The sequence below is a fragment of the Micromonospora thermarum genome, from assembly GCF_012034245.1.
Taxonomy (GTDB): Bacteria; Actinomycetota; Actinomycetes; order Mycobacteriales; family Micromonosporaceae; genus Micromonospora; species Micromonospora thermarum.
On sequence record NZ_JAATEO010000036.1, the window covers coordinates 1 to 52,771 of the forward strand.

A 52,771-nucleotide genomic window follows, 5' to 3' on the forward strand; every position below is an offset into this window, starting at 1 on the left:
CTCCGGGGCCCTGGCCCATGAACCGCTCATCGATGACGAGACCTTCACTCGCGTCCAGACGCTGATCGCCAGTGCGGGCAGGCGCCCCGACGGGGTCATGAAGCCCCGGGCCAGCAAGCGCAACTACGCGCTGTCCGGCCTCCTGCACTGCGGCATCTGCCAACGACGCATGATCGGCAGCTACAACAACGACCGCAACAACTACCGCTGCACCTACGCCGCCGAGTACGCCGATGCCAACCGCATCGCACACCCCCGCAGCGTCTATGTCCGCGAGGACCACATCCTCGAACAACTCGACCCATGGCTCGCCCGAGCCTTCTCGCCCAGCCGACTCACCGCAACTGTCCAGGCCATAGCCGACGCGCAGCACGACGACGTCGACCAACAGGCGATCAAGGCGGCACGGGAAACCCTCGCCACCTGCGCCACCCGGCTGGACCGCTACCGCGCCGCCTTGGACAGCGGCGCCGATCCCACCGTCGTCAGCCGATGGATCGCCGACGTCCAAGCCGAACAGGTCATCGCCGAGGCCAACCTGCGTTGCCTCACCGGACGTCGGACCATGGGCCCTGACGAGATCCACCGCGTCGTAGAGGCTCTGGGAACCATCGCCGCCGTACTCCGCGACGCTGACCCCGCCGATAAGGCATTGATCTACCGCGAACTGGGGTTCACCCTGACCTACCGGCCGACGACCCGAACGGTGTCCGCTCAGGCGGCCCCAAGTGGATCATGTACTAGATTGTGTCCGAGGGGGGACTTGAACCCCCACGCCCTATACGGGCACTAGCACCTCAAGCTAGCGCGTCTGCCATTCCGCCACCCGGACCTGCACGTCCAGCCTACCGCGCCGGCCGAGGTGATCTTCTCACCGGTCGGCCGCCCGGCGGGCCACACGGGGAGTTACTGTACACCGCCCCCGTGGATCATGCACATCGGCTCCCGGCCAGTGGGCGGAACCGGACGAGCGGGGCCTTCCGGGTAGCGTCGGAGCGTACTGTGCCGGCAGCATGACGACGTGTCGCATCCCTCCCCCCTGGCCGCCGTCCAGCACCGGGCCCTCGCTCTGCGCCACGCGGGTGACCTGACCGCCGCACGCCGGTTGCTGGGCGACGCCGTCGAGTCCGCCGGTCCGCCGTACGGTCCGGACCACCCCGACGTGCTGAGCACCGCTCACCTGCTGGCCCGGCTCCACCGGGAGGCCGACGACCCGGCCGCCGCGCGCCGGGTCCTGGAGGAGGCGTTCGCGGCGGGCGAGCGCCGCTGGCCGCACGCCGACCCGCTGATGCTGGCGCTCTCCTTCGAGCTGGCCACCGTCGCCGACGAGCTCGGCAACCGCCACGAGGCCCGCCGCAACTACCGCCGCGTCGCCACCGCCGGGCCCGCCGTGCTCGGCGCCGACCATCCGGCGGTACGCGCGGCGCGCGAGTACCTCGGCGACGCCGCTCCCACCCCGGCCGACACCGCACCGGGTACGCTCAGCGCCACCAGCCAGACCCCGGGCCTCCCCACGTCGACCGGGCTGACGCCTCCACCGGCCCCGCACCCGGTCGGCTCGCCGCCCTCGCCGGTTTCCGGCGGCGCGGGCTCATCCGGGCGTACCGCTGATCTGGCGGCGCTGACCGGCCCGACGGTTTCCCTGGCGGTCCTCACCACCTCCTGGCGACCGCACGACGGCGCCACGACGGTCGCCCGGTCGACGACCACCGGCACCGGCCAGTCGTCTCCGCCGGCGCCGACCGGCCCGGCGCCCACGCCGCCGGCGGCCCCCTCCCCGGCCCAGGTTCCGCCCACGGCGTTGCCGGCCCCCTCCCCGATCCAGGTTCCGCCCGCGCCACGCCAGACGATCGCCCCGACCTCCGGTCCACCGGCTTTCCCGCCGGCTGTCGCCCCGGCTCCCGGCCCATCCACCCGGCCACCCGCCGAGGCGTCCCGGTCGGCCACCGCATCCGGGCCCGTCGCGGGGCCGGCCACCGCGGCGGCACGCCCGGCGACGCCCCCGACGGACCCGTCGGCGTACGTGGCACCGCCCGTCACGAACGCCCCGGCGCAGGGATCGCCCCGATCGACGTTCCCACCGGCTCGGCCGCATCCCGGGCCCACCCCACCACCGCAGGCGCCTGACTCCGTCCAGACCGGACCGACGGCCCACGGGCCCGGGCTCGGCACGGCCACGCGACAGCCGGCCACACCACCCGCGCCCCGGCGGCCGGTCAGCGACACGGTTCCGGCCGACGCGGCGGACGGTATGGGCAGCGGGCCGGCCCCCGTGTCCGGGCCGCCGGCGTCGACCGCCCCGTCCGCCGCGCGGTCCGGCGAGGCGACGATGCCCGGAGCGCGCTGGGATACCCCGACGGTCCAGGTGCGGCAGATCGAGCCGCTGCTCGCCGAGGAGGCCACACGCGGAGGCGCCCAGCCGGGTACGCAGGCACCACCGGCGGCTCCACGGCTCGGCGTCGAAGGCGCGGCCGCTGGCAACCCGGACACCGGACCCGCCCCGAACCACCCGGCGAGCGGCCCGCCACCGGGCACGCCTCCGGCCACGGTGTGGCCGGCCAGCGGACCACCCTGGCCCGCCGCACCGGTCAGCACGCCCCCGGGGCCCCTGCCACCGGTCAGCGCACCACCCGGTCCACCAGCGGCCGGCGAACCACCCTGGTCGGCCACACCGGTCAGCGCACCCCCGGGATCCGTGCCACCGGTCAGCGCACCGCCTGGCCTACCAGCGGCCGGTGGACCCTTCGGCCCGCCGGCAAGCGCGGCGCCGGTCCCGCCGTGGGTGATGGCCGCCTCGCAGTGGGACTCCGCCGCCGCGTCAGCGTCCACCGGCCGGCACGACGCTCCGACCGGCGCCGGCGAGCCGGCGTACCCGACCAGCGGTGGACCGGCCACCGGCACCGTCGGCGGCACGAACCCCACGAGCGGCGTCCCGGGCGGCGGGCCAGGCGCGTACCCGACAAGCGGGCCGCCGGCCGCGTACCCGACGAGCGGGGGTGGGCTGTCCGCGTACCCCGCCAGGGGTCCGGAGGGGCGTGCCCGGAACCGGACCGCGGTGATCGGGCTGGGCGCCGCCGTGGGCGTGGTCATGGTCGTGGCCGTCGGGGTGGGCGTGGTGGCCCTCGGCCGCGACGAGGCGGCGCCGGCGCCCGCTCCCCCGGCGCCCACGGCGCCGAGCCCCAGCCCGAGCGTCGCGACCGGTGCGCCGCCGACGGACCTGGCGCTGCGGGACGACTCCGCCACGATCACCCTCACCTGGACCGACCCGTCCGGCGGTGCGGTGCCGTTCATGGTGGCCGCCGGTCGCGCGGGACAGGGCCTGGGCGTGCTGGCCAGGGTGGATCCGGGCGAGACAAGCTACACGGTCAACGGGCTGAACTCCCGGGTGGACTACTGCTTCACGGTGCTCGCGGTGTACTCGACGGACACGTTCGCCACGTCCGGGCAGGTCTGCACCGACCGCGCGGGGTGACGGCAGGATCGCACACGCTGTGTGTCCACAGGGGGACGGTACGGGTTCCCCTGGCCACGCCCGGCCCATATGATGGCACCCGGCTTCAGGGGAGGGGCGCCGGTTCCGGCCCCGTCACCTGCTCAAACGACACGGGGAGGCAGCCGGTTGTGGCCACCGTCGACGACGCCGTGAACGCCCCGCCCCGCCGGTTCCGGGGTGGGCTGGTGACCGTCGCCACGGTCGCGGCCCTGCTGGCCGCGCTGGGGCTGACGGTGCTCGGCGTCGGCGCCGCCGACAACGCGGTCGCCAGCTACGACGCGAGTTCCTGGCTGTGGAGCACCGCGCGCAGCGAGCTGGCCCGGGTCAACGGGGTGACCGCACGGGTGGACACCCGGATGGAGGTTCCCGGCGCGCGGCGGCACCCGATGCAGGTCACCCAGACCGACCGGCTGCTGGTCCTGCGGGACCTGACCACCGGCCAGGTCAGCTCGCTGGACCTGGCCACCCTCCAGATCACGGCCACCTCGCGCACGACCCCCGGGCTCGGCGTGAACGTCGCGCTGCACGAGGACGCGGCGTTCGTGGTGGACGCGGTGCAGGGTGTCGTCCGGCAGCTCGACCCGCGTTCGCTGGCACCGGTCGGCGAACCGGTCCGCTACCCACCGGGCATCACCGGCGGGTCGTTCGACGGCGAGGGTCGGTTGTGGATCGCCGTGCCGAGCGAGGGCACAGTCTCGGCGGTCACCGCCGCACCCCTGCCGTCGGCGCCGGTGTCCGCCGCGCCTGCCGGGGCGGGCCTCAGCCCGAAGCGGGTCGAGACGTACGAGGTGGCCGAGCCCAGTCACGAGCTGGTGGTGTCCGCCCTGGACGACGGGGTGGCGGTGCTCGACCGGACGGCCGGTGTGCTGGTCCTGGTGCGCCGGGGCGACGTGACGCGGACGCCGCTGGCGACGTCCGCGCCGGCCGCGCTGCCCGCCCGCACCAGCGGGCCGGCGGTGCCGGTCACGGTGCCGGCCGAGCGGCGGGTGCACGTCGTCACCGACGGCGTGGTGCGCAGCTTCACCGTGCCGGGCAACGGGGCCGGCCTGGGCCCGGCCGTGTCGTGGGCCGGCCGGATCTACTGCGCGGACGAGTCGACCGGCACGGTGTACGCGTTCGACGGTGCCGGCCAGCTGGTCGACACCGTGAAGGGCCGGCCGACGGGCCCGCTGGAGCTGGAGGTCCGGGAGAACCACCTCTTCATCAACGCCCCCGACTCCTCGACGGCCCGGGTGGTGGACGACCGGCACCAGGTGCGCGAGGTCGACAAGTACGCCAACGACGTGCTCGGCGGGGACCCGCCGCCGGCTCCCCCGCCGCCGCCTCCGCCGAAGAAGCCGACGGTGGGCAAGCCGGGACCGCCGCGCGTGGTCACCGCCGCGGCCGGCAACGCCCAGGCGCGGGTGAGCTGGCGGGCCGCCGCCGCCAACGGCGCCGAGATCACCAAGTACGTGGTGAGCGGCGGCGGTCAGCGCGTCGAGGTGGGCGCCAACCAGCGCGCGGTCGAGATCAAGGGCCTGACCAACGGCGAGACGTACCGGTTCTCGGTGTTCGCGGTCAACGCCAAGGGCAACGGCCCGGCCCGTACGAGCAACCCGGTCACGCCGACGGCGGCGGTGCCGGATCCGCCGACAAGCGTCACCGCCGAGGCACGGCCGGACGGCACGGTGGTGGTGCGCTGGCCGGCGGCGAACGGGCAGGGCAACCGGATCGCCCGGTACGCGGTGACGGCCACCTCGGCCGGCACGAACGCCCCGGCCGGGGAGTCGACGAAGACCGAGCTGGTGGTGCCGGCGGGCGAGCTGGAGTACGGCACGCAGTACGCGTTCACGGTCGTGGCGGTCAACGACAAGGGCGCCGGTTCGGCGGCGTCCCCGGTGAGCAACACTGTCGTGCCGTACGCGACGCCCGGCCGGCCGGTGGACCTGCGGGCGACGACGGTGCCCAACCAGCCCGGCACGGTCGCGGTGCAGTGGGCGCCGGCCGAGCCGAACGGGCGGCCGGTCACGGGGTACCTGGTCGACGTGGGCGGCCGGCGCAGCGAGGTGACCGACACCCGCACGACGGTGAACGGCCTGGGCGACGGGCAGAACGTGACGGTGACCGTCAAGGCGGTCAACGAGGCCGGGCCCGGTCCGGAGGCCACCGCCACCGCCCGGACGGTGGCCGAGCCGCGGGTGACGGTGACCGGATCGTCGGCGACCGCCACCGCGGCGACCGTGACGTTCACCGTGGACGTCGGCGGCGGTGAGGCGACCTGCACGCTCAGCACCGGCGGCGAGCCGGCGAAGGCCGGCCCGTGCTCCCGGATCACTATGTCCGGGCTGACGCCGGGCACGGCGTACACGTTCACGGTGACCGCGAGCAACGCGGCCGGCGACGGCACCGCCACGCGCGCCCAGGCGACCGCCGCCCTGTACGGGACGGCGACCTGCCGTAACGGCGACTCCGGGGCGGAGGCCACGTACTGCGACGCGGACGTCGACGGCCGCAACGGCAACGAGGTCTTCTCCGTCCCCCGGCAGGACAACAACCGGCAGGTGGGGTGGGCGCGGCCGGGGACGCGGCTCAAGGCGTTCTGCAAGAGGCAGGGCGAAGAGGTGTACGCGTACATCTACAACGACCACAAGCGCAGCACCTGGTGGGTGCAGGTCGACTACAAGGGACGCAACTACATCCCGTGGGCCTGGCTGAACCTCGACGGCGGCGACGACATCGGCGTCCTGCCCACCTGCTGACTTCGACGCCAGGCAAGGAGCACCACCCCGTGAATCCGCCCGAGCCGCTCACCCAGCCGGAGGTGCAGGGCTTCGCCGCGCTCGCCGCCCGGCTGGCCGAGAACGTCAACGCGGTCGTGCTGGGCAAGCCGCAGGTGGTGCGGCTGGCCCTGACCGCCCTGTTCGCGCAGGGGCACGTGCTGCTGGAGGACGTGCCGGGGGTCGGCAAGACCACCCTGGCCCGGGCCGTCGCGGCCACGGTGAAGGGTGAGTGGCGGCGGATCCAGTTCACGCCGGACCTGCTGCCCTCCGACGTGTCCGGGGTGACCATCTTCAACCAGGCGACCCGGGGGTTCGAGTTCCACCCGGGGCCGGTGTTCGCCAACATCGTCATCGCCGACGAGATCAACCGGGCGTCGCCGAAGACCCAGTCGGCGTTGCTGGAGGTGATGGAGGAGCGCACGGTCACCGTGGACGGCGTCCGCCATCCGGTGCCGCAGCCGTTCCTGGTGGTGGCCACGCAGAACCCGGTCGAGATGGACGGCACGTACCGGCTGCCCGAGGCCCAGTTGGACCGCTTCCTGGTGAAGCTGTCCGTCGGGTACCCGGACGAGGCGGTCGAGGTGGAGGTGCTGCGCGGGGCGACGGTCCGCTCCCCCGAGGCGCTGACGCCGGTGACCGACACCGCCACCGTCGGGGAGATGGTGCGGATGGCCCAGCGGGTGCACATCGCCGAGCCGCTGTACGCGTACGCGGTCAAGCTAGCGGCGGCGACGCGGAACCACCCGCAGGTCCGGGTGGGGGTGAGTCCCCGGGGTGTCATCGCGCTGACCCGCGCGGCGTGCGCGTACGCGCTGATCGACGGGCGGGGCTGGATCATGCCGGAGGACCTGAAGACCCTCGCCGAGCCGGTGTTCGCGCACCGCCTGCTGCTCACCCCGGACGCGCAGGTGCGCGGGGTGACCGCGGCGGAGGTGCTGCGCCAGGCGGTCGCCTCGGTGCCGGTGCCGCTCCCCTCGGGGCAGCCGGCCCCGGCGCGGAGCTGACCGGGACCTGCCGTGGGGATCACCGCCCGGGGTGTCGGGCTGCTCGTCGCCGCCGTCGTGCTGCTGGCGGTCGGTTTCCGGTTCGCGTACCCGGAACTGGCCCTGCTCGGCGCGGCGGCCGCGACCGCGGTCGGGTACGCGCTGGTCACCGCGGCGTGGCGGCCCCGGCTGGAGGTGACGCGCCACGCCGACCCGGACCGGGTGGCCCGGGGAGAGCCGGCCGCGATGACGCTGACCGTGCGGAACACCGGGCGGCTGCGCGCGGCGAGCCTGGTGGCCGAGGACCGGTGCGGCGGGGCGAGCGTGCCGGTGCCGCTGCTCCGGCTGCGTCCGGGGCGGGACACCACGGTCCGCTACGACGTGCCGACGGCCCGCCGGGGTGTCGTACCGGTGGGGCCGCTGCGGGTCACCCGACGGGATCCGCTGGGGCTGGTGGCACTGTCCCGCCCGTACGGCGGGACGGTCCCGGTGTGGGTGCACCCGCGGATCCATCCGCTGACCGCGGTGCCCACCGGCGCCGGCCGCAGCCTGGACGGGCGGGTGGACGCCGTGCCGCACGGGTCGATCACGTTCGACTCGCTGCGGGAGTACGTGGTCGGCGACGAGTTGCGCCGCGTGCACTGGCGGACCAGCGCACGGGTGGGTGAGCTGATGGTCCGCGAGAACGTCGACACCAGCCTGCCCCGCCTGGTGGTGCTGCTGGACAACCGGGCGACGGCCCACCCGGACCGTGTGGACGGGGTGGCGGAGTCGTTCGAGTCGGCGTGCGAGGCGGCGGCGTCGGTGGTCACCGCCGCTGTCCGCGCCGACCTGCCGGTGGTGCTGCTGCTGGTCGCGCCGGAAGCGGCCGGCACGGCGGGAGCAGGCGTGGCGGGGCCCGGCGCGGCTCCGCTGGACCGGCTCGCGGCGGCGCAACTCGGCAAGGAGGACACTCTCGACGCCACCCTTACCCGGCTGCGGCGGGACCGCCCCGGCGACACGCTCGTGGTCCTCACCGGCCCCGGCGGGCGGGGTTCGCTCGGGCGGATCGGGGCGCTGCGCGGCGCGTACCCGTCGGTGGTGGTCGGTGTGTTCGGGGCCGCGCAGCCGGCGCAGGCGACCGAGCTGGTGGTGATCGACGCCGTGGACGGCGCCGCCTTCGCCGCCGAGTGGGACCGGGTGCGGCGATGGTGAGCACGACCGGCCGGCCCGCGTCCGCGGAGCCCGTGGGCGAGCGGCCCGCGGTGTCAGCAAAGGGCCCGGCAGGCGTCAAGGGTCCCTTCCTCACCGACGTCCCGGTGGCGCTGGCGCTCGTCGTCATGGTGGCGCTGTCCGGGGTGGCGCTGGGGCGCGTGTACGCGGGCGGACTGATCACCGGACTGGTCGCGGGCGCGGCGGCCGGGTCGGTGCTGGTCGGTGTGGCGTGCCGGCGGCTGCCGTCGTGGCTGGTGGCGCCGATGTCGGTGCTCGGCATGACGGCGTGGACACTGTGGTCGCTGCGCCTGGCCGCGGGCCGGGCCGACGTGCCCGGGCCGCTGGTCGAGGTGGCGGCCGACGCCGCCCGCAACGGCATCCCCCGGCTGCTGACCGCGATGATCCCGGTCGAGCCCACACCGGACACGGTGGTGGTGCCGGTCGTCGCCGCCTGGCTGGCCGGCCTCGCCGCCACGGAGGTGGCGCTGCGGGCGGGCCGGGTGCTGCTCGGGTACCTGCCGCCGGTGCTGCTCTACGCCGGCGCGCTCTACGTGGTCGGGCCGAACGCCGACCCGGGGGTACGGCCGACGCTGGCGTTCGTCGCCGTGGCGGTGCTGGGGCTCGCCGTCCCGCGAGGAGCCGGGCCGGTCGCCGACGACCCGGTGGGCCTGCCGCCGGCGGTGCGCACCGCGCTGCGGGCCCGGCTCGCCGGGGCCTCCGCGGCCGGGGTGGCGGTGGTGGTCGCGCTGGCCGCGCTGCTCGGTGCGGCGCTCGCCGGGCAGGTCGGGGGGCGCCCGGTGGATCCCCGCCGGTACGTGGAACCGCCCCGGGTGGACACCCTCGACGAGAACCCGCTGATCCGCATCTCCGGCTGGGCGCTGAACCCGGACCAGAAGCTGCTGGAGGTGACGACGTGGCGGGCGTCCGGCGCGGCCGCGATCGCCGGTGCCGATCCGCCCGCTGACACCGCTCCGGCCACCGGCGTCGACGACGTGCGGATCCGGCTGGCGGTGCTCAGCGACTACGACGGGGTCACCTGGCGGGTCGGGGCGACGTACCGCAACGCCGGCCGGATCCTGCCCGGCACGGCCCCCGCCGCCGGCAGCACCGTCGAGACGGTACGGCAGGACATCACCGTCGCCGACCTGACCGGGCGGCTGCTGCCCGCCGTCGCCACCCCCCGCGAGGTCACCGGGGCGCGGGTGGCGTACGACCCGGCCACCGGCACGCTGATCCGCCCGGAGGGGCTGACGCCCGGGCTGCGGTACGCGGTGACCTCCGCCCGGGAACGGCCGGACGCCAACCTGCTGGCCACCGCGAACGTCCCGGCCGGCGACGACGTGGCCCGGGCGCTGCGGGTCGCCGACGGGGTGCCCGATCCGCTGCGGCGGCTCGCCGCCCAACTCGCCGAGTCCAACGGGGCGCCGTACGCGCGGGCCACCGCCGTCGAGCAGTTCCTCGCCGAGCACTACCGGCTCGTCGCGGACGCGCCGAGCGGGCACGCGTACCCGAATCTGGCCTTCTTCCTGTTCGGGCCCCGCAACGCGGGCGGGCAGCGCGGCACGTCGGAGCAGTTCGCGGCGGCGTTCGCGGTGCTGGGCCGCCTGGCCGGCCTGCCCACCCGGGTGGTGGTGGGCTTCCAGTCGCCCCGCAGCGGACCGGTGCGGGCCGGTGACGCGTACGCCTGGCCGGAGGTGCTCTTCGACGGGCTCGGCTGGGTGCCGTTCAACCCGCTGCCCCGGCCGGACATCGAACCCCGTCCGGTGGAGGAGGACTTCCGGCCGCCGCCGGAGGAGCCGCCGCCGTCGGAGGCGCCGCAGCCGAGCGCGGAGCCGACGCTCCCGCCGGAGCCGGTCGCCGCGCCCGGCGGACCGGTCGACTCGGGCGGCCCGTCCACTCTGGTGCTGGTGGCCGGTGGCAGCGGCGGCGCGCTGCTCCTGGTGGCGGCGTCGCTGGTGGCCCTGCTGTGGCTGCGCCGCTCGCAGAGCCGGAACCGGTTGTACCGGGGTGACCCCGGCGAGCGTGTGGCCGGCGCCTGGCGGGAGGTGACCGACGCGCTGCGTCTCGCCGGCCATCCGGTCTCCGGTGACCTGGCGGCCACCGAGGTCGCCGCCCGAGCCCGCGACGTCCTCGCCGCCGCACGCCGGTCCCCCGCCGCCACCGACGGTCAGGCGGTCGAGGCGGGTGTCCGGGAGCTGGCGGGTCTGCTCAACCGGGCGGCGTTCGCACCCGGCGCGGTCGCCGAGGGGCAGTCGGCCCGGGCCGTCGTCGCCGCTCAGGGCTACGTGGCGGCGCTCCGCGCCGCCCGTCCGTGGTGGGGCCGGCTCCTCTGGTCCGTGCATCCCGGTCCCCTGGTCCGGGCGCGGCGTGCGGACAGGCCGGTGGACGCCCGCGACGGACGACGCCTTCGGTGATCGGATGACGGTGAGCCGGTGCTGGGGCGTGTGTCGAAGTCCTCGGTCGAGCCGAGGCGGAGTCCAGGCGACGACCGGCTGGTCGTCAGCCGCTCACGAGGCGCAGGCGGCCGACAGGGCGGCCAGCAGGCCGGCCGGGTCGTGCACGACGCGGTGCCCGTCGGCGATGACGCGGCGGGTGCCGGCGTCGACGGGCTCGGTCCGTGCCCAGCTCACCGGAGCGACGCCCAGCTCGACCTCGAAGCCGGACGGGCGGCGTACGCGGATCTCCCGGAGCGGCCCCCACTCCGCGAGGCGGGTCACCTCGCCGCCGAGCAGACCGGCCCAGAGGTCCGCGTCCGCGTACCGCGGGTCGTCGGTGAGGACCACGATGTCGATGTCGGAGTCGATCCGCGCCGCACCGCGTGCCCAGGAGCCGACCACCGCCACACCCCGGACGTCCTCGCGTTCGGCCGCCCACCCGGCCACCCGGTCGACCATCGACCACGCCTCCCGGGTCCGCTCCTCCGTCGCCACGCGTACTCCGGACGCCTACCGTTCGCCGCCGACGCAGTTGTTGCTGGTCAGCGTCACCGAGTACTCCCGGTCGTCGGTGGTGATGCCGGACGGCGCGCCGTCGAACCAGGTCTCGACCTTCTCCCAGCCACGCCGCTGCTCGTAGTGCAGGTGCGGCGCGCCGGAGTTGCCGGTGCTGCCGACCCTCCCGATCTGCTCGCCCTGGGCGACCCGCTGGCCGACCTCGACCAGCGGCGGTTCGAGCAGGTGCAGGTACTGCGTCTCCCACCGGCCACCGTGGTCGATCTTGACCCAGTAGCCACCGCCGCGCCCGCGTGGGCCGGTCGGGTTCCCCGGGGTACGACCACCGAGCGACCCGTTGATCCCCGCGACGGTGACCTCGCCGGCGGCGGACGCGAGCACCGGCCGCCCCCACGGGTCGCCCGCCGTGGGGAACAGGTCGATGTCGTAGTCGTCGTGGCCGGGGTAGGTGCCGAGCCGCCACGTCTCGCCACAGGAGACGGGGAGCTGGAAGTGCGGGCGCGGTCCCGGCGGAAGCAGCAGCGGGACGACGACCACCGCGACCGCGACGACGACCGCCACCGCGCCGAGTACCAGGACCAGGCGGAGGGTGGGGCGTCTGGAGAGGCGGTCGGTCGTCATCGCCCCGAGCATCGCAGACGTGCACAAGGCCCGGGCCGGCGGTTCCGCCGCCCGTCAGGCGGTGAGTCGGCGGACCAGCTTGCGCATGCCGGCCTGCCAGCCGTCCGGGTCCTCGGCGCGGCGGAGGGCGTACGCGGCGACCTCCGGGTGCGGCAGGATCAGGAAGCGCTCCTCGGCGAGCCCGGCGACCACCGAGTCGGCGACCTGGTCCGGGGTGAGCACCGCGCCGGACGCGGCGATCACCTTCGCGCCCAGGTGACCGGCGGCCAGCCCCGGCGACCTCGGAGGACCAGGCGTCGGTGAAGCCGGCCCCGTCGAGAGCGCGGTAGACCGCGGCGTGGTCGGCGAGCGGAATCCCGCCCAGCGGCACCGTCATGCCCCAACGCGTCGTCATCCGTCGATGATGTCGGCCCCCGATGCCGTCGAGCAAGATCGGGGACGGTTTCCCTGTTGCCGGTCGCCCGGAGCGGGTGGGGTGCTAGGACTGCTTGGTGGGGACGTTCGCGCGCGGGACACGCTGACCATGGCGAGGGCCGGCGCGAGGCGGCTCGTGCCCGCCACCGAGGCTGCCGGCCGGGCGACTTTCCTGGAGCTCTTCTTCGACCTGGTCTTCGTCTTCGCGCTGACCCGCATCTCGGCCCGCGCGTTCGAGGACCTGGCGCTGGAACCGGTGGGCACGCAGGGTTGGACGGCGGTCACCGGCGGCGGGAAGACGCTGCTGTTGCTGTTCGCGCTCTGGGCGGTGTGGCAGGGCACCGCGTGGACCACCAGCCGGTACGACCCGTACCACGCCTGGGTCCAGGTCATCGTGATGATCGCCCTGGTCGCCAGCATGGTGATGGGGGTGGCGCTCATCCGGGCGTTCCGCGAGACCGGAATGGCCTTCGCGGTCGCGTACGTGGTGGCGCAGGTGTCCCGGCCACTGATCCTGCTGATCGCCCTCGGGGACCACCCGCACCGCCGGCTGAAGCTGCGGATGCTGCTCATCTTCGCCTCGACGGGTGTCCTCTGGATCGTCGGGGCGCTGCTGCCGACGAACCCCCGGGTGGTGCTCTGGACTACCGCCCTGACCCTGGAGTACCTCGCGGTCCGGTTCGGCTGGCCGGTGCCGGGGCTGGGCCGGTCGACGACCTCGAAGTGGGACATCGCCGGCGAGCACCTGGCCGAGCGGTACCAGCAGTTCTTCCTCGTCGCGCTCGGCGAGACCATTCTGGTGGCGGGCCTGTCGTACAGCCCGGGCCCGTACGGCGCGGGCCAGACCACCGCGTTCGCGTTGGCGCTCGCCACGAGCATCCTGCTCTGGCGGATCTACGTACAGCGGGCCGGGCAGATCCTCGGCGAGGCCGTCGGCAAGGCACGGCACCCGGCGACGATCGGCCGGTCCGCCGCCGACACCCACCTGCTGATGACCGTCGGGCTCACCGGCACCGCCATCGGCTACGAGCTCACGATCGAACATCCTCTGGTGCATCCGGAGCCGGCGTGGGTGGTGATGGTGCTCGGCGGGCCCGTGCTCTTCCTCGCCGGTCGGGCCCGGCTCGAGTGGGAGGTCTTCAGCCGGGTCTCACCCTCCCGTTGGATCGCGGCCCTGGTGCTGCTGGCCGTGCTGCCGATCCTTGAGCACCAGCCGATGTTGATCGCCGCGGCCGTGGCCGCCGTCGTCCTGGGCGCGGTGGCGGTCGCCGACGCACGCCGGGCGCGCGGCCGGCCGCCGGAGGCGGCGGCACCGCCGTTCTGACGGTCCGGTACGCGGCCGCCCGCGCGCTACCCTCCCTGGCGTGACCTTCTCGCTCGTCGCCCGCTCCGACGACGGCCGGCTGCACGGCGTCATCGTGGCCAGCAAGTTCCTCGCCGCGGGCGCCCTGGTCCCGGCCGCCGAGGCCGAGGTCGGGGCCCTCGCCACCCAGGCCCACGTGAACCTGGCCTACCGCCCGCAGGGCCTGGCGCTGCTGCGTACCGGTGTCGCCGCCAGCGACGTGGTCGCCGGTCTGGTCGCCGCCGATCCCGAGCGCGAGCACCGGCAGCTCGGCGTGGTGGGCGCGAACGGCACGGGCGCCACCTGGACCGGCCCGGCGTGCCATCCCTGGGCGGGCGGCCAGGCCGGGGACGGGTGGGCCGCGCAGGGCAACATCCTCGCCGGCCCCCAGGTGATCGACGCCGTGCGCGACGGCTGGCTCGGCGGCTCGGCCCTGGCCTTCCCGGACCGGCTCGTCGCCGCCCTGCGCGCCGGTGACCAGGCCGGCGGCGACCGGCGGGGCCGGCAGAGCGCCGGGCTGCTGGTGGTCGAGCGCGGCGGCGGGTACGGCGGCACCGGCGACGTCCTGGTGGACCTGCGGGTGGACGACCATCCCGACCCGGTGGCCGAGCTGGGCCGGCTGCTCGCCGTGCACACCCTGCTGTTCAGCCGGCCCGATCCGGCGACCCTGCTCGACCTCACCGGCGCGGTCGCCACCGAGGTCGTCGCCCTGCTCACCGCCCTCGGGCACCCCGCCCACCCGGCCGCCCCGGACGAGGCGCTGTTCTCGTGGGCGGGTCTGGAGAACCTGGAGGAGCGACTGGTGCCGGGCCGCATCGACCCGGTCGTCCTGGACCACCTCCGAAAGGCCGCCCCGCACGTCCCGGCGCCCCGACCCGCCGGCGAGGCCCTGCCCGCCTCCTGACGGCGCGGCTGGAGCGCGGCCCGCCCGGGGGCGCGGCAGTGGGGTCGCAGGCGGCGCCGCCGGGCAGGACAGCGGCCCGTCCGCCGCCGGCGCGGCGGTCAGGGGGCGAAGGAGAGCCAGCGGAAGCCCGCGGCGTCGACGGCGGCGCGCTCCGCGGCGGTCAGCGGTGCCCGGCCGGTGGCCTTGCGGATCAGCGTGAGCCGGTCCCACCCCAGGGCGGCCGGCGCCGGCCGGCCGCCGGTGAGAAGGTCGGCGACGAGCGCGGCCGCGGCCGGGGTCAGCCACGGCGGCCGGTCGAGCGCCGCGGCCAGGTCCAGGCCGTGCACCCCCACCTCCACCACCCGGGTACGCAGGAACTCGACCACCGTCATCGCGTCGCCGTGTCGGGTGCGGACGACCCGGTCGGACGGCTGGGCGTCGACCGCGTCGAGGGTGGCCCGCCACACCCGGTCCACGTCGTCGGCGAGGTTGGCGGCGGTGAGGTCCCGGCCCTCACGGCGGCCGCTGTCGACGCGCGCGGCGTCGACGGGCGGGGTGAACTTCGCCGCGCCGAAGTAGCCGGCCGCGTCCACCTCCGCCCGGGGCGGGGGCGGGGCGGCCAGCATGTCGGTCAGCCGCCCGAGGCCGGTGCGGACGTGGGCGAGCAGGTCGCGGACGGTCCACGGCCGGCAGTCGGTGGGCCGGTCGAGGTCGTCCTCGGTGAGGTCGCGGAGCACGGCGACCAGCCGGTCGCACTCGTCCCGGAACGCCTCGCGCACCGCCGGCACGGTCAGCCCTTGATCCGCGGAACGAGGCGGTGCACGCTGATCAGCACCAGGGCCATGACCATGCCCATGGTCCCGGCGATCCCGGCGGCGCTGCCCGCGTACCCGACGAAGAGCGGGCGGCGGCTCAGCTCGGCCGGGGCGACCCGGGGCAGGCCGGCCAGCCAGGTCAGGGCGAGGACGCAGGCCACCACCGCCAGCGCGCCGCCGATGCCGAGCACGGCGGTGGCGACCCGGTGCGCGTCGGCGGAGTCGACCTGCGCCTGCTCCCGCTGGGTGACGAGCAGCAGCAGCCCGCCCAGCGCCGCCCACACGCCCACCACGAGGTACGCGGCCACGGCGTCGCTGGGCCGGTGCCAGCCGGCGGAGAGGGTGGCGACTCCGGCGGCCGCCGCGTAGCCGGCACCGAGGAACGCGCCGGCGACCCGCATCGTCGGGGGCAGAACGAGCACCAGCGCCACCGCGACCGAGGCGGCGACGGTGGTGTGCCCGCTCGGCAGGCTGTTGCCGGCGTAGATCCGCTCCGGGTCGATGCCGAAGTCGGGCCGGGCGAGGCCGTACTTGAGTGCCTGGGTGGTGGCGTTCGCGCCGACGATGAGCAGGGTGGCGGTGACCGCGAGCGCGACCCGCCCCCGGATCAGCGCGATGAACCCGATCACGGCCGTCGCCGCCACCAGCGACACCACCGACATGGCGTTGAGGATCCGGTCGACCGGGCCGTCGATGCGGTCCTGGCCGATCCGGTTGCCGGTCAGCGCGACCGTGTCGAGCCACTGGCCCAGTTCGGTGTGCACGGCCACGCGCCAGACGGCGAGGAAGGCGGCCGCCTGCACCAGCACGAGCACGAGCACGACCAACCAGACCGCCGTCCCACCCCTCGCCGTCGTCCGCACCCGCACAACTTAATGCGGTGTCCACGAACGCTCACCGGCTACGCCGGTGGTTGTTGTGGATCCTCGCCTTTCGGGCGAGCGACTCCCCACCAGTTGGTGGGGCGGGCCTCCGCAGGCCATCTGATCCTCGCGCCGCCGGTGGGCGGCGGGGGTCACGCCGGGACTGGCCGGTGCCGGGTAGGTGCCGGCCGGCTCGACGGTGCGTGACCACCTGCGGCAGCACAGGAGCTGCCTGGGTGGTGTGTCCGCCGCCCGGGCTGCGGGTGGCGATGCTGGCGGCCGCGACCAGGTCACGGTGCCCTGAAAACCGACAGTGCGGGCAGGACATCCTCCGCCCACGTGGTTTCGGTACCCGCCGGTGGCAGGCGGGGCAGGTCGACGAGGTGCCGCGTTCGTCCACTAGATGGACGGTGATGCCAGCCAGGGTGGCCTTGTCGGTCAGGATCTGTAGGAGCTGGCCGATCCGCCACTGCCGCAGCCGCAGGTTGTGCCGCTGCCCTGCATCAAGGTCGAGCACACCACGGGAGTCGCCGACGTGCAGCACGCCGACCCGCTGTTGCACGGCCCAGGAGATGACGGTGGCGGTGGCTTCGTGTTGGGCCTGGCGGATCTGGCGCCGGTGCCGGCCCTCCACCAGCCGAGCCCGGCGGCGATACCGGTGCCACCGGCGCGACCCACGCTGGCCCGGTTTCGGTGCCCGTCGGGCAACGGCCCGGGCGCGGGCTCTGCTGTCGGACAGGTGCATCCGGTGCTCGGCGCGCATCGCCCGCCCCGACACCAACAACCCCTCACCGTCGGGGCCGGCCACCGCATACGGGTGGATGATCCCCACGTCCACCCCCCCGGCCACCCGGCTACGGTCCGGCCCCTCACCGGGCTGATAGGTGGCCACGGGGACTTCGGCGGTGACGTCCAGGTACAGCCGGCCACCCTCAATCAGTAGGGTGACCGACCGGACCTGCCCGGGCGGGTACGGCAACTCCCGGGCCAGCCGCAGCCACAACGGCGACGTGCCTCTCGCGGTCGGGATACGAACCCGGCGCCCGTCCAGGGTGAAGGTGCCGTGATACCAGCGCACCGGCACCAACCCACGCCGTCGGCGCGGAGACTGCGCCGACACGTCACCACTCTTGCGCCGTTTCGCCGCCGCGAACCACGCATCTGAGAACCGGCGCAAAACCGAGCGAGCACCCGTGGTGTCCAACTCGGCGAACGTGCCCGGCCCGGATGCCGCCAGCTCACGGCACAACTCCTGGTAACCCACGAGCGGGACATCGCCGCGGCGACGCCGCCACCCGTTGACCTCCAACACGCACGCCCACACATCGCCAGCCGACCGCAGCAGGCCGAAACACCGCCGTCGCTGCCCGGGGGTCGCCCGCAATCCAACCCGAGCAGTGCGATATACCACCGCAGGCGCGCACGGATCCCGACGACGAGGCATAAACCGGAGCCAACACCACCCCTACGACAATTTCTCCACACAACCCACGCGGCGAAGGTTGATGGGCACTGCATTAGCGACATGTCACACCCGCCGGGCCGGTGGCCCGCCGCACGTCCGCGACTAGGTTTGAGGCATGGTCCACCGGTAGCTACGGCCCCGCTCGAGCGCCGTTCATGGGGTGGACGGTAGGGAGGTGAGGGTGACCAGCACACCGGAGCAGGGGGCGACCCCGGCGGGACGGCCGGAGTCGCTCGCCGACCTGCTCGGCGGGCGCCGTGGGGCGGTCGACGCCACGTTGCCGCCGGTGGCGTTCGCCGCGGGCTGGCTGCTCGGCGGGGAGTCGCTGCCGCTCGGTGTGGGTGCCGCGCTGGTGACCGGGGCGGCGGTGGCCGCCTGGCGGTGGCGCCGTGGGCAGCGGCCACGGTCGGTGCTGGTCGGCCTGCTCGCCGTCTGCGTCGCCGCGCTGGTCGCGCTGCGGACCGGCCGGGCCGAGGACTTCTTCCTGGTGCAGCTCCTCGCCAACGCGGCGAGCGCGCTCGCCTGGCTGGTCAGCATCGTGGTCCGTTGGCCGCTGCTGGGCCTTGTCGTCGGGGGCGCCCTGCGGCAGCGGACCAAGTGGCGCCGGGATCCGGCGCTGCTGCGGGCGTACGGGCGGGGCAGCTGGATCTGGGCGGCCAGCTACCTGCTGCGTGTGGCGGTGTTCCTGCCGCTGTGGCTCGGCGGGCAGGTCGTCGCGCTGAGCGTCGCCCGGGTGGCGCTGAGCTGGCCGCTGGTGGCCGCCTGTCTCGCGGTCAGCTGGGTGGTCGTGCGCCGGTCGCTGCCGCCCGACCACCCGGGCCTGCGTCATCCGGTGGACGAGGAGAGAACTCTGTCCGCGGCCTCGGCTGCGCGCTGAGGAACCGCGGGAGAGCGGGCGTCGGGGCCGGAAAATGAGGGAGAGGCCGCCACGGGGGGAGCGGCCTCTCCGGTGACGTACGTTACTCCGTCGCGGTCGCGTCCGTGATCCCCAACGGGCCCGTTTTTCGGGCTTTTTCGCGCCCTGTGCACAACCGGGTGATGGGGTGGGCCGGCCGATCCGCTGCGTCGGCCGGACGGCCGGCCCACCCCGGCCTGACCGTGGGCGTCAGGCCGTCCGCCGGTCGGGCGCTGCGTACCCCCGCGCCCCGACCGGCGCTCCGGGCGGGCGCGTGCGCCGCCCGCCCGGAGGTGTGTGGTCAGCCGTTGGGGAACAGCTTTCCGTAGTCGGCGTACGCCATCGCGACGTCCGCCTGGGCCCAGAACCGGTGGTACCGGAACTCCGGCTCCGCTCCGCCGTTCAGGTACGCCTGCACCTTCGGCCAGGCCGGGTCGTTCTTGTAGAACGAGCGGATGTCGACGAAGCTCTTGCCCGGCGCGACCACGTCGCCGTTGGGCATCTCGCCGGTCCAGCCCTGCGGAACGTAGAGGCCCTGGCCGGTGGCGGCGTCGTAGACGTCGTCGAAGCGCCGGTAGTCGCCACGCTTCTCCACCGTCGACACGCCCTGGGCATCGCTGGCCGCGTGCAGGGAGTCCAGCAGGCCCTTGGCCGTGTTCTTCGCGGCCACGTTGCCCGACCTCGCCGCGTACGCGATGAGGGTCCGGGCGTACGCGGCGGCGACGCCGACGTCCTGGCCCTTCACCGTGACCTCGACGTGCAGGTTGGTGTTCGGCTGCGGGTTGGTCGGGTTCCAGGTGGTGGGCTGTCCGGTCCAGCGCATGTCCGACGGGATCGACCAGTTGGTACCCACCGTGGTGTTGGCGATCGCCCACGGCACCCACCTGTCGAGCAGGGCCTTGGCCTTCGCGTTGCCGGTGACCAGGTACAGCTCGGCGATCCGCTGCATCGACCAGGCCTGCATGCCGAACCACTGGTTCGACGGCGGGTCGTTGTAGACCGGGTCGACGTCGTAGTACATGCCGTAGAAGGTCGACGTGCCGGCCGGCGGCTGGCCGTAGTGGCCGCCCCAGCTGTTGGTCGCGCCGCCGGCGATGCCCCCCTCGGCCGACTGGAGCCAGGTGTAGAACTCCAGCTGCCGCTCGAAGCTCTTCTCCCAGTCGGCGACCGCGGTCGGCGACTTCGGCTTCAGCTCGGTCACGTTGGTCAGCGCCCAGGCCGCGAACGGGTTCTGGTAGCCGAAGTGGTTGTGGCTGGAGCCGATCCGCCACGACCAGTTCTGGTTCGGCTCGTACGCGCCGCCCCAGGCGTAGTACCAGGAGAGCAGGTAGTGCGCCGAGTCCTTGCCGCTGCCCGCCGGGCAGGTGGTCGGGCCGACGCAGTTGCCGATCTTCTTGAAGTACTTGTCGAACATGGCGTACCGCAGGTAGTCGCCCATCTTCGCGGCCTTCGCCACGGTGGCCGCCACGTCGGCTGCCTTGCCCTGCTCCTTGGCCCAGGTCAGGGCCCAGTACGCGGCCTGCACGGCCCGGGCGTCGGCGTCCGGCGCGTTGGTGTACTTCCACTGCTTCGCCGGGGCGCTGCTCTCCTTGATGAACAGGTCGAGGTAGCCGTACTGGCCGCCGTGGGCGAAGGTGTCGCAGGACGGCTGCGGCACGGTCTCCCACACCGACTCCTGCGTGCCCCGCTGGAAGGTGTTGATGTACGCCGGCCGGGTGGTGCCGTCGCCGCAGCGGCCGTAGCCGTAGACGTTGTCCACGTCGAGCAGCCAGTGCATGCCGTAGATCTGGCCGTTGCCGTAGGTGGACTGGAGTTCGCCGCGCAGCGGGTCCTGGCCCACCGACACGTTGGGCTCCAGCTGGGACGGGTACTGGCTGGGCAGGTCGTGCTCGGCGGCGTACTGCGGGGTGCCGGCCGCGCCCGCGGTGGGCTGGTCGGCCTGTGACGGGATGATGTACTTCTCCATCACCGTCCAGGCGTTGTTGAACGGCGCCCAGTTCTGCGTGACCCGCCCGTAGTAGGCCTCCAGCCACAGCCAGAAGCTGAACGCCTCCGACGTGGTCTCGTGCCCGTGGTCGGGCGCCTCGACGATCAGCGTCTCGATGGAGTGGTACGGCACCCCCTCGGGGCTGAAGTACCCCGAGTTCTTGATCTTGCCGTACTGGTTGAGGAAGCGTTCGACGTACTCGCCGTCGCCGCCACCCGGCACGTCGTTGTCGATCTCGGTCACGGTGACCGCGAGAGGCGCGAAGCCGGTGGCGGACGCGGTGACGGTCGCGGTGCCGCCGACGGTGTCGCTGTCCTCGGCGGCCGAGACGGTGACGTTGACGCCGGTGCTCCAGTTGCTGGGCGTGAGCGTCACCGACGCCGGCGCGACGGTGACGTCGGCGTCCCCGGTACGGGCGAGGGACACCGGGACGTTGGCCGTGGGCGCCCTGTTCAGCTTCAGGGTCACCGTGGAGCTGCCGCCCTCGGTGACGCTCACCGCGGACGGGGTGGCGACGAGCTGCGGGCCGGAGGCCGGCGTGACGGTGAACGCCTTCTCCGCGACGGCGCTCAGGTTCGCGTTGTCGTACGCCTTGGCCTGCACCGTGTAGTCACCGGCCGGCAGGTCCTCCAGCGTGTAGCCGTACGGGGCCGTCGTGTCCGTGTTGACCAGCAGGCCGTTGCGGTAGAACTCGACCTTGCTGATCGTCCCGTCCGGGTCGCTGGCGGTGGCGGTGAGCGGCACGTCGGCGGGCGCCTCGAAGGGCCCGGCCGGCACGCTCAGCGCGACCGTGGGCGGCTGCTGCTGCGCGCCGCCGCAGGTGACGCCGTTGATCGAGAAGGACGTGGGCTTCGCGTTCGTGCCGCTGTAGGAGGCGTTGAAGCCGATGTTCGTCGAGGCGCCGGTGCCGAGGTTGCCGTTCCACGACTCGTTCGTGGCGGTGACCTGGTTGCCGGTCTGACTCCACCTCGCCGACCAGCCCTGGGTGATCCGCTGGTCGCCGGGGAAGGCGAAGCGCAGGGTCCACCCGTTGACCGGGTCGCCGAGGTTCTTGACGGTGATGTTCGCGGTGAAGCCGGTGTTCCAGTCGTTGGTCGCGTAGACCACGTCGCAGGCCGGGGCGGCCTGCGCGACGCCGGCGGGCAGGGTGACCCCGCCGACGGCCAGCGCGGTGACGGCGACCATCGCCAACCGGCGACGTCGTGCCAGATGTCTCATGTGCGCGGTGTCTCCTCGGACCGGGCCGGGACGGGTCGGGGTCCCGGCGGGGCGCCAGGCCGGTGTCGTACCGGCGGGGCGAGGCGCCCGGGATGAGGGTCTCCCCGGCGGGGCCGGGGCCGGCGGGCGCGACGGTGACACGTCGTCCCACCTCGGGTGCCGCACCGGACGGACCGGCTGCCCTCGGCGACCCGCGCTCACGTGACGCTGGCTCGGCGTCAGTGTGCCACGCATGGAAGCGCTCCCACAAGGACCAGCGGCGTTGCAACAGACCGATGTTTCGATCTCGTTTAGGGGCTTTCACAAAGCGGTGACGGGCGTTACAGTCGCACCATCGCCGATGGGAGCGCTTCCATCGACGAGGTTCCACAAGGAAGATCACCCGGACCCGGTCCCCCCGGCGCCGGGGAAGCCCCGAGGGCTGACGGCGGGCCAGCCCGGACGCCGCCGCCAGCCATCATCCCACCACAGTGGAGGGAGGTGGATCCTCAAGCCACTCGCGTGGCCCGGCTCCCGCGCGACACGCATGACTGGACGCCCATCCCGAACGTGCGTGTGCAGCACCGGTGGGGACGGGGGTTGCCCTCCCCCGTCCCCACACTAAACCCCCGTTCATGGTGGGAGAAGAGGCGAACGGCCGACCCCCCGCCGCATCCGTGACATTCCCGTCGCCCCGGACTCCCCCGCCGGGAGAGCCGGAGGCTCACCCTGCCTTCTCGTGGGAGCGCTCCCGGTGGCGCGCGTCCAGAGGGAGACTCCCATGTCGATACTCACCCGGCGCCGGCTGCTGCGCCGCGCCGCGCTCTCGGCCACCGCCACGGCCGCCACCAACGCCGGGCTCGCCGCCGCGACCGCCGCGGGCGGCGTACTGGCCGGCTGCGACGAGCCGCACGACCCGGAGAGCGAGCCGTCCCCGGTGGCGGACCTGCGCTTCCCGCCCGGCTTCGGCTGGGGCGCGGCCACCTCGGCGTACCAGATCGAGGGTGCGGCCAAGGAGGACGGCCGGGGCGAATCGATCTGGGACACGTTCAGCCGGACGCCGGGGCGGACCCGCAACGGCGACACCGGCGACGTCGCCGCCGACCACTACCACCGGTACGCCGAGGACCTCGACCTCATGCGCGACCTGGGGCTGAAGAGCTACCGGTTCTCCATCTCCTGGCCCCGCGTCCAGGCCGACGGCAGCGGCGTACCCAACCAGCGCGGGCTGGACTTCTACCGTCGGCTGGTCGACGGCCTCCACGAGCGGGGCATCGCGCCGATGGCCACCCTGTTCCACTGGGACCTCCCCCAGGCGCTCCAGGACGCCGGCGGCTGGGAGTCCCGCGAGGTGGCGTACCGGTTCGCGGACTACGCCGACATCGTCTTCGGTGCCCTCGGCGACCGGGTGCCGGTCTGGCTCACCATCAACGAACCGAAGACCGTCGTGCAGAACGGCTACCTCTCCGGCCACCACGCCCCCGGCCACCGGGCCCCGCAGGCCGCGTACCTGGTCGCCCACCACCTCCAGCTCGCGCACGGCCTCGCCGTCCGGGCGCTGCGCGACGGCGGTGGCACCGGACGGATCGGGCCGGCGTTCAACCTGCACCCCTGCTACCCGGCCGACGACTCACCCGGCGCGGCCGAGGCCACCCGGCTCTACGACGGCTACGAGAACCGGCTGTACCTCGACTCCGCGCTCACCGGCCGCTACCCCGACGACGTGCTGGCCGACCTCGGGCCGGACAGCCGGATGGTCCGCGGCATCCGCGACGGCGACCTCGACGTCATCTCGGCCCCGGTCGACCTGGTGGCGGTGCAGTACTACACGCCCATCTACGTCACCGCCGACGGCACCACCGTCCGGCGGTGGCCGACCTCCGAGGCCGACTGGCAGCAGATCCACCCCGACGGGATGTACGACATCCTCACCCGGGTCACCCGCGACTACGGCCCGGTACCGCTGACCGTCACCGAGAACGGCCTGCCCACGCCCGACACGCTCGCCGCCGACGGGACGGTCGACGACGCCGGGCGGATCCGGTTCCTCCGCGACCACCTGGCCGCCGCCCACCGCGCCCTCGCCGCCGGCGTACCGCTGGAGGGCTTCCACGTCTGGTCGCTGCTGGACAACTTCGAGTGGGCCGAGGGGTACGACCAGCGCTGGGGTCTGGTCTACGTGGACTACCCGACCCAGCGGCGGGTACCCAAGCGCAGCGCGCACTGGTACCGCGAGGTGATCGCCGCCGGCGGCCTCTGACCGGCGTGCCCGCCCCGGCACCGGGCCGGTGGCCGCCCGGGCGGGACGCGGCCGGCGGTGCCGGGCGGGACGCGGTCAGCGCGGCAGGGCCTGCTGGAGCTCCGCGCGCAGGGCGGGGGTCAGCATCTCCCCCGCCTGCTTGGCCAGCCGGGCCATCTCGTAGCCGACCACGCCGATGTCGGCGTCGGCGCCCGCCAGGGTGGCCAGGATGGAGCCGTCGCGGACCTGCATCACCAGGAAGTAGCCGCGTCCCATCTCGACCACGGTCTGCTTGACCACGTCCCCGTCGAACATCTGCGCCGCGCCGGCGGTGATGCTCATCAGGCCCGAGGTGACGGCGGCGAGCTTGTCGGCATGGTCGCGGGGCAGGTGATCGGAGATGGCCACCAGCAGCCCGTCGGAGGAGACCACGACCGCGTGCGCCACCCCCGGCACCCGCTGCGCGAACGCGCTGACCAGCCAGCTCAGGTCACGGGCCTCCTGGCTCAACGTCGTCACTGCTGTCCCCCTTCGGTGCTCCCGCGCTCCATCGGCACGGGCAATTCGGTGGTGTCCTCGGCCTCGGCCCGCCGGACCCCGCCGTACAGGCGGGACAGCATGCCGCCGACCGCCTCCGGATCCGGGTCGTGGCGTTGGGCCGGTTCCTCCGGCCGCGCCGACCGGGTGACGGCGGCGAGCTGCGCCATCGGCACCCGGACGGGCAGACCTCGGTCGTTGGTGCCGCCCGTGACCGGGACGGACGGCGGGGCGGCGGGCGCCTCGGCGCCCCTGGTGGGGCCCTGGCGCGTCCACCAGCCGCCGTCGGAGGGGCCGGGCGCGGCAGCCGCCGGGGCGAGCACGTCCTCGGCCCGTACCGGAACCCCGCGCGCCTGCCGCGGCACGGCGGCCTCCGGGCGCCGGCCGGCCACCGGCAGGTCCACCGGCCCCCGCGGGCCCCGGGCCGGCCCGGCCGGCTCCAGCTCGACGGCGGGCGCCGGGGCCAGCAGCTCCAGGGGCAGCCGGACGCGGGCCACCAGGCCGCTCTCCCCGGCGTGCAGCCGCACCTCGACGCCGAGGCGGGCGGCCAGGTGGCTGACCACGAACAGACCCATGCGTTCCACGGTGGCGACGTCGGCGGCGGGCGGCGTGGCGAGGACGGCGTTCGCCTCCGCCAACGCCGTCGGGCTCATGCCGAGGCCGTGGTCGACGATCTCGACGAGCGCCCCGCGGGCCTCCTGGACGGCGATGACGTCGACCGTCGTGTCCGGACGCGAGAAGGCGGTGGCGTTCTCCAGCAGCTCGGCCAGCAGGTGGACGAGTTCGCCGATGGCGTGGCCGACGACGTGCAGGTCGGCCACCTCGTGGTGGCGGACCCGCTGGTACTGCTCGATCTCGGCGCTGGCGGCGAGGAGCACCGAGCCCAGACCGACCGGGCGGTTCCACCGGCGGGTCGACTCCGTGCCCGCCAGCACCAGCAGGCTCTCGTCGTTACGCCGCATGCGGGCGGCGAGGTGGTCCAGCTTGAACAGGTTCTCCAGCTGGTCCGGGTCGTCCTCCTCGCGTTCCAGGTCGTCCAGCAGCTCCAGCTGCCGTTCGACGAGGACCTGGCTGCGACGGGCGAGGTTGACGAACATGGCGTTGACGTTGCGCCGCATCGTGGCCTGCTCGACGGCGACGCTGACCGCGCTGCGGTGCACCGCGACGAACGCCTCGGCCAGCTCGCCCATCTCGTCGAGCGACCGGACCACCGCCGGTGCCACGTCGATCGCCGGGACGCCACCGGTGACCGTCCGCAGCCGGTCCAGGGCCTCCGGCAGCTCGATCTGGGCAATGCGCAGGGCCTGGCTGCGCAGCAGACGCATCGACCGGGCGATGGACCGGCCGACCAGCAGCGAGATGAGCACCGCCCCCAGCAGCACCGCGACGACCACGCTGACGACCAGCAGCGTCGTCCGCAGCTGGGCGTCGCTCACCTCGTCGGCCTGCCGGACCGCCTCCTCCAGCACCGACGCCTCGACCTGCCGGAGCAGCTCCTGGCGCTGCTCGCTCGCCGCCCACCACTGGGTCGCCGAAAGCACCACCGGTGCGGCGCCGTCGCGTGGCAGGCTCTGCTCCTCCAGCCGGGTCGCCGCCACGAACGCCGGGTCCACGGAGGTCTCGTCGTACCGGCGGACCTGGTCGGTGGTGGCCGCGACCCGGAACGCGCCCAGCGCGGTCAGCTGCTGCGCCCGCAGGTCGGTCAGGAGGACCCGGTCCTCCACCCCGTAGCCGCCGGCACGGGCCGCCTCGTAGAGCTGGGCGCGCACCCGCGAGGTCAACTCCTTGACGCGGGCGAGTTGGACGTAGCGCAGGACCGCGTCGCCGAGCGCGGGCCGGTCCTCGCCGGGGTTCGGCTCCGCCAGCAGGTTGAGCAGCGCGTCGACCACCCGGTTGTACGCGCCGAGGATCGTGTCGGTGCCGAGGACATCCTGCGGCACCGCCGTCCGGACCGCCAGCACCTGCTCGTACGCCTCCTGCACCTCGGAGTACGCGACCCGCCACGCCCCGTCGGCATCCGCGAGCGGGGCGGCGGCGCGGGCGAGCTCGCTCATCGCCCGGTCGCTCACCGCGTGCAGCGGGGTGAGCGCGAGCACGGCGGCGTTCGGGTCGGCCGCGTCGCCGGCCCGCCGCAGCGCACCCAGCTCGCCGGCGGAGCGGTCGCGCTCCTGCTGGAGCTGGTGGACGGCGGCGGTGATCTCCCGGCCGACGCCGACCTGCTCGGCGAAGTCGCCCAGCGCCGTGGTCCGCCCGACCAGGCTCTGCGTCTGCACGGCGGCCAGCACCAGGAACGCCAGCGAGGGGATCACCAGCACGGTGGCGAGCTTCGTGCGGATGCGCCAGTCGCGCAGGCGCAGCGCGGACCGCCGTCGGTGGGGCACGACCCGGACGTCGAACCGGCGCCGGCGGTGGCTCGACACCGCGCTCTGCGCCGGCTCCGGACCTGCCCCCACGCGTGCCTCCCACTTGTCCCGTTCCTCACACCCGAGGAGCGGAGTCCATCCAACCAGCCCCGCGAGCTGTGTCAACGTCCCGGGACCAGCTGCGACTCAGGAAGGTGAGGCGGTGTCGTCCGTCCGGCCGATGTCGGCGAGCCGTGTGGCGTCGCCGACCCGACCCAGCGCGACGAGGGCCGCACCCGTCGCGCCGATCTCCGGATTCCGCTGGTGCCACACCGGCCGGGGCGCCAGCACCGCGCCGAAGGCCGTCCGCCACCACCGGGACGCGGCCAGCGCGCCTCCACCGAGGACAACCTCGACCGAACCGTCCACCCGGGACTCCAACAGCGCCAGATCCGCCGCGACCAGGTCGCAGAGGCCACGCATCAACCCGGCGAGGATCTCCACCGAGGTCGTTCCGAAGCTCAGCCCGCGCACGTCGCCCGAGCCGGCCGGCGCGACGCCCGGCGGCCGGTCACCACCGAATCGGACGTTCGCCGGCGGCCCGCCGTCGACGGGGACCAGCGCCAGGGCCTCGTCGAGCGCGGGCCCCTCCGGCAGGCGCAGCTCCCGGTTCGCCCAGGCGAACAGGTTGCCCCCGGAGGAGTACGCGGCGCCGGTGACCACGTGGTCGTGGTCCACCCGGTACCGCCACAGCTTCGGCGACAGAGGGGGCGGTGGGGCTCCCGCCGGGAGGGCCTCGACCATCCGGACCGCCGCCGAGGTGCCCACGGTCACCGCCACCCGGGTCGGGTCGACGCAGCCGGAGCCGACGTTGGACGCCGCGCCGTCGCCCACCGGCGCGGCCCAGCCCACGTCGGCGAGCTGCGGCCACCGGCGCGCGTGCTCCGGGCGCAGTCGCCCGCGCCAACCGGCCGGCGCCAGCTCGGGCAGGTCCCCGGCGCGCGCGCCGGCCAGCGCGCACGCCTCCGGGTCCCAGTCGAGCGTGCGCAGGTCGAGCAGGCCGGTGCCGGAGGCCTGCGACAACGACATGGGAGCGGCGTCGAGCAGCACGCCGAGGACGTACTCGGCCAGGCCGGCGAAGCGGGCGACGCGGCCGCCGGACCGGTCCCGCAGCCAGGGCAGCCGCATCGTCCAGTAACAGCGGTGCCACCACGTGCCCGTGCGCTGGTGGAAGGCGTCCGGGTCGGCCGGACCGGCCGCGCCCGGTGCCGGCTCCGGTCGCGTGTCCAGCCAGGTCAGCACCGGCCCCAGCGGTGTCCCGTCGTGGTCCAGGGGAACCACCGAGTGCCACTGCGCGGAGGTCGCCACCAGCTGGACGGCGCGCAGGTGGCCGCCCGCCGCCAGCTCGTCCAGGCACTCGGCCAGGCAGGCCAGGTAGCCCTCGGCGTCCAGGGTGCCGGCGCCGTCCTCGCCGACCGTCAGGACGACCCGGCGCCGGGCCAGCGCCCCGGGCAGCGGCCGGGCGTCGGCGTCCAGCACGAGGCCGCGTACCGAGGAGGTGCCCAGGTCGAGCGCGAGAATCTTCATCGCCGGTCACGTTATCCGGCCCGTCGGCCTCCCGCCGCCTGACGCGTCCGGCTTCCGCCCGGGGCGGGGACCGCGTAGGGTGGGCGCATGCTCGCGCACTTGTCCTGCTGGTGGCCCGCCGACCCGGCGGCCATCCCCCGCGCGTAGCTTCCCACGCGGCCGCCCGACGAGGCGGCCGCCGGTCTCATCCGGGCACCCCGACCGCCCCGCCGGGCGGCACCGGCCCCGAGGAGACCCGATGACCGACCTTCCCGAGCTGCTCGACGCCGTCACCGCCGGCGTCGATCCCGGCCCGTTCGCGCTCGTCCGCCGCGAGGGCGCCGACCACCTGGACCTGTTCACCGGAACGGTGGACGTGGTGCAGCGGCTCGCCGACATCCCCCTGCCGGACGGGGCGCCCGGGCCCCGCACGCTGGCGCTGGTGCCGTACCGGCAGGTCACCGAGCGGGGCTTCGCCTGCGTCGACGACGGCGCCCCGCTGGAGTGCCTGGCCGTCGACCGGCACGTCCGGGTCGACCTCGCCACGGCGGTGGACGCGCTGCCCGCCGAGCCGGTGGTCACCACCGGCGCCCGGTTCGACATCTCCGACGACGAGTACGCCGCCACCGTGGGTCGGGTCCTGGCCGAGGAGATCGGCCGTGGGGAGGGCGCCAACTTCGTCATCCACCGCACCCTGCACGCCTCCGTGCAGGGCCCGCCGCTGCGGGCGGCGCTGGCGGCCCTGCGGTCGCTGCTGCTGCGGGAGCGCGGCGCGTACTGGACCTTCGTCGTGCACACCGGCACCCGCACCCTGGTCGGGGCGAGCCCGGAGCGGCACGTCAGCGTCGACGACGGGCTGGTCATGATGAACCCGATCAGCGGCACCTTCCGGCACACCGGCGCCGCGGCCGACCGCGCCGCCCTGCTGCGCTTTCTCGCCGACCCGAAGGAGGTCGAGGAGCTGTACATGGTGCTCGACGAGGAGCTGAAGATGATGGCCACCGTCGCCGACCGGGGTGGGCAGGTCGTCGGGCCGTACCTGAAGGAGATGTCGCACCTCGCGCACACCGAGTACCTGCTCGCCGGCCGCGGCTCGAAGGACGTCCGGGAGGTGCTGCGGGAGACGATGTTCGCGCCGACGGTGACGGGCAGCCCGATGGAGAACGCCTGCCGGGTCATCGCCCGGCACGAGCGCACCGGCCGCCGGTACTACGCGGGGGTGCTGGCGCTGCTCGGCCGGGACGAGGCCGGCCGGCAGACGCTGGACGCGCCGATCCTGATCCGGACCGCCGAGCTCTCCCCCGCCGGTGAGCTGCGCGTGCCGGTCGGGGCGACGCTGGTCCGCCACTCGACCCCCGAGGGGGAGGTGGCCGAGACCCACGCCAAGGCCGCCGGTGTCCTCGCCGCGCTGGGTCTCGGGCCGCAGGCGCCCGTACCGGTCCCGGGTTCGCTGAGCCGCCTCGCCGACGACCCCGACGTACGCGCGGCGCTGGCGGCCCGTAACGCGCCGCTGGCCCGGTTCTGGCTCGACCAGCGGCCGGCTGACGCCCCCGGGCGCCCCGGGCTGGCCGGCCGCCGCGCGCTGATCGTCGACGGGGAGGACACGTTCACCGGCATGCTCGCCCACCAGTTGCGGGCACTGGGCCTCACCGTGGACCTGCGTGCCTGGGACGCGCCGGGCGCCGTGGACGGGTACGACCTCGTCGTCGTCGGCCCCGGCCCGGGCGATCCGAGGGACCTGACCGAGCCGAAGATGGCGGCGATGCGGGGGCTGCTGGCGGGGCTGCTCGCCGCCGGCCGGCCGACCCTGGCGGTGTGCCTGGGCCACCAGCTGCTCTGCGGCCTGCTGGGGCTGCCCCTGCACCGCCGGGACGCGCCCTACCAGGGCCTGCAACGGGCGGTACCGCTCTTCGGGGCCCGCCAGCGGGTCGGCTTCTACTCCACGTTCACGGCCCGGGCGGACGCCGACCGGCTGGACACCCCGTACGGGCCGGTGGAGGTGGCCCGCGACGCCGCCGACGGTGCGGTGCACGCGCTGCGCGGCACGGGCGTGGCCGGCGTGCAGTTCCACCCCGAGTCGGTGCTCAGCGCGGACGGAGTGGACGTCCTCGCCGAACTGCTCGGCGGGCTGCTGCCCGCACCGAGCGCGCCGCCGGCGGCGACCCGCGCATAGCGTCGCCCCGCCGGGGTACAGGTGGCGACGACCGGCGCTGTCGGGCGGGCTGAGAGCCTCCGCTCGGCACCGCCGGTCGTCCGGGTCAGGCGGCCAGGCCCTTCTTCAGGGCGGTGCCGATCTCCACGGCGCGCCGGGCGGTGAGCGCCGCCGCGCCCAGCGCGAGGCTGTCCGGCGCGATCTCGCCGTTGTTGCTGGTGTGCGACGCGCCGTACGGGTTGCCGGCGACGAACTGGCTCGGGTCGGTGTACGCGGGGGTGACCACGACCCCGCCCCAGTGGTAGAAGACCGTGAACAGCGAGGTGAGCGTCGTCTCCTGGCCGCCGTGCGAGGTGGCCGTCGAGGTGAAGGCGGAATAGACCTTGTTGGTCAGTGCGCCCTGCGCCCACAACGGTCCGGTGGTGTCGATGAACTGCTTGAGCTGGGCGGCGATCATGCCGTACCGGGTGGGTGAGCCGAAGATCACCACATCGGCCCAGGAGATGTCGTCCAGTTGGGCCTCGGGCACGCCCTGGGTCTCCAGGTGGTGCGCCTGCCAGCCGGAGTTGGAGCGGATCGCCTCGTCCGGCGCCAGCTCGCGCACCTTGCGCAGCCGCACCTCGGCGCCGGCGTCGCCGGCGGCCTCGCACACCGCCTGAGCCAACTGGTACGTGATGCTGGTCGCGCTGTAATAGATCACCGCGACGTTCGTCCGGGCAGCCATCGGATGTCTTCCTCCTCAACGATCGAGCCAGCCCGGCCGTCTACCCGGCAGTTGCGGGGGCAAACGCCGCCGACCGGGACGGAATGGCATGCTCGTCCGGTGGAGGTCCGCGACGCCGCACCCGACGACTGGCCCGGCATCTGGCCGTTCCTGCGTGAGATCGTGGCGGCCGGTGAGACGTACACCTGGCCCCGGGACGTCGACGAGGAGCGGGCCCGCCGGCGCGGGATCCTGGTCGCACCGGTGCGGGCGGGCGACCCCGGGCCGGTGCACCAGAACGGGGGATCGCGCTAGGGCCTGTCCTGCCGATCATGTCGAGCCGAGGCGAGGTCCAGGCGGCGATCCGGCAAGGCGGAGATTCGTCCGGATACCGGTGTCGTATCCGGACGAATCTCCAACGCCGCCGGGCGTCGTCTGGATCCGCCGCAGGCCGACTGATGATCGGCAGGACAGGCCCTAGGCCGGCCCTGTGCCGGCGAAGCGCGATCCGGGGCTCCGCCCCGTACCGCCCGGCGGTCACTCGTCCAGGCGGTCCCGCAGGTCGTCCACCTGCTGCTGCAGCCGGTCCACCGCCGCCTCGTTGTTGATGACGGTGGTCATCCCGGCGGTGAGTGCCAACCCGATCAGGACGGCCAGGGCACTGAGCACCAGACCGCCGATCGCGACACCCCGGCCGGTCACCTCCGGACGGCGGGACATCCGCAGCGCGACGATGCCGAGGATGACGCCGATGATGCCGAGCACCACACCGACCGGTGCCAGCACCGCGATCAGCACGCTGAACAGCCCGGCCACCCCGAACACGAGCGCGAAGGTGGCCGCCGCGCTGGTCTTCGCCCCGGCACCGCCCCGGGTCCGGGTCGGCGCGCCGGCGCCACGGACCGGTTCACTTGACGCAGTCATGTCGCTCCCTCCCGCACGCTGGGTGCGCGTACTCCACCCGTCGCATCCCCCCTCCCACCTGGCTTATGCGCACTGTCGGTTGGTGCCCGTACGCTGGCGGCCACCCCAGCGACAGAGGAGCCGGATGGGCGTGGAGTTGACCGGGCGGGCCGCGCTCGCGCTGCGGATGACCAGCCTGCTGCTCCGCCCCCGTCCGGGCGGGCCGGGCACGGTGGCGGACGTGGTCGAGTGGTTCGGGGCCATGCAGGCGCAGGACCTGGCGAGCGGCCTGTGGTCGCTGGGCGCCCGCCTTCCCGGGCTGCGTCAGGCGGACGTGACGGCCGCGCTGGAGCGACGGGAGGCGCTGCGCACGTGGCCCATGCGGGGCACCATCCACCTTGTCCCGCCCCGCGACGCCCGCTGGATGCTGGAGCTGACCGGTGTCCGCACGCTGGTCGCCGCCGCCACCCGCCGCGCCCAGCTCGGCCTCACCGACGCCGAGGCCGACCGGGCCGTCGACGTGCTCGGTAGCGCGCTGGCCGGCGGCGGTCGGTTGACCCGCGCGCAGTGTATGGCGACGCTGGAGGCCGCGGGCATCGGCACCACCGGGCAGCGCGGCTACCACCTGCTGTCGTACGCGAGCCTGCGGGGCGTCACCTGCCTCGCCCCGAACGTCGGCACCGAGCAGACGTTCGTCCTGCTCGACGAGTGGGCGCCGGAGCAGCACCGGCCGGAGCGGGACGAGGCGCTCGCGACGCTCGCCCACCGGTACGTGCGCTCCCACGGTCCGGTCACCGCCCGCGAGTTCGCCGGCTGGACGGGGCTGACGCTCACCGACGCCCGCCGGGGGATCGCCGCCGCCGGCGACGCGCTCGCACCGGTCCGGGTGGACGGTGCGGACGCGGTGGTCGACCCGGCCCTGCTCGACGCCGCGCCCCGCCGGGCCGACGACCTGCTGGTGCTACCCGGCTTCGACGAGTACCTGCTGGGCTACCGGGACCGCACGCTCATGCTGGACCCCGCGCACGCGGACGCGATCGTGCCCGGCGGCAACGGCGTCTTCCAGGCCACCGTCGTGCGTGCCGGCCGGGTCGTGGGGACGTGGAAGCGGACGCTCAGCCGTGGCCGGCTACGGGTGGTCGTGTATCCCCTCACCACCCTGGGCACCCGCCAACGCGACCGGATCCGCGGCGCCCTCGGCCGGTACGCGAGCTTTCTGGGCAGTGACCTGCACGTGGACTGGGTGTCCTGATCGCGATACCGCGCGGCCCTCCGGCGGCGGCCGGTGTGCATTCTCCGCATCCGGGAAAGACGAGGCCCGGCTGCAACCGAAATCGTGCCTCGACGAACCGACCAGGGAGTAGCGGATGAGGTACGCGCACACCACGTGGCAACGGCTCCGGTACGCGATCGTGGCGTCGTACCTCGCACTGGCTGCCGGTGAGCTGATTCTGATCGGCGGTCCCGGGCTGGTCGGGGCGCTCACCTTCTCCGGACAGCTGACGGCGGTCGGGCTCCTGGTGGCGGGCGTGGTCGCGTTCGCCGGGTCCATCGCGGCGGTGTTTCTGCTCGTCGCCCGCCAGGCCCCGCGCCGGCACCGCGCGGAGCGCCGCCGTCGACAGGCGCTGCTGACGATAGGACTGGCCGCGCTGACGGTGCTGGTGGCAAACCTGATGATCCTGATCACCCAGCTCGCCGTCGGCGACCTGAGTGCCACCGTGGCGATCTGGAGCGCGTTCGCCCTGGTGTCGGCCGTCGTCCTGACCGTCCTGGTCGCGGAGCTGGACAAGACCGTTCCCCTGCCACGGAAGGTCGCCGTCGGGGCGCTCGTGACCGGGGTGATCGCGGTGACCAACTTCGCGTATTCGCAGCTGTACCTGCCGAGCAAGCAGGAGGCGGCCATCACGACGACGCCCGCCTTCGGCACCCCCAGGCTGGACGCCGACGGGAAGGGCGTGAGCATCCCCTTCTCGGTCGAGTTCGTCGTGGGCGGCCAGCCCGTGTACGTCCTGGCGGCCACCTACGCCGTGACGGGCCGCGAGGCCGAACTCGCGCGCACACCCCGTTCCATGAGCCAGCTCAACACGGATGTCGGCAAGAAGTTCAACCCTTCCGTCACCACCGAGGCCGCCCGGTGGCAGCCGGTCGAAGCAGGGGTCCTGATCGCGCCGCAATCACGGCTCCGCCCAGGTGACACGATGCGGACGGACCGGTTCGTCCGCATCCCGGCACCGATGGCGTACGACTCGGTGGACCTGGACCTGCACGTCGAATACGTGCGGGCCGATCGCGCGAGGCTGGACACCTGGCCGTCCTACTCGGAGAACGAGGACAACGTCACCTACGAGTGGGCCCTGACGGAGGCGAGCGGGCTGCACCGGTGGACCCGTCGGCCGGTCGTGATCTCGACCGTGTGGAGCTACCGCCCGGCAGGAGACGGAACGTTCTACCAGCCCGACGTCCGGTACCGCTTCCAAGGGGACGATCGTGATCGCACCACATCGATCGCGGATCGCTACGGCGGATACAAGACGTCGCACAACGCCAGTCTGCCGCTCACCCACGTCAGGTAGGACCATCAGCGGCGCCGTCCGGCGCGCCGTACTCGTCCGAGCCCATCGACTCGGCAACCTTCACCGCGACACGCCGGGCCTGCGGAACGGTCCCCAGCCCACGAAGCGGTCGAACAGGTCGCGCGGGCTGGGCCCGTCGTGTGGGTTCAGGTGGTACAGGTCGTGCATCGCCTCGTACAGCAGGCCGGCGAGGTAGATCGACAGGGTCGGGTACCGCCCGTCGAACTCGGCTTTGAGCAGGAGCCGGGCCTCGGCGCACGGCCACGGCTGGCCACACGCCCGGCACGCCCACACCGGCCGCAGCGGGGTGTGCGGCGGCACGCGCTCGGTGCGGTAGCGGGGGTGTTCCGGGTACGGACCGAGCCTCGGCTGCGGCAGGTCGGTGAGGCTCACCACCGGCCTCCGTTCGCCCGCCACCGCTGGGCGGGGGTCAACCAGCCGGCGCGGCCGGGCCGGGGGTAGGCGGCGGTCGGCTCCGTCATCCACGCCGGCAGGTTTGTGCCGCGTACTCGTCGCGGCAGCGTCGGCGGCTCGTCGTCCGGGCAGCGGAACCAGCGGATACGCACATCGACCTCCTCGTGGTGGAAGGAGGCCGCTCTGCCCTTGGGGCAGGCAGAGCGGCCGGCAGCAGAACCCGCCCCGTCCGCCTCTCGATATCGAAGCGGGTCCGCGTAGTGACAGTCTGCTGAGGACACCGCTACGGTCGATACGTGCTCCCGCCATCCGCGCAGGTCAGTGGGGTGGTTGAGCAGCCACGAGGGACATGTCGACGAGGATGAGCAGGAGTTGGGGAATCGATGGGGACCGCTGCCGGGTACATCATCAGCGAGCTGCGCCTGTTCCGGGCCGGCCTGGGGCTCAGCCAGGAGGACTTCGGCCGGGGCATCGGATACTCGGGCTCGCACGTCAGCTCGGTGGAGACCGGCGGCCGGGCGCCCACCAAGGACTACATGGCGGCCGTCGACAACACCCACCGGACCGGGGAACGGTTCACCCGGATGCTGCGCGACCTGGGCCAGCTCGACACCGCACCACCCTGGCTGCGGGAGTGGATCGAGTTCGAGCGGGAGGCGACCACGCTGCGCTGGTTCGAGCTGGCCTACCTGCCTGGCCTGCTGCAGACCGAACGGTACGCCCGCGCCACGCTCAGCGGCGGCCGGTTCACCGCCGAGGAGATCGAGCGGAATGTGGCGTCCCGGCTGGACCGGCAGGCGATCCTGGAACGGGACGAGCCGCCGCAGCTCATCGCGGTGGTGGACGAGTCGGTGCTGCGCCGGCCGGTGATCGACCAGCCGGGGCTGATGCTGGAGCAGTGCGAGCGGCTGGTGGAGCTGGCGGCGTTGGAGCACGTCCAACTGCACGTCGTGCCGTCGGACGCGGGGATGTACCTGGGGCTGGCGGGCCAGTTCATCATCGCGGAGCTGCCCGACGGCACCCGGGTGGCCCACGCCGACAATCAGCTCAAGGCGCAGATCGTCGATGCCCCGGCGGATGTCGCTAAGCTTGCCAAGACGTGGGAGATCGTGCGCAACGAGGCGCTCCCCCGCCGGAAGTCGATCGAGCGAATCAAGGAAGCGGCGAAGTCATGGATGTACTGATTCCCCGGTGGCGCAAGTCGAGCAGGTCCGGCGGCAACGGCGGGTCGTGCGTCGAGGTGGCCGACAACCTGCCGGGCGTCGTGCTGGTGCGCGACACCAAGGACCGCGACGGCGGCACCCTCCACGTCAGCCCCTCGTCCTGGCAGTCCTTCGTCGACCTGGCGAAGCGCATCGGCCCGGTGGGCTGACCCCGGCCGCACCGGGCGGGCCGCGCGGCGGACGCGCTAGCGGCGGAGGCGACAGCGGCCCGCTTCGTCGTGGCGATCGGTGCCCTTGCCGGGTGTCGCGAGCGAGATCGGTTAGGCCAGAGAGGACGGCAGGTTGACGGATATCTGTCGTCGCGCTGGCGGCCGGGCTACCCCGATGAGGGAAAATGGCTTGTGGCTGGAGCTGACCTGATCGTGCTGGCCGCTGCGTCTGTCCCGGCAGCGGAGGTGCGTATCGGAGTCGTGCGCGAAGGCCCAGAGTTCACGGCCGGCTCAACGGGTCGACGGTCGGGCAACAGGCAGCCGGGAGAAGCCTCGACGGTGGGCAGGGCACGCCCACCGTCATCCCCGGCACGACACCCATCCGCACTGGTTTCTGACGCGACCGGACAGTGATCCCGTGCGCCGTGGTTCTCGTCAGCCGTTGTGGATGGTAGCGGCTGTTCTGGTACCGCTTTTCATCGCCTTCGTGACCAATCTGGTCACGAACGGCATCGACGTCATGGAGGGCCGCGGAAGGGCCGTTCTTGTTGCGACGCTGGCGGCGCTGGTGGTGGGTGCCGTCGTTGTGGAGTCGAAGAAGGCCGCACCTACTGGCCACAGCGCGGCCAGCGCAGCAGATCTGTTCTCCTACCAGGTCGCCCAGCAGTGGGCGGAGGAGGCCGAACGTAGAGGTGTCCTGCCAGTGCCGCTCCGGATCCGCTGGTCGTCAACCGCACGGCCGGTTTCCGCTAGCCCTGGCGTTGTCCTCGGCGGGACGACGGACACCGAATGGCGGGAGACTCCACTGAGCGGTGTCAGCGACGACATCGTTGATCTGTTCACGACGCTGCCACACCGGCAACTGGTCATCATTGGCGGTCCTGGCGCCGGCAAGACCGCCACCTCGATCATGATTGCTCTTAGCGTCATCCGGCGGCGCCGCTCTGGTGATCGGGTACCGGTGATCGTACCGGCGTACCTCTGGACGCCTCGACAGGAGTCCTTTGACGTCTTCCTGTCCCGCTACCTGCAGGATGAGTATCCGTTTCTTGCTGGCATGGCCCCGGACGGCGTCACCTTGTCGGAGACTCTGATCGTCGCGCAACTTGTCCTGCCGATCGTCGATGGCCTCGATGAGCTTCCGTTCGACCAGCAGGCACGTGCCGTAACGGAGCTGGACCGACTGTCCGCAGTCGGACAGCCGCTCGTCCTGACCTGCCGCAGCCGCGAGTACGAGAGGATCGTCAAGACGCAGGACGCGATACTGTCCCGGGCGGCGGTCATCGAACTACAAGACATCGAGATCGAAGCCGTCGTCGCATACCTTTCCCATCCCGGCCCGAGCAGCGAGCGATGGAAGGATGTGTTCGAAGAGCTACGGCGAAATCCACAGGGGCCGGCCGCACGCGCCCTGTCGACGCCACTGCTGCTGACGTTGGCCGGGTACGGTTATCAACAGACGAGCGCCGAGCCGTCTGATCTCCTGCGATTTGCGACGAGATCGGAGCTCACCGAACATCTGATCAACCGTTTCGTACGCAGCCAGTATGAATCACCGCGACCCAGACCGATGTTCAAAGACGGCCCTCCTGTCCGCTACGCCGTGGACGATGCCCATCGGTGGCTTCTTACCCTTGCGGCGCAGACGCGCACGCACGGTTTCAACAGCTTCGAGTGGTGGCAGCTTACGGTTGATCCGCAGACACGCCGCCCCATCCCCCGGCGCCTGAAGCGAATCGCCCTTACGGTGGCGCTAGCGCTGGGCGCCGGCTCCGGAGCGGCGATTTCCGCTATCACCAGCACGGATCACTGGCCGCTAATCGGCTCGGGATCATTGTACGCGTTCGTTTCGGCGTCATTGGCGATCGGCAGGGCATATGGGGACTTCTGGCCCACCCCGTATCCGCCCAGGAGAAAGCACGGAAGCAATTCGACAGACGAGCGCTTTTCGCGGTTCATGACCGGCTGGCCAACCCTGTCGTGGCCGCTGGCGATCGCGCTTTATGCCGGACATGTCGACCGGGCGGAACATTCATCCGCAGCACTCCTGGTCACCCTGTTCTTTGCCTGCGGGCCGCTGTCTGGACTCGCGGTGGCCTACATTCCCACCTGGACGCCTTTCCGACTCAAGAAGCACGCCAGAAGCCCTTTGCGTCCACTCCGCTCGAGCCTCACAAACGCCCTCCTCGCCGCAACGCAGTGGGGTTCCATCGGAACAGTGCTGACTCTGTCGATTCTCGCGCTCACGCCGAGCGACGTCACGTTCCACTCCGGAGTGTGGTGGTGGGCCATCGGGGCCGGGGTGTGGTGGGCCATCGGGGCGTCATTCAGCACGGGCGCGCTGGCGTGGCTCAGGTTTCGCCTCGCCCATTGGGGTCTCGCGCGTCGCGGACTCCTACCCTGGAAGCTGTCGGAGTTTCTGAGCGATGCGACCAACCGCGGTGTGTTGCGGCGAACAGGCTCGATACTCCAGTTCCGGCACGCACTGGTGCAGCTTCAGTTGGCACGCCAGGCGTTTTCCGAAGCAAGTGCCACACCGGCCCCACCGGAACGTCCCATTGACGAGGCGGTCTCCAGGCCGGCCACCGGCACCCGGCCGCGAGACATCAGCGAGCTTCGTTCCCTGGCCATGGCCGACCGCGACCCTTTCGTTCACCAGTACATTGAGCATCTCGTCGCGACAAGAGATCTCGATACGCTCCGACACTTGTCCAACAGAACTCCCAAGAAGAGATTGCATCGGGCAGCACGTGAACAATTCGCGAAACTGCTTGCCGAATTGGGGCTTTTCGACGAGCTACGCGAACGTGCGTACCTGATGTACGGCGATACAGAAGGTGGCCCGACCTTTCCGCTCGATGAAGATTCGGGGTATGTCTACAGCTCCCTCGCCGCGAGGCGGGGAGATGTCGAGGAATTGCGGAAACTCTACCGCGCGGGCATCGGTGACTCCTTTCGGCAACTTCCCGCATTACTCGCCGCCACAAACGCGCACGACGAACTGCGTGAACTGGCCGCCTCGGGCTCGGCCGAAGCGATGTCGCATCTGGCCGATTTGTTGATCTCGGATGGCGAGCTAGAAGAGGCAGCGATGATACTGCGGGAGCTGCTGGAGATGACCACCGTCAAGCGCGACTACCTTCGCGCCAGCGTCCGACTCGCCGACATCCTGTGCGACATCGGATATGTCGAGGACGCGATCGCCCTACTTCAGGCAAGTGCTGATGCGGGCGACGCCGAGGCCACAAACCGCCTGAACGATCTGACTTGACCGGGCCGAACCGGCAACCTGCACGGGTACGCCGACGGATGGCCCGCTGCCTCCCGCGTTCGAGCACGAGACAGCGTCCGGCAGATCCCACCCCACCCCACGGTCAGTCGGCCACCGCGCCCGCCGCCCGGCCCTCGTGCAGGGTCAGGTTGCGGCCGGTGTTCGGGTCGAACAGGTGGATCTTCTCCAGGTTGAACCAGACCCGGTGGTTCCCGCCCTCGCGGACGGCCGACTCGGCCGACAGCCGGGTGACCAGGCTCGCGCCCCCGCCGGTGAAGTCGGCGCCGGCGTCGGCGGCCAGCTCCTCCAGCTCGGCGGCGCTGGCCCGCTCGCCCTCGACGCCGAAGTAGACGTACTTGTCGGAGCCCATCGACTCGACGATCTCCACCGGCGCCTCGAACTCCATGCCCCGGCGGCGGGTGTCGTCGTCGATCAGCGCGGCGTCCTCGAAGTGCTCCGGGCGGATGCCGAGGATCAGCTCGCGCGGTGCGTCCGCGCCCTCGAGCTGGCGGCGGACCCGGTCGCCGATCGGCACGTCACCGAGCGCCGTCCGCAGCGAGCCGTCCTGCACGGCCGCGTGCAGGAAGTTCATGGCCGGCGAGCCGATGAACCCGGCGACGAAGAGGTTGCGCGGGTGGTCGTACAGCTCCTGCGGCGGGCCGACCTGCTGCACCGCGCCGCCCCGCATGATGACCACCCGGTCGCCGAGGGTCATCGCCTCGGTCTGGTCGTGGGTCACGTACACGGTCGTGGTGCCGAGCTGCTTCTGCAGGCGGGACACGACCGTCCGCATCTGCACCCGCAGCTTGGCGTCCAGGTTGGACAGCGGCTCGTCCATGAGGAACGCCTTGGGCTGGCGGACGATCGCCCGCCCCATCGCCACCCGCTGCCGCTGGCCGCCGGAGAGGTTGGCCGGCTTCCGGTCCAGCAGCGGGGTGAGCTCCAGGACCTTCGCCGCCTCCTCCACCTTCTGGTTGATGGTCTCCCGGTCCAGCTTCGCCAGGCGCAGCGGGAACGCCATGTTCTCCCGGACGGTCATGTTCGGGTAGAGGGCGTACGACTGGAACACCATCGCGATGTCCCGGTCCCGGGGAGCCTTGTCGTTGACCCGCTCCCCGCCGATGCGCAGCTCACCGGAGCTGATGTCCTCCAGGCCCGCGATCATGTTGAGGGTGGTGGACTTCCCGCAGCCGGACGGGCCCACCAGGATCACGAACTCGCCGTCGGCGATCTCCAGGTCGACGTCCTGCACCGCGACGGTGCCGTCCGGGAACTTCTTGCTCACCTTGTCGAGCACGATGTCAGCCACGACTACCACCTATCCCTTGACTGCGCCGGAGGTCAGGCCGGAGACGATGCGGCGCTGGAAGAAGAGCACGAACAGGATGATCGGAATGGTGATCACCACGGCGGCGGCGCAGATCGCCCCGGTGGGGTCCTCGAACTGCGACTCGCCGGTGAAGAACGACAGCGCGACCGGCACCGTACGGGCCCGTTCGGTGGAGGTCAGCGTGATGGCGAACAGGAAGTCGTTCCAGCAGAAGATGAAGACCAGGATCGCCGTGGTGAACAGCCCCGGCGCGGCCAGCGGCGCGATGACCCGGCGGAACGCCTGGCCCTGCGTGGCGCCGTCCATCTTCGCCGCCTTCTCCAGGTCCCACGGGATCTGCTTGAAGAACGCCGACAGCGTGTAGATCGCCAGCGGCAGGGCGAACGTGATGTACGGCAGGATCAGGCCGGGCCAGGTGTCGAAGAGGCCGAGCTGCCGCTCGATCTCGAACAGCGGCGACACCAGCGACACCTGCGGGAACATCGCGATCAGCAGCGACACGCCGACGAGCAGCCTCTTGCCGGGGAAGTCCAGCCGCGAGATCGCGTACGCGGCCATCGCACCGAGCACGACCGCGACCAGGGTCGCGATCAGCGCGATGCCGATGGAGTTGACCAGGGCACGGACGAACTGGTCGGTCTGGAAGATCGTCCGGTAGTTGTCCAGCGTCCACTCGCGCGGGATGAACTTCCCGTCGGTGAGCGTGGCCGGGGTCTTGAACGACAGCGACGCGATCCAGAGCACCGGGATCAGCGCGAAGACGACCACGATGACGTCGAGCAGTCCCCAGCGCAGCTTGGCCTTGGTGGTGGTGTCCGCCATGTCAGCGCCTCTCCCCGTCGTCGCTGCCGGGGGCAGCGGTACCGAACAGCTTCACGAAGACGAAGGCGATGATCGCCACGGTGATGAAGATCAGCACCGACATCGTGGACCCGATGCCGAGGTTCAGGCCCCGGATCAGGTTGTTGTAGGCGATCATCGACACCGACGACGTCTCGTTCGCCCCCGACGTGAGGATGTAGATGTTGTCGAAGACCCGGAACGCGTCCAGCGTGCGGAACAGCAGGGCGACCAGGATCGCCGGCTTCATGACCGGCAGCATCACCTTGGTGAAGCGCTGCCAGGCCGTCGCCCCGTCGGTGGAGGCCGCCTTCAGCAGGTCGTCCGGCACCAGGGCCAGGCCGGCCATCAGCAGCAGCGCCATGAACGGCGTGGTCTTCCAGATCTCGGCGAGCATGATGATCGCCAGCGAGCTGGCCCGCTCGGTGAGCGGTGCGCTGCCGTCGAAGAGGTTCGCCAGGTAGCCGGTGCCGGGCGTCCACGCGTACCGCCAGGAGAAGGCGGCGACGACCGTGACGATCCCGTACGGGATCAGCGCCGCGGTCCGGACGATCCCCCGGCCGACCAGCGTCCGGTGCATGACCAGCGCCAGCCCCATGCCGAGGACCAGCTCGACGGCGACCGTGACGACGGTGATCAGCATGGTCACGCCGAACGCCGTCCACCAGAACTCGTTGGTCAGCACGGTCACGTAGTTCTCCAGCCCGATGAACTCGCGCTGGTCCGGAAAGCGCAGGTCGAAGCGCTGCATCGACAGCCAGACCGAGTAGAGGATCGGGTACGCCGTCACCAGCAGCATGACCAGCGCGGCCGGCGCGCAGAGCAGCCAGCCGAGCCGCCGCTCGGCGCGCTTGTTCTCGCTCAGCGGGGCCCTGCGGCGGCTGGCCCGCTGCGCGGGCACGGCCGCGTGCCGCCCGGTACGGGCGGCGGTCTCCTCGGTGGTCACGTCCGCGCCCGCCGGTGTGGCATTGATGCTCACGGCAGCACCCCCTTCGACTCCAGCGCGTCCGCGATGGCGTCGCGCAGCTCGTTCGCGGTCTGCTCCGGCCGGATCGCCGACGGCGGCGAGAGGATCGCCGAGGTCACCGTGGAGATGCTCTGGTACGCCGGCGTCAGCGGACGCACCGCCGGGTCCTTCAGCTCCTCGAGGATCGTGTCCTTCATCGGGTACGCCTCGGTCATCTCCGGGTCGTCGTAGACGCCCTCGATGGTCGGCGGCACACCGTCGTTGATCGCGGAGAACTTCTGGTTCTTCTCGTTACGGATGCACTTCGCGGCCTCGAAGGACTCCTCCGGGTGCTCCGAGTACGCGCTGACGGCCATGTTCACCCCGCCGATCGTGACCTTGCTCGGGGTGCCCTCGTCGACGCCCGGGATCCGCGCCCAGCCCACCTGCTTCGCGAGGTCCGGGTTCGCCTCCTGCATCGCCGGGTAGACGAACGGCCAGTTCACCTGGAAGGCGCCGTTGCCGGACTGGAACTCCAGCCGGACCGGGTCCTCCGTGGCGTTGCTGAACGACGGCGACGCCACGCCCGACGTGGCGAAGCGCCGGAGCTGGTCGAGGGCTCGCACCGTCCCCTCGTCCATCACCGCCTCGGTGCCGTCCTCGTTGAGGATCCGCCCGCCGGCGCTCTCGGCCAGGGTGTTGTAGAGGACGACCAGGCCCTCGTACTGCGCGCCCATGGTCAGCACCTGGTACGGCTTGCCCTGCTCCTTCAGCTGCTGGGCCAGCGAGATCATCTGGTCCCACGTCGTCGGCGGTTCCGGCACCAGGTCCTTGCGGTACCAGAGCAGCTGCACGTTGGTGTTCTTCGGCGCCGCGTAGAGCCGGTCCTCGTACCGGGCGGTCTCCAGCGGGCCCTCCAGGGTGCCCCGCTCGGCCTCGGCCCTGTTCTCGCCGGTCCACTCGAGGATCCAGTCCGCGCTGGCGAACTCCTGGGTCCAGGTGACGTCGAGGCCGAGGACGTCCATGCCGGTGTCCTCGGCGGCGAGCCGGCGCACCATCTGCACCCGCTGCTCGTCGGCCTGCCGGGGCAGCACCCGGTAGACGATCTTGTACCGCCCCTGCGCCTGCGCGTTGCAGTCGTCGACGACCTTCTGCAGGTTCTGCTCCGGCGGGTAGTACAGGTTGATCGTGGGCGTACCACCGTCTCCACCGGTCCCGCAGGCGGCCATGGGCGCCGCCATCGCCAGCGCCGCGGCGGCGGCGACCGCGCGGGCGCGGGGTCCACGCCGCCGTCGGGCCTGGTCAGAGTCGCTCATCACCCCTCCCCTCCTTCTCGGCCAAAGCCGGGGGAAGGCTCCGTGCCCCGGCGCACGGCGAGACGGACGGGGCGCCGACCAGACAGTGCGTCGCGCCCCGGGCGTTTCGTGGCCCCAACACTGCCCGACCTGCGAAGTTCCGAAACCTGACGGCAACCGGAGCGCCACGGTCCGTCCCGATGTGGCGCACATCACCAGCCTGCGGGTCGCGGCGGACGCCCTTACGCTCGCCCGATGGACGTCACCTTCTTCTTCGACCCCGCCTGCCCCTGGACCTGGCGTACGTCCCGCTGGCTGGTGACCGTCGCCGACGCCCGCAACCTGCGCATCGAGTGGCGGGCGTTCAGCCTGGCCATCCTCAACGACGGCAGGATCCCGCCGCAGTACGCCGACGCGATGACCGCCGCGAGCCGGGCGCTGCGCCTGGTGGAGGCGCTACGCGCCGAGGGGCGGCACGACGACGTGGGCCGCTTCTACGCCGAGTGGGGCGCGCGCACGCACGACGCCGGCAACCCGCCGGGCCCGAAGGTCGTGGACGCGGCCGTCGAGGCGGCCGGGCTCGGCGCGGCGGCGCCGGCCCTCGACGACGAGCGGTGGGACGAGCCGGTACGCGAGTCGCACGCGCTCGCGTACGCGTCGGCGGGCCCGGACATCGGCTCGCCGGTGCTGATGGTGCCCGGCGCCGACCGCGGCCTGCACGGGCCGATCCTCACCGAGGTGCCCGGCACCGACGACGCCCTGACCATCTGGGACTGCACCGTCCCGCTGATGCGCCTGCCGACCTTCCACGAACTGAAGCGCGGCCGCCACTGACCAGAGATCCTCACAACGTCAAGGGAAGTTGCCCGGCGGCGGGCCGGACGGCGAGCGACGCGGGCGGCGGGGCCGGGGCGTGCGGGGTGGGGCGAGGTGGGAGTTCATGCGCGCATGATCGCGCGGTTCAAGGATCTGTGCCTGGATGCGGCCGACCCCGGGAGGCTGGGCGGGTTCTGGGGGCGGGTGCTCGACGCGGAGATCGACTGGTGGGTGCTCGCGGACCCGGAGGGCAACCTGTTCTGCGCGTTCGCGGCGCGGGAGGACAGCCGGCCCGGCCCGTTCGAGCTGGTGGTCGACACGGCCGACCCGGCAGCCCAGGCCAGGTGGTGGGCCGGCGTCGTCGGTGGCACCGTCGAGACCGAGAAGGGGTACGCGTCCATCGTCGGTGCGGCCGGTTTCCCGTGGGAGTACTGGGTGTTCGACCCGGTGCCGGAGGGGAAACCTGACGAACCAACAACCGATTCACCCATCCCTGCGGCGGCCCAACCGGTTGCACGCCGATATTCGCATGGCGACGGGAGAATCGCGCCGAGTTCGTCGCGCCATTTGGTCGCCCGAACTGCACCCGCACTTGAGCAGGCAGAAGGGCGGCCCCGGTCCCTCGCGGGAGGTATCCGGGGCCGCGCGGTGGTCACAGCGTGGCGTGACTCGTTTCCTGCTGAGCGGTGCGCCGCAGCGCCCCCGACATCTCATCGACGTCCAGCCCGGCGAGGTAGTCGAGTATCAGCGACCGCACGCCCTCGATGGTTTCTGGCATCTTCGCGGGATCAAGCCCTGATGGCGGGATGACGGCACGGAAGCGGGAATCGTTGATCGCACTCCCGATCAGCCGCTCGGCGATCCACAGCGGCACGCGCTCCTTCAACACGAAGGTCAGGTGCACGCTGGCCCCGGCGGACTTGCGCGAGTGCGGATTGTGCACCCAGCCCCTCGGCAGTACGAGGACATCCCCGGCGGTCAGCTCGACCGTCTGGTCCGGGCCGGACTCCTGCCACTGCTTGACCCACTCGTCCTGCCAGAGGCTCGTCGACATCGCATGGTCACGGTACGGCGACGCGACCACGGGCTCGAACAGCTCCCAGGTCTTCGACCCCTCCAGTTGCACGACGATCCCAAGGTACTGGTCCCAGTGATAATCAAGCCCCTGGGTGCCGCCCGGCGTGATGAACGCCGTGACGTATCCCGTGCAGCCGGTCTCCGACTGGATGCCCGCGCAGATGGCGCTCAACGGGGGGTGCCAGCGGTTCAGCTCCCGTAGCTGGATCGTGCAGCCCTGGTCGAGTAGGAGCTGCACGGAGGCCGGCACCACTCGGTCATCGGCGGTGAATCTGGCCGGGTGTAACCCTTCACCCTTGTGGAAGACGTTGACGTAATCGCTCGGCGCGCAGCCGGCGGCGAGGAACCCCCGAATCGTCTGGGCGGTGATCGTCCGGCCAATCGGGCTGTTGTCCGGCAGGGTCAGTGTGTAGGGGCGTTCGGGCCACTCCTTGAGGACGGCGGCGGCGCCGTCGCATCCGAGGAGCATTTCGAGGGACATGGGATCTCCCAGTGTCGAAGGTCAGTTCGGCGGGAGGGGGCATGGCGTCCGAGTGTGATGGCGGTGCGGGCAGCAGATCACCGCGAACACGGCGACCCTGTTGGCGCTCAGGCTCACGGTGTAGTGCCAGATGGAGTCGGCTCCGCCTTCAAGCTCGGTGCGTGTGTGCTCCAGGCGTGCCGCCTTGTCCAGGTAGTCGAGCGTTGGGTCGGGCGGCTGCTGGGCGTACGTGGCGGCCAACCAGTCCAGCGCGCCCTGCACGTCGGTCCAGGTCAGCTGCCGCTTCGTCTGGTCGCGGCGCAGCAGGTAGTGGCCGGTTTCCAGCGGCGGCGACGTCGCGCGGATGAACGCAGCCGTCTCCGGGTCGCCGGGATTCCGGCCGGGCCGCCGTTCGTGGTCGTGCTCCCGCCCGAAGAATTGGTGCGGGCCCGTCCACGGACCGTAGCCGTGCCAGTGATGCCCAGTCGTCATTGCTCCCCCTGAATGGAGGGCTGGCCGCGCGGCAGCGCGCGGCCAGCCCGGGCCGATCAGATTTCGCCGGCCTGGTACGCGGCGAAGAAGTTGTCCAGCTCCTTGCGGGTGAACCGCAGCGACGGTGAGTCGGCGCCCAGCTTCGAGTCGCCGATGATGACGGCGTCGGGGTTGCCCGGCAGGATGGCGGCGGCGACGCAGCTCTCCATCGTGTTCGTGATGCCGCCTCCGCAGAGCTTCCGCAGGTTCACGCCGGAGGCGTCGACCGCGTACAGGTCATCCTGGCCTTGATCCATGAGACGATCTCCTCTCAGGGGTACTGCTGTGCGGGGATTCGGTCCCCGCGCCGGTGGTGCACCTTCACCCCGGCCTGGTCGTCTGCTTTCCACGGGAGGCGATCAGGCCGGGCGCCTCGGGGTGCGAGCCTGCCGGTTGGGTGTTTCAGGTGGGCCTCGACTCACCGGCTGACCCGCTGCGTTCAGTGAATTTCAGGAAGCGGTCGGTCAGGTCGACCGGGTTGCTCGGGTTGAGCTGGCTGAGCTGGTCACGCGCCTCGGCCATCTGCTGGGAGAGGTAGACCATCAGGCCAGGTCGGTTACCCCGGTACTCCACGAGCAGGGACAGCCGGGCGGGTTGGCAGGGCCATTCCGCGCCGCACCCCCGGCACCGCCAGAGCGGACGCATCGGTTCATGGGGAATCACCCGGCGGACCGTCACGGTCGGCGCCCTCCGTTCGCCCGGAACTCCTGGGCCGGCGTCAGCCTGCCGGCCCGGCCGTGGTCGAGGCGTGCCCGCGAACAGAGTCGCGGGCCTGTCATGGCGCATGGCTTGCTCCTTTGGCCCGAGGCGGGTCAGATGGCAACGGTGCGGCCAAGGGGCTCCCACACCCGACTTCGATAGCGACGACACAGCGGCACCGCACCACACCCACGGTTGTCTAAGCCGGCCCTGACCGGACACCCGGCGCGTTCAGGAACTGCTCTGGCACCGATCTCCCCGTGCCACACGGAAGATCGAGGAATGCAGGCAGCAGGATCATGCTCGTATGGTCAGACGGCTCCGTGCTGTTGCAGCTACGGGACGACCACCCGCCGACCAACGCGAACCGCTGGGGCATACCCGGTGGACTTGTCAACTCCGGCGAAGCACCACAAGATGCCGCCCGCCGCGAGCTGCACGAAGAGACCGGCCTATCCATCGACGGCGAGCTAGCCCCTCTTCTGGTCGGGTATCACCGGCCGACCGAAGGCTCACCGCTTACGTGTACTGCGCCGCCACAAACGCCAACCCAGATGACATCGTGTAGGCGAAAGGCGCTCCATGGATTTCATACCCGCAGGCAAGCTCCCCGAGCTTGACCTTGCCGACAACGCCGCAGCCGACAACGCCGCACCTGTCCTGCTCGACTTCGTATCCTCGGCACTTCCGCCGTCTGGCTACTGCCGCCATGTTGTAGCAACGCCGCCGAGGCGCAGCTCCGCCGGCAGCCCGCCATGTGCTACGGCGATTGCATCGACGCCCGAGCTGGACGTTTTGATCATCCCTACGTTGATGACAGCGGACTGTAGCCCGCTGATCGGCGGGTTTCGTACCGGAAGGTGCCTACTGAGGGTATTTCCCTGCGCCACGGGGAATGGCGGTCAGCCGTACGCACGTATGGTGCTTGGCGTGACCGACGTGACTTACTCGCGCCTCAACGCCGATGCGGCCGCCGCCTTGATGGATCAGTTGTGCGAGGTCTACGCCGACGCCTACGGCGAAGTTCCCGGTGAGGACACCAACGTCAAGGCCGACGCTTTCCGCGACCGGGCCACCGGTGCGCTGGGTGCCCGCAACTTCGAGTTGGTCACGGCTCGGGTCGGTGACGAGTTGGTCGGGTTCGTCTTCGGCTACAGCCTGCGGCAGGAGCGCGACTGGTTCGCCGGGCTCGACCCGGCTCCGGAGCCGGGGTTCACCGACGAGCGTGGTGGTGAGCGAACCGTGGTCCTGGCTGAGATCGAGGTACGCAAAGGGTGGCAGGGCAAGGGAATCGGGCGGGGCTTGCACGACACGTTCCTCGGCGGCCGTCGCGAGGAACGTGCCACGCTGACGGCCAACCCGGCCGCGACCGCCACCCACGCACTCTATGCGGGGTGGGGCTGGCAGCGTGTGGGCACCATCCCCGGACGGCCCGGCGCCTACTACCGCGAGTACGCCATGTTCGTGCGCCCGCTTCCGCTAGCCGACCGGAGTTGACCGGTAGGCACGGATCGCCTGATCGAGTGCCCGCACCGCCCGCGTCCGCTTCCACGGGTCGAGGCTGCGGCGCAGCTCCTGCACCCGCTGCTCGATGCGGCGCGTCGAGTTCACTGAGGTCAGCTCCACGACCTCGGTGATGGTCTGGCAGGCCAGGCCGAGGTTCTGCTGCCGGGCGAACGCCTCCGCACGAAACAGCAGCCGGAACGACCGTTCGTGCAGGTTGCCCTGGTCGCTGAGCCTCAGTGCCTTGTCGGCCGCCGCGAGCACCTGGTCGGCACCGCGGAACTTCAACGCGTTCTGTGCGCTGGTGCTCCAGAAGAACGACTCGTCGTAGAAGTACCACCACGACTGGCGCGGGCCTTGGCCGGTCAGCGCCGCTTGCAGAGCGGCGTACTCCCGGTCGAGGGCGTCTCTCGACCGATCCGCTTGGCCGTCCGCCGTCAGCGCCCGCACGGCCACGTCGGCGGCGTAGGCGCGAGCATACGGGCTGCCGCTCTGCTCGGCCCATGCAGCGGCGGCGACAGCATGGTCGATACCGACGCGAGGCTTCCCCTGCCACGTGGCCAGGTGGCTCATCGTGCACAGGATGTAGGTCACCAGCTCCACGGCGCGCGCCTCGTGCGCGGCGGCCCGCGCATCGTCGTAGAACCGTTGCGCCGAGCCGTAATCGCCCATGTTGAAGCACAGCCAGCCGGTCAGCTGGGTCAGCTCGGCGTATGCGGCCACCGCGCGGTCGCGCTGCGTGCCGTTGGGGGCGGCCTTGGCTTGCTGTTCGGCGACACGTCGGTAGGCCAACGCGCTGGGCAGCGCCGTGCTCGCGCCGAGCACGTCGCCCTGCTTGCGAAGGTTGGGCATCATGGCCTCGCAGTGCGCCAGCGTGGCCGGGTCGAACCTGCCGAGATCCTGCGCCGGGGCGGCGCTGGCTGGTTCCGCCAAGCCCGCCAGCTCCGTCAGCGGCGCTGCCATGGCGGCAGCCAGCGCGGCAGCCAGTTTGCCCAGCATGTCCCTGCGGGCCGGGGAGTGCGGTGTCCGTTGCATCCACATGACGATGACCTGCGCCAATTCTCCGAAGTCGACCTCCTCGGGCAGGCGGTACAGGCCGGTGGCGTTCGCTTGTGACGGAGCACTCGCCTCCGCACCGGGGCGCCGGCCGAGCAGGTCGCGAAGCAGGGTCTCCGCCTCGCTCGGCACCATGATTTCACCCGCAACGGTGCTGGTCGTACCCCGAGGCACTGCCAAAGTCGCCCCGGCCGCCGAGTCAAGGTGACGGAAGCTCGGCAGGTCGGCCAGCAGATCGGCCACGCTGCATTCGTAGATCTCGGCAAGCCGCACGAGGTTGTCGTGTGACGGCGAGTATCCGCCCTTGCCCGGCCAGATCTCCCAGTACGAGAAGGACTTGAAGGTCTTGGGCTCGTCCGGCCAGCGGCGGTTCCACTCCTCGGCTGCCTGCGCCTGGCTCCATCCCCGCACCGACCGAAACGCCACACGAGGATTGAGCCGGAACCGCGTCTGGAAGACCTCGGCCGCCTCAACCCAGGTCTTGCCCGCCGAACGCAACTCGGCAGCCAAGCGTGCCTGCTGCCGGCGCATGCTCTCCGACCGTCCCTCCGCCATCCCACCCCCCACGATCAGCGACACGCATCGACGCTTACCTGCCAAACGGTACGCATCCAACCCGGACCACGGAACTTCCCCGTGACACGGGAAACGACGCCCCGGCATCTCCCGATAACGCCGGGTAGCCACCGGTGCGATGTGTAGATGATCGTGGATGCGCAACACCGGCCCTGCCACTATCCGCAGGCAAACCGGCGGACCGCCCTGGCCGGACGTGACGACGCCTCCGTCCGGCTGGGTGCACCGCACTTGCGGGATAGGGCGCTGAGCAGATCGAAACCTTGGAGGTGAGGACGGGTCCATGGTCGTCATGATCGAGACGGACAAGCCCGGCACGGACGAAGCCGATGCGAGGCGGATCCTGCTGATACACCGCGCCGCGCCGGACGGACTGTGCGCCGGGTGCTTGGAGTTCACGTGCACGTTGGCTCGGTTCCCGTGCACGCAGGCCCGGTGGGCGCTGAAGGTGACCGGTAACAAGGCGGCGGGCGGCCGGTCGTGAAAGCGCTGCACGCGCCAGTTCTTGCCGTGTACAGCGAGCCCCGTGAGCGGATCTACCGGGCGCTGCTAGCGGCGCCGGGGCGGGGGTGGCGGGTCAGTCAGTTGGCCGAGCAGGTGCCGGATGTGTCGGTGGAAGCGGTCCGCACGACCGTTTACCTGCTTCTCGGGGACCGGTTGGTCGACGTGCTGCCACGCCGGCGGAGTCTGACGTGGCGGCTCAACGATGAAGGCCGCACGACGGTCGAGCAGATCACGAGCGGATGGCAGCGCTCGCGTGAGACCGGCAGGGCCGAGTCGTGAGCGGAGTACGGGCGACGTTTGCGGCGCAGGCGCTAGCAGGGCCGGAGGCCGCGCGCCAGGTGATCGACCAGCATCTTCGCTCCGACGTCGGTGGCCGGTGCCTGGCGTGCGGGGAGTTGGAGCCGTGCCCCCAGCGGGACACCGCCCACGCGGTGCTGTTCGGCCACGCGCGGCAGCTTCCCCGCCGCCGCCCGATGGAGCTGATCGGGACGCGTGCCGACTTCGCCGGGCCCGGCGCTTCGACGTTCGATGCCTTCGGCCAGGCGGAGTGACTGGCTCGACCGCCGACACAGCCAGCTCGGCAGGCCCGTACAGGCCCGGCGGGGTGGGCTGACTGGTAACCCCTGAAGGGGTGCTCGTTTGGGCGGGCTGCTATCCGTGGTCTGGGTGGGGTGGCAGGCCGGAGGTTGTGAGCGAACGCGACGCCGTGGACATGCCTGCCGCTGTAGCCGCGCCCGTCTCCGATGATGGGGCGCAGGCACGGCGGTTGGCCGCTCCTGGGCCTGGCCGGTCCTGTTCATGCTGCCCTCAGTGCTGCGCGAGCAGCACTGGCACGACCGGCTGTCCACCGCCTACCAGCGGCGGCCTCCCGCGATCATCGCCACCACCGCCGCTGACTACCTCACCCACACCGGCAAGACTCCCGCCGAGGACGTGTGGCAGGTCTTCGGCAACACCAGCCCACGACAGCGACTCATCGACCTGCCCTACACCGACCCCGACCACGACGCCCAATGGAGACCTGCCACGCCCCGATAGGGGCCGATCAGAGCCGGACGCACACCACAGGCTCGCCGCGCCGCACCAGGCGGCCCGGCACGACGCGCCCACCGAGAGCACAGAACGGAGAACCCCATGCACGCACACGTCGACCACCGCCTGATACGCGATCACGTGGAGCCACATGGCCGAAGACCTCCCGGCC

Annotated in this window: 46 protein-coding genes, 1 tRNA gene and 3 pseudogenes; 25 read left to right on the plus strand and 25 right to left on the minus strand. The window is 72.4% G+C overall.

Features of this window, described 5'->3' with window-relative positions; translation table 11 throughout:
- The first annotated feature begins 97 nt into the window (after nucleotides 1–97).
- On the plus strand, nucleotides 98–793 hold the full coding sequence (locus HCJ94_RS31560; protein WP_168003558.1) for a recombinase zinc ribbon domain-containing protein: 696 nt from the start codon (nucleotides 98–100) through the stop codon (nucleotides 791–793).
- Here HCJ94_RS31560 and HCJ94_RS25140 read toward each other — a convergent pair.
- A tRNA-Leu gene (locus HCJ94_RS25140) sits at nucleotides 749–832 on the minus strand. The two genes, HCJ94_RS31560 and HCJ94_RS25140, sit on opposite strands and share 45 nt — an antisense overlap.
- A 189-nt stretch (nucleotides 833–1,021) precedes the next feature.
- Here HCJ94_RS25140 and HCJ94_RS31645 point away from each other — a divergent pair.
- From HCJ94_RS31645 to HCJ94_RS25165, 5 genes are all read left to right on the plus strand, one after another.
- A complete protein-coding gene (locus HCJ94_RS31645) occupies nucleotides 1,022–3,472 on the plus strand; it encodes a fibronectin type III domain-containing protein (RefSeq protein ID WP_309227424.1) in 2,451 nt (816 codons plus the stop codon).
- Between the two features lie 149 nt (nucleotides 3,473–3,621).
- On the plus strand, nucleotides 3,622–6,231 hold the full coding sequence (locus tag HCJ94_RS25150) for a fibronectin type III domain-containing protein (RefSeq protein WP_168003521.1): 2,610 nt from the start codon (nucleotides 3,622–3,624) through the stop codon (nucleotides 6,229–6,231).
- 29 nt (nucleotides 6,232–6,260) lie between these two features.
- Complete coding sequence (locus tag HCJ94_RS25155) at nucleotides 6,261–7,256, plus strand: AAA family ATPase (RefSeq protein ID WP_168003522.1); 996 nt, start codon at nucleotides 6,261–6,263, stop codon at nucleotides 7,254–7,256.
- A 12-nt stretch (nucleotides 7,257–7,268) separates the two neighbouring features.
- A complete protein-coding gene (locus tag HCJ94_RS25160) occupies nucleotides 7,269–8,429 on the plus strand; it encodes a DUF58 domain-containing protein (RefSeq protein WP_168003523.1) in 1,161 nt (386 codons plus the stop codon).
- Nucleotides 8,423–10,843 (plus strand): transglutaminaseTgpA domain-containing protein, encoded by a 2,421-nt coding sequence (locus tag HCJ94_RS25165; RefSeq protein WP_205801893.1) that lies wholly within the window; start codon nucleotides 8,423–8,425, stop codon nucleotides 10,841–10,843. The genes HCJ94_RS25160 and HCJ94_RS25165 overlap by 7 nt, the downstream gene beginning before the upstream one ends.
- Nucleotides 10,844–10,936: 93 nt before the next feature.
- Here HCJ94_RS25165 and HCJ94_RS25170 read toward each other — a convergent pair whose 3' ends face one another.
- The 4 genes and pseudogenes from HCJ94_RS25170 to HCJ94_RS31650 form a co-directional block, all read right to left on the minus strand.
- The gene (locus HCJ94_RS25170; protein ID WP_168003559.1) at nucleotides 10,937–11,323 is read right to left on the minus strand and encodes a nucleotidyltransferase domain-containing protein; all 387 of its coding nucleotides are present in this window, start codon (nucleotides 11,321–11,323) and stop codon (nucleotides 10,937–10,939) included.
- Nucleotides 11,324–11,374: 51 nt separating this feature from the next.
- Nucleotides 11,375–12,001: a M23 family metallopeptidase gene (locus HCJ94_RS25175; protein ID WP_168003525.1), complete on the minus strand. Its 627-nt coding sequence runs from the start codon at nucleotides 11,999–12,001 to the stop codon at nucleotides 11,375–11,377.
- A gap of 54 nt (nucleotides 12,002–12,055) precedes the next feature.
- Nucleotides 12,056–12,289, minus strand: a pseudogene (locus HCJ94_RS25180) (dehydrogenase); the annotation flags it as partial.
- Nucleotides 12,255–12,377 (minus strand): annotated as a pseudogene (locus tag HCJ94_RS31650) (LLM class F420-dependent oxidoreductase); the annotation flags it as partial. The pseudogenes HCJ94_RS31650 and HCJ94_RS25180, both read right to left, overlap by 35 nt.
- Nucleotides 12,378–12,551: 174 nt before the next feature.
- Here HCJ94_RS31650 and HCJ94_RS25190 point away from each other — a divergent pair.
- Nucleotides 12,552–13,739, plus strand: coding sequence for a low temperature requirement protein A (locus HCJ94_RS25190; protein WP_309227425.1), 1,188 nt, complete (start codon nucleotides 12,552–12,554; stop codon nucleotides 13,737–13,739).
- A 40-nt stretch (nucleotides 13,740–13,779) separates the two neighbouring features.
- Entirely contained in the window at nucleotides 13,780–14,661 is an 882-nt protein-coding gene (locus HCJ94_RS25195) for a DUF1028 domain-containing protein (RefSeq protein ID WP_168003527.1), read from the plus strand.
- Nucleotides 14,662–14,759: 98 nt separating this feature from the next.
- Here HCJ94_RS25195 and HCJ94_RS25200 read toward each other — a convergent pair whose 3' ends face one another.
- Genes HCJ94_RS25200 through HCJ94_RS25210 form a run of 3 tightly spaced genes read right to left on the minus strand, consistent with a single transcriptional unit; the run spans nucleotide 14,760 to nucleotide 17,762 of the window.
- The gene (locus tag HCJ94_RS25200; protein ID WP_168003560.1) at nucleotides 14,760–15,434 is read right to left on the minus strand and encodes a maleylpyruvate isomerase N-terminal domain-containing protein; all 675 of its coding nucleotides are present in this window, start codon (nucleotides 15,432–15,434) and stop codon (nucleotides 14,760–14,762) included.
- Nucleotides 15,431–16,324 (minus strand): phosphatase PAP2 family protein, encoded by an 894-nt coding sequence (locus tag HCJ94_RS25205; RefSeq protein WP_168003528.1) that lies wholly within the window; start codon nucleotides 16,322–16,324, stop codon nucleotides 15,431–15,433. Before HCJ94_RS25205 ends, HCJ94_RS25200 begins: the two co-directional genes overlap by 4 nt.
- A gap of 25 nt (nucleotides 16,325–16,349) precedes the next feature.
- Nucleotides 16,350–17,762, minus strand: a complete 1,413-nt coding sequence (locus HCJ94_RS25210; protein WP_240944506.1) for an RNA-guided endonuclease InsQ/TnpB family protein — start codon at nucleotides 17,760–17,762, stop codon at nucleotides 16,350–16,352.
- A gap of 202 nt (nucleotides 17,763–17,964) precedes the next feature.
- Between HCJ94_RS25210 and HCJ94_RS25215 the strand changes: the two genes are divergently transcribed.
- Nucleotides 17,965–18,660 carry a DUF3159 domain-containing protein gene (locus HCJ94_RS25215; protein WP_168003530.1) on the plus strand — a complete coding sequence of 232 codons (696 nt, stop codon included), beginning with the start codon at nucleotides 17,965–17,967 and terminating at the stop codon, nucleotides 18,658–18,660.
- 319 nt (nucleotides 18,661–18,979) lie between these two features.
- Here HCJ94_RS25215 and HCJ94_RS25220 read toward each other — a convergent pair whose 3' ends face one another.
- Nucleotides 18,980–21,874, minus strand: coding sequence for a glycoside hydrolase family 48 protein (locus HCJ94_RS25220; RefSeq protein ID WP_205801902.1), 2,895 nt, complete (start codon nucleotides 21,872–21,874; stop codon nucleotides 18,980–18,982).
- Between the two features lie 769 nt (nucleotides 21,875–22,643).
- On the opposite strand from HCJ94_RS25220, the gene HCJ94_RS25225 reads away from it, so the two are divergent.
- Nucleotides 22,644–24,122 (plus strand): GH1 family beta-glucosidase, encoded by a 1,479-nt coding sequence (locus HCJ94_RS25225; protein ID WP_168003532.1) that lies wholly within the window; start codon nucleotides 22,644–22,646, stop codon nucleotides 24,120–24,122.
- A gap of 75 nt (nucleotides 24,123–24,197) precedes the next feature.
- On the opposite strand, the gene HCJ94_RS25230 is transcribed toward HCJ94_RS25225, so the two are convergent.
- From HCJ94_RS25230 to HCJ94_RS25240, 3 genes are all read right to left on the minus strand, one after another.
- On the minus strand, nucleotides 24,198–24,620 hold the full coding sequence (locus HCJ94_RS25230; RefSeq protein WP_168003533.1) for a roadblock/LC7 domain-containing protein: 423 nt from the start codon (nucleotides 24,618–24,620) through the stop codon (nucleotides 24,198–24,200).
- Nucleotides 24,617–27,091 (minus strand): sensor histidine kinase, encoded by a 2,475-nt coding sequence (locus HCJ94_RS25235; protein WP_168003534.1) that lies wholly within the window; start codon nucleotides 27,089–27,091, stop codon nucleotides 24,617–24,619. The genes HCJ94_RS25230 and HCJ94_RS25235 overlap by 4 nt, the downstream gene beginning before the upstream one ends.
- 96 nt (nucleotides 27,092–27,187) lie before the next feature.
- Nucleotides 27,188–28,567 (minus strand): gluconokinase, encoded by a 1,380-nt coding sequence (locus tag HCJ94_RS25240; protein ID WP_168003535.1) that lies wholly within the window; start codon nucleotides 28,565–28,567, stop codon nucleotides 27,188–27,190.
- Nucleotides 28,568–28,805: 238 nt separating this feature from the next.
- Here HCJ94_RS25240 and HCJ94_RS25245 point away from each other — a divergent pair, with 238 nt between their 5' ends.
- The gene (locus HCJ94_RS25245; protein WP_168003536.1) at nucleotides 28,806–30,719 is read left to right on the plus strand and encodes a chorismate-binding protein; all 1,914 of its coding nucleotides are present in this window, start codon (nucleotides 28,806–28,808) and stop codon (nucleotides 30,717–30,719) included.
- Between the two features lie 85 nt (nucleotides 30,720–30,804).
- Here the strand turns inward: HCJ94_RS25245 and wrbA are convergent, their stop codons facing one another.
- A complete protein-coding gene (wrbA, locus tag HCJ94_RS25250; RefSeq protein ID WP_168003537.1) occupies nucleotides 30,805–31,422 on the minus strand; it encodes an NAD(P)H:quinone oxidoreductase in 618 nt (205 codons plus the stop codon).
- 99 nt (nucleotides 31,423–31,521) lie between these two features.
- Between wrbA and HCJ94_RS29710 the strand changes: the two genes are divergently transcribed.
- Nucleotides 31,522–31,716, plus strand: a complete 195-nt coding sequence (locus HCJ94_RS29710) for a GNAT family N-acetyltransferase (protein ID WP_205801905.1) — start codon at nucleotides 31,522–31,524, stop codon at nucleotides 31,714–31,716.
- Nucleotides 31,717–31,938: 222 nt separating this feature from the next.
- On the opposite strand, the gene HCJ94_RS25260 is transcribed toward HCJ94_RS29710, so the two are convergent.
- Nucleotides 31,939–32,325, minus strand: coding sequence for a DUF4190 domain-containing protein (locus tag HCJ94_RS25260; protein WP_168003538.1), 387 nt, complete (start codon nucleotides 32,323–32,325; stop codon nucleotides 31,939–31,941).
- Nucleotides 32,326–32,449: 124 nt separating this feature from the next.
- Between HCJ94_RS25260 and HCJ94_RS25265 the strand changes: the two genes are divergently transcribed.
- Both HCJ94_RS25265 and HCJ94_RS25270 read left to right on the plus strand, forming a co-directional pair.
- Entirely contained in the window at nucleotides 32,450–33,556 is a 1,107-nt protein-coding gene (locus tag HCJ94_RS25265; protein ID WP_240944507.1) for a winged helix DNA-binding domain-containing protein, read from the plus strand.
- Between the two features lie 115 nt (nucleotides 33,557–33,671).
- Complete coding sequence (locus HCJ94_RS25270) at nucleotides 33,672–34,877, plus strand: hypothetical protein (protein ID WP_168003539.1); 1,206 nt, start codon at nucleotides 33,672–33,674, stop codon at nucleotides 34,875–34,877.
- A gap of 60 nt (nucleotides 34,878–34,937) precedes the next feature.
- On the opposite strand, the gene HCJ94_RS25275 is transcribed toward HCJ94_RS25270, so the two are convergent.
- Together HCJ94_RS25275 and HCJ94_RS25280 are read right to left on the minus strand one after the other, a co-directional pair.
- Nucleotides 34,938–35,270: a hypothetical protein gene (locus tag HCJ94_RS25275; protein ID WP_168003540.1), complete on the minus strand. Its 333-nt coding sequence runs from the start codon at nucleotides 35,268–35,270 to the stop codon at nucleotides 34,938–34,940.
- Complete coding sequence (locus tag HCJ94_RS25280; RefSeq protein WP_168003520.1) at nucleotides 35,267–35,443, minus strand: hypothetical protein; 177 nt, start codon at nucleotides 35,441–35,443, stop codon at nucleotides 35,267–35,269. Before HCJ94_RS25280 ends, HCJ94_RS25275 begins: the two co-directional genes overlap by 4 nt.
- 231 nt (nucleotides 35,444–35,674) lie before the next feature.
- Here HCJ94_RS25280 and HCJ94_RS25285 point away from each other — a divergent pair, with 231 nt between their 5' ends.
- The 3 genes from HCJ94_RS25285 (at nucleotide 35,675) to HCJ94_RS25295 (ending at nucleotide 39,934) form a co-directional block, all read left to right on the plus strand.
- A complete protein-coding gene (locus HCJ94_RS25285; RefSeq protein ID WP_168003541.1) occupies nucleotides 35,675–36,475 on the plus strand; it encodes a helix-turn-helix domain-containing protein in 801 nt (266 codons plus the stop codon).
- Nucleotides 36,463–36,663, plus strand: a complete 201-nt coding sequence (locus HCJ94_RS25290; RefSeq protein ID WP_168003542.1) for a DUF397 domain-containing protein — start codon at nucleotides 36,463–36,465, stop codon at nucleotides 36,661–36,663. Before HCJ94_RS25285 ends, HCJ94_RS25290 begins: the two co-directional genes overlap by 13 nt.
- A gap of 487 nt (nucleotides 36,664–37,150) precedes the next feature.
- Nucleotides 37,151–39,934 (plus strand): NACHT domain-containing protein, encoded by a 2,784-nt coding sequence (locus tag HCJ94_RS25295; protein WP_168003543.1) that lies wholly within the window; start codon nucleotides 37,151–37,153, stop codon nucleotides 39,932–39,934.
- Between the two features lie 103 nt (nucleotides 39,935–40,037).
- On the opposite strand, the gene HCJ94_RS25300 is transcribed toward HCJ94_RS25295, so the two are convergent.
- From HCJ94_RS25300 to HCJ94_RS25315, 4 genes are read right to left on the minus strand one after another with little or no spacing between them, the layout of a single operon-like run.
- Entirely contained in the window at nucleotides 40,038–41,243 is a 1,206-nt protein-coding gene (locus tag HCJ94_RS25300) for an ABC transporter ATP-binding protein (protein ID WP_168003544.1), read from the minus strand.
- Nucleotides 41,244–41,252: 9 nt separating this feature from the next.
- Nucleotides 41,253–42,086 (minus strand): carbohydrate ABC transporter permease, encoded by an 834-nt coding sequence (locus tag HCJ94_RS25305; protein WP_168003545.1) that lies wholly within the window; start codon nucleotides 42,084–42,086, stop codon nucleotides 41,253–41,255.
- Nucleotide 42,087: 1 nt separating this feature from the next.
- Complete coding sequence (locus HCJ94_RS25310; protein ID WP_168003546.1) at nucleotides 42,088–43,083, minus strand: carbohydrate ABC transporter permease; 996 nt, start codon at nucleotides 43,081–43,083, stop codon at nucleotides 42,088–42,090.
- Nucleotides 43,080–44,366, minus strand: coding sequence for an ABC transporter substrate-binding protein (locus tag HCJ94_RS25315; RefSeq protein ID WP_168003547.1), 1,287 nt, complete (start codon nucleotides 44,364–44,366; stop codon nucleotides 43,080–43,082). Before HCJ94_RS25315 ends, HCJ94_RS25310 begins: the two co-directional genes overlap by 4 nt.
- A 234-nt stretch (nucleotides 44,367–44,600) precedes the next feature.
- Here HCJ94_RS25315 and HCJ94_RS25320 point away from each other — a divergent pair, with 234 nt between their 5' ends.
- Together HCJ94_RS25320 and HCJ94_RS31570 are read left to right on the plus strand one after the other, a co-directional pair.
- Nucleotides 44,601–45,179, plus strand: a complete 579-nt coding sequence (locus tag HCJ94_RS25320) for a DsbA family protein (RefSeq protein ID WP_168003548.1) — start codon at nucleotides 44,601–44,603, stop codon at nucleotides 45,177–45,179.
- A gap of 114 nt (nucleotides 45,180–45,293) precedes the next feature.
- Nucleotides 45,294–45,662 (plus strand): annotated as a pseudogene (locus HCJ94_RS31570) (VOC family protein); the annotation flags it as partial.
- A gap of 151 nt (nucleotides 45,663–45,813) precedes the next feature.
- Here HCJ94_RS31570 and HCJ94_RS25325 read toward each other — a convergent pair.
- From HCJ94_RS25325 to HCJ94_RS25340, 4 genes are all read right to left on the minus strand, one after another.
- Nucleotides 45,814–46,719, minus strand: a complete 906-nt coding sequence (locus HCJ94_RS25325) for a JmjC domain-containing protein (protein WP_240944508.1) — start codon at nucleotides 46,717–46,719, stop codon at nucleotides 45,814–45,816.
- Nucleotides 46,720–46,740: 21 nt separating this feature from the next.
- On the minus strand, nucleotides 46,741–47,190 hold the full coding sequence (locus HCJ94_RS25330; RefSeq protein WP_168003549.1) for a hypothetical protein: 450 nt from the start codon (nucleotides 47,188–47,190) through the stop codon (nucleotides 46,741–46,743).
- 56 nt (nucleotides 47,191–47,246) lie between these two features.
- Entirely contained in the window at nucleotides 47,247–47,486 is a 240-nt protein-coding gene (locus HCJ94_RS25335; protein WP_168003550.1) for a DUF397 domain-containing protein, read from the minus strand.
- Nucleotides 47,487–47,631: 145 nt separating this feature from the next.
- Nucleotides 47,632–47,874, minus strand: coding sequence for a flavin reductase (locus HCJ94_RS25340; protein WP_205801895.1), 243 nt, complete (start codon nucleotides 47,872–47,874; stop codon nucleotides 47,632–47,634).
- Between the two features lie 353 nt (nucleotides 47,875–48,227).
- On the opposite strand from HCJ94_RS25340, the gene HCJ94_RS25345 reads away from it, so the two are divergent.
- Both HCJ94_RS25345 and HCJ94_RS25350 read left to right on the plus strand, forming a co-directional pair.
- A complete protein-coding gene (locus tag HCJ94_RS25345) occupies nucleotides 48,228–48,548 on the plus strand; it encodes an NUDIX domain-containing protein (protein ID WP_168003552.1) in 321 nt (106 codons plus the stop codon).
- Nucleotides 48,549–48,858: 310 nt separating this feature from the next.
- Nucleotides 48,859–49,425: a GNAT family N-acetyltransferase gene (locus tag HCJ94_RS25350; protein ID WP_309227427.1), complete on the plus strand. Its 567-nt coding sequence runs from the start codon at nucleotides 48,859–48,861 to the stop codon at nucleotides 49,423–49,425.
- Here the strand turns inward: HCJ94_RS25350 and HCJ94_RS25355 are convergent.
- The gene (locus HCJ94_RS25355; protein WP_168003554.1) at nucleotides 49,408–51,066 is read right to left on the minus strand and encodes an NsdA family TPR-like regulatory protein; all 1,659 of its coding nucleotides are present in this window, start codon (nucleotides 51,064–51,066) and stop codon (nucleotides 49,408–49,410) included. The genes HCJ94_RS25350 and HCJ94_RS25355 overlap by 18 nt on opposite strands.
- 280 nt (nucleotides 51,067–51,346) lie before the next feature.
- On the opposite strand from HCJ94_RS25355, the gene HCJ94_RS25360 reads away from it, so the two are divergent.
- The 4 genes from HCJ94_RS25360 to HCJ94_RS25375 all read left to right on the plus strand — a co-directional run bounded on the left by HCJ94_RS25360 (nucleotide 51,347) and on the right by HCJ94_RS25375 (nucleotide 52,605).
- Nucleotides 51,347–51,547: a hypothetical protein gene (locus tag HCJ94_RS25360; RefSeq protein ID WP_168003555.1), complete on the plus strand. Its 201-nt coding sequence runs from the start codon at nucleotides 51,347–51,349 to the stop codon at nucleotides 51,545–51,547.
- Complete coding sequence (locus tag HCJ94_RS25365) at nucleotides 51,544–51,846, plus strand: hypothetical protein (protein WP_168003556.1); 303 nt, start codon at nucleotides 51,544–51,546, stop codon at nucleotides 51,844–51,846. The genes HCJ94_RS25360 and HCJ94_RS25365 overlap by 4 nt, the downstream gene beginning before the upstream one ends.
- Nucleotides 51,843–52,118, plus strand: a complete 276-nt coding sequence (locus HCJ94_RS25370) for a hypothetical protein (RefSeq protein WP_018792982.1) — start codon at nucleotides 51,843–51,845, stop codon at nucleotides 52,116–52,118. Before HCJ94_RS25365 ends, HCJ94_RS25370 begins: the two co-directional genes overlap by 4 nt.
- A gap of 247 nt (nucleotides 52,119–52,365) precedes the next feature.
- On the plus strand, nucleotides 52,366–52,605 hold the full coding sequence (locus HCJ94_RS25375) for a hypothetical protein (protein ID WP_168003557.1): 240 nt from the start codon (nucleotides 52,366–52,368) through the stop codon (nucleotides 52,603–52,605).
- The last annotated feature ends 166 nt before the right edge of the window (nucleotides 52,606–52,771 follow it).

Bases quoted from the DNA above. Each gene is read 5' to 3' on its own strand.
- wrbA (WP_168003537.1), bottom strand. From the start codon at position 31,422: ATGGCTGCCCGGACGAACGTCGCGGTGATCTATTACAGCGCGACCAGC.
- HCJ94_RS25270 (WP_168003539.1), top strand. From the start codon at position 33,672: ATGAGGTACGCGCACACCACGTGGCAACGGCTCCGGTACGCGATCGTG.
- HCJ94_RS25335 (WP_168003550.1), bottom strand. From the start codon at position 47,486: ATGGATCAAGGCCAGGATGACCTGTACGCGGTCGACGCCTCCGGCGTG.
- HCJ94_RS25315 (WP_168003547.1), bottom strand. From the start codon at position 44,366: ATGAGCGACTCTGACCAGGCCCGACGGCGGCGTGGACCCCGCGCCCGC.
- HCJ94_RS25330 (WP_168003549.1), bottom strand. From the start codon at position 47,190: ATGACGACTGGGCATCACTGGCACGGCTACGGTCCGTGGACGGGCCCG.
- HCJ94_RS25210 (WP_240944506.1), bottom strand. From the start codon at position 17,762: ATGCCTCGTCGTCGGGATCCGTGCGCGCCTGCGGTGGTATATCGCACT.
- HCJ94_RS25290 (WP_168003542.1), top strand. From the start codon at position 36,463: ATGGATGTACTGATTCCCCGGTGGCGCAAGTCGAGCAGGTCCGGCGGC.
- HCJ94_RS25340 (WP_205801895.1), bottom strand. From the start codon at position 47,874: ATGCGTCCGCTCTGGCGGTGCCGGGGGTGCGGCGCGGAATGGCCCTGC.
- HCJ94_RS25305 (WP_168003545.1), bottom strand. From the start codon at position 42,086: ATGGCGGACACCACCACCAAGGCCAAGCTGCGCTGGGGACTGCTCGAC.
- HCJ94_RS25175 (WP_168003525.1), bottom strand. From the start codon at position 12,001: ATGACGACCGACCGCCTCTCCAGACGCCCCACCCTCCGCCTGGTCCTG.
- HCJ94_RS25260 (WP_168003538.1), bottom strand. From the start codon at position 32,325: ATGACTGCGTCAAGTGAACCGGTCCGTGGCGCCGGCGCGCCGACCCGG.
- HCJ94_RS25325 (WP_240944508.1), bottom strand. From the start codon at position 46,719: ATGTCCCTCGAAATGCTCCTCGGATGCGACGGCGCCGCCGCCGTCCTC.
- HCJ94_RS25165 (WP_205801893.1), top strand. From the start codon at position 8,423: ATGGTGAGCACGACCGGCCGGCCCGCGTCCGCGGAGCCCGTGGGCGAG.
- HCJ94_RS25225 (WP_168003532.1), top strand. From the start codon at position 22,644: ATGTCGATACTCACCCGGCGCCGGCTGCTGCGCCGCGCCGCGCTCTCG.
- HCJ94_RS25240 (WP_168003535.1), bottom strand. From the start codon at position 28,567: ATGAAGATTCTCGCGCTCGACCTGGGCACCTCCTCGGTACGCGGCCTC.
- HCJ94_RS25320 (WP_168003548.1), top strand. From the start codon at position 44,601: ATGGACGTCACCTTCTTCTTCGACCCCGCCTGCCCCTGGACCTGGCGT.
- HCJ94_RS25360 (WP_168003555.1), top strand. From the start codon at position 51,347: ATGGTCGTCATGATCGAGACGGACAAGCCCGGCACGGACGAAGCCGAT.
- HCJ94_RS31560 (WP_168003558.1), top strand. From the start codon at position 98: ATGAAGCCCCGGGCCAGCAAGCGCAACTACGCGCTGTCCGGCCTCCTG.
- HCJ94_RS25285 (WP_168003541.1), top strand. From the start codon at position 35,675: ATGGGGACCGCTGCCGGGTACATCATCAGCGAGCTGCGCCTGTTCCGG.
- HCJ94_RS25170 (WP_168003559.1), bottom strand. From the start codon at position 11,323: ATGGTCGACCGGGTGGCCGGGTGGGCGGCCGAACGCGAGGACGTCCGG.
- HCJ94_RS25345 (WP_168003552.1), top strand. From the start codon at position 48,228: ATGCTCGTATGGTCAGACGGCTCCGTGCTGTTGCAGCTACGGGACGAC.
- HCJ94_RS25265 (WP_240944507.1), top strand. From the start codon at position 32,450: ATGGGCGTGGAGTTGACCGGGCGGGCCGCGCTCGCGCTGCGGATGACC.
- HCJ94_RS25245 (WP_168003536.1), top strand. From the start codon at position 28,806: ATGACCGACCTTCCCGAGCTGCTCGACGCCGTCACCGCCGGCGTCGAT.
- HCJ94_RS25375 (WP_168003557.1), top strand. From the start codon at position 52,366: ATGCTGCCCTCAGTGCTGCGCGAGCAGCACTGGCACGACCGGCTGTCC.